The organism is Marinomonas balearica, assembly GCF_004362145.1.
Classification (GTDB): domain Bacteria; phylum Pseudomonadota; class Gammaproteobacteria; order Pseudomonadales; family Marinomonadaceae; genus Marinomonas; species Marinomonas balearica.
Genome location: NZ_SNXC01000015.1, coordinates 57,672 through 115,342 on the forward strand (window position 1 = coordinate 57,672; position 57,671 = coordinate 115,342).

Consider the following 57,671-nt stretch of genomic DNA (forward strand, 5'->3'; position numbering starts at 1 on the left):
TGCTGCGGGCGACTTTAACGGAGAAGGAATCTCAATCCGTGGTGCTGAGCCAATAGTGTTGGTTGTTTACGATGAGGGTGCCGTCGAGAAATTACGACAAGGTGATGAAATTGTCAGTGAAGACTATGAGGTTTCAGTTGTTGGGCAACCTCATGGTGATATGGAGATTATATCCGGTCTAAGCCTGTCTCACGGGTTTGTGTTGAATCCGGGAGAATGGTCTCTGTCGTCATTGCTTGGTATTAACGAAGATCCGGTCGGCTGTTGAGGTTGGCTAGAACGATAACATTAGCTGTAATTACGCAAAGCGATGAGCGTTAACTCATCGCTTTTTTCACATTAATCTTCGGAATAACTGAATATGCGATAGATAAAAATAGTCATAATTATCGTAACAATTTCAGCGACGACCATATACAGAAAATGGGTTAGGTATTTCAGTGCTGGCAGCAGTTCGATAATGAAGGATTCAATTTCACTTAACGCAATATTGGATACAAACATCGCGACATAGGCGATAAGAATGATTTTGAAATAGCCCTTCGTTTTTTGCCAGCTCGCTTTTAACGCAGACACAGCATCCATATTGCTGAGCACAACATAGTAGGCCGACAACGAGAAACGCACCATTAAAATGATACCGGGGACAATAAACAGCATCAGTCCTGATGTGATGGCTAAACCACCGAGTAAATACACCATCACAATGGGGAAGATTTTACTCATGCCAATCAGCAAGCTGTTTTTGATGCTGGGCGTTCCGCGACGAACGGAAGCGACATAGGAAATGGCGAGTGCGCTGAATAAAAAACCAACAATGGTTGAAACCAATATGGGCAACATGAGTGACTCTGCCGTCATACTGTCTTCTGAGGCGCTAATGTCACTTGAAATACCACCAAGCAATGCAATTTCTATTACGTAGTAGACAACGCTCATAAAGACCGAAAGCAGCAAAAAGTCTTTTTGGTGTTTCTTAAACAGGTATAGAGCGTCGTCTAATGTTGCCTTTAGCATTATTGAATCCATAAGCAGAGAAAAACGAGAGAGTAGCAACCCTATTCATTGCTGTAAATCCTCTCGATACCGACTTTGTGATGAAACACTTTAAGAAATTAGAAAATTTTCAACACCGCCGTCGTGTTCAAGGACTTCATCGCCTGTTCGGTCCTTTAAGTTAACGCCAGACAATTTCTTAGTGCGCGCTTCTGTCAGTAAATACAGAGTTTTATAACTCGCATCAGAGTAGCTTAGGCCTGCCATACGAATATTTGAGATGCAGTTTCGATACGCGTCGGTCAAACCCGTTTTAGGCGCCCATGTTAAGTACAAGCCCATACTGTCGGGTGAACTTAACCCCGGTCTTTCTCCTACCAGCACAACAACACATTTTGCATTAAGCAATTCACCAATATGGTCGCCGATGGCAACTCGACCTTGTTCGACAACACACAACGGAGCAATGTTCCAAGGTTCTGCTTGAGAGGTTAACTGAGGCACTAGGGTGCTCAAGAACGGCGTGATATTTTCTTCAATGGCAAAGGCAGACAACCCATCGACGATGGCAAAGGCAAGATCGTATTCTTCATTCGTGTTCGAACGGTATTGTGTAAGCTGTTCGACGGAGCGCTCGTCTAACATGCGGCCGTAATCAGGGCGTTGTAAGTACTCAGGTCGATCGCTAGCCTTACTGTGAAGCTTGAGGACAGTATTGCTTGGGTTCCACGCTTGAGCTTCTAAATGTTTGATGAGCTCGTCTGAGTTAAGTGGCGTATGGACGGCATCTTGGGCTTTTGCGTGAGCAAGTTGGAAGCTCATTAAGTGTTTGGTTGGCACGCTCACCCCTGCACGACCAAGGCCGATGCGCGCGTCTGTAAAGGAGCGCAGACGTTCCCACGGGTTTTCTACGACTGCGTCTTCAATCGGATGGCGGGGAAAGTTACTCTGTGTTTCTTCAGAAAATTCTTTGCTCATCTTTTTATCCTAATGTCTTCCGATCAAACGATTAAGTGACTGATGGAACGCATCGGGCACTTGATGGTTCAGCGTAAAGTGATCGTTATTTTGGAATATCTCAACTTTTTTGAGCCATTCGTTGAATTCAGGTGCGGGCTTTAAACCGAGAGCTCGACGCGCATACAACGCATCATGAAAAGAGGTTGTTTGATAGTTGAGCATGATGTCATCAGAGCCCGGTATTCCCATAATAAAGGTACAACCAGCGACGCCTAATAACGTAAGCAAGTTGTCCATATCATTTTGGTCTGCGTCCGCATGGTTGGTGTAGCAAACATCGCATCCCATCGGTACGCCGAGGAGCTTGGCGCAAAAATGGTCTTCAAGACCGGCACGGATGATTTCTTTTCCGTCGTAGAGGTATTCTGGCCCGATAAAGCCAACAACGGTATTTACCAATAACGGATTAAATTTTCGAGCAACCGCGTATGCACGCGTTTCGCAGGTTTGCTGGTCAACGTTATGATGAGCATTGGCGGATAAAGAGCTTCCCTGACCGGTTTCAAAGTACATAACATTGTTGCCGACCGTACCGCGATTGAGAGAAAGTGCCGCATCGTGCGCTTCTGCAAGGGTGTTTAGGTTAAACCCAAAACTGTCATTGGTGGCTTGTGTCCCACCAATGGATTGAAACACCAAATCCACAGGCGCGCCTTGTTCAATGGCTTCGATCGTATTTGTTACGTGGGTTAAGACACACGACTGGGTTGGGATTTCATATTGATCAATGACGTCCCCCATCATTTTGATAAGACGACACGCTTGAGCCACGTTATCTGTCGCGGGGTTTATCCCAATAACCGCATCACCGTTGGCATAGAGAAGGCCATCTAGCATGCTGGCTGCGATGCCTGTTAAGTCGTCAGTCGGATGATTCGGTTGTAAGCGCGTCGATAGATGTCCGGGGAGGCCAATGGTGTTGCGAAACGCCGTAGTAACGTGACATTTTTTGGCTACCAAAATGAGATCTTGATTGCGCATGATCTTGCTAACAGCAGCCGCCATTTCCGGTGTAACACCCGCACGGATTTGTTTGAGTACAGCGGGGCTTGCTAAGTCACTGAGAAGCCAATCACGAAATCCGCCGACCGTTAAATGAGAAATAGGGGAAAACGCTTCTTTGCTGTGTTCATCAATAATCAGGCGTGTGATTTCATCGTCTTCATATGGGATGAGCAAGTCTTCAAGAAACTGCTTTAGTGGTACATCGGCCAATGTCATTTGAGCAATAGCGCGTTCTTCTGCGTTATCTGCCGCGACACCTGCTAATCGGTCTCCAGAGCGTGCAGGCGTTGCTTTTGCCATTAACTCTTTGAGATCTCTAAAACCGAATGTCTTTTCACCGACTGTATGGCGAAACTGAAAAGAAGGTGTGCTCATAGCCGAGTCTCTGTTTTCTCTATTTAATTAATATTAAAGGAAATAATGGGAATCTGTATATCGAGTGGTGGTAGATGCTCAATATGTTTACTTATTACATATAAATTGTGTTTTTTCACCTGTTTTTATTGCATCTTTGCCGAAGTAAGTTGTTTGTTTTACGGGGTTTTGTCTATCAAAAATGCTGTGAACTAAAAGTGAAACGATATGAGCTTAAGTGAAAAAACGCTCTCCCACTTAGGGAGGTGGGAGAGCGCGAGCACTATTTATTATTTGTACTCTTCAAACGCCTTGTCTTCGTGCTTTTTGATCGTAGAGATTAAGCCCGCTACGATCGCCGCTGCGCCAATGCTGAATAGAACAAGAGCAAGCGGGTTGTCAGCAAATGTGAAGTAAGCTGATACGTTTTCCCATGAAGTAATAGATGTACCCATGATTAAGCTCCTTGAGTTTCTAAGCTAGTTTTAGCTGGAACGTCAGTTTCTGGGTAAGGTTTCGCCAGAATCTCAACTTCGTCGATACCAATGTCTTCGGCTTTATCTGGAACACGTAGCATGTCCGCTTTCTTAAGCGCGTAAGAGATTAGGTAACCTGGTAGGAAGCCAACAACTGCCATAACCAGAGCAGAAACAGTTTGTCCGTATAGAGAGATCTCTGGGTTGCCGTCTACGTTTGGCGTACCACCGGCGAATACACCGACTAGGATAACCGCAACGAAGCCAACAAAACCGTGAACCGTAACTGCGCCAACAGCGTCGTCGATTCCTGCTTTTTCAAGAGTTTGTGCCGCTTTAACAGCAATGAAGCCCATCGTTGTCGCAATGATGAAAGCAAGACCTGGATCGTAAAGATCAAGACCAGCAGCAACCGAGATGATGCCACATAGACCGCCAGACATCGTCCAGAAAGGATCGCGGCTAGCAATGTAACAACCGATCACACCACCTGCGAAGCCCATTAGTGTATTGAACGCGAATGCAGATAGGTTTGTAGGAGTGTTGTAAATTGTCGTCCAACCTGTTTCACCACCGTTAAAGATGATACAGCCGCCTAGGAATCCGAAGAAACCGAAGATGATCATCATAAGGCCGATAAGTGTCATTGGTAGGTTATGAGGTGGAATCGCTTGAGCGATGCCATTGATGAACTTGCCTTTACGTGCGCCAAGGTTCATTAGAACACCTAGAGTGAAGAAACCAGCGACAGCGTGAACAACACCGGATGCACCTACATCGTGGTAACCCAGTTCAGTCAACAACCAACCGTCTGGATGCCAGCCCCAAGCACCTGCAAGAATCCAAACCGCGCTACCTAGAACAACAGTAAGAATCAAGAAAGCACTGACGCGGATACGCTCGATAACGGCACCGGAAAGGATCGAACCCGTTGTCGCGCCGAACAATGCGAATGCAGCCCAGAAGATACCTGTGCCCATGTCTTGTACGTCTGGCCCCATGCTTTGCGCCCAAGGAAGAGCAGCAGATGCTTCAGCAGGAATAAGACCACCTGGGAATGCGTTGTAAATCCACCAGCCGAACAGGTAGAACGTCGGAATAATAACCGCAAGGGCTAATACGTTTTTAATGCCTGCTGCTAGCGCGTTTTTACTGCGCGACGCTCCCATTTCGTAAGCAAGGAACCCTGCATGGATCATAACCATGATGGCAGTACACCACCAGTAAAACACTTCGACATTCATCGATTGATGCATTTCGAATACTGCCTGCTGCGCATCGAGCGCGGCTTGCAAGGATTCGAGCGTTGGAGTTTCTGTGCTCATTTGGATGCCCTCTTGAGATTGATTAATCTGTTTTCATTTTGTGATTGTTATATACAGCTAGCGAGATGCGCTAAGTGCAAAAAATGTTGTCTAACAGAAGTAATTTTCTGATTCCTTCAGCATTTACTTTCATTTTTATGACCAGCTGTATTTACCGTTTCCTCGGCACATCTTTTGCTGGTCTATATTCGTTAGTAATAGTAAGACGGTCATTCAGTTTTTAGTTATCGAAAAATGGCAAAAATTAAATTCATTACATATCAATGATTTAAATATTTTCCGATAACTTGCATTGCACTATTTTGATATATATGGGGGAGCGATCAGCATGTCACTACATATGAATGCACCAAAAAGGGTCAATGAAATACGTCGAACCGAAGCATTTGATGCAGACCTGCATGCGGATAATCTGACCGATTGGAATCAAGAGTACGATCAAACCAGTCGGGGGAGCTTTTTTGGCAGTATTACTGAGCTTGCTTTTAGTGATCTTCAAGTGTTTCAGGAGTACACCAGCCAAGCCTTACAACAAAAGTGCATTGTATGGTCTGATTCCGTTTGGCTAGGGATTCCGGTGGAGAATCAAGAAGCCAGTCGAATTAACGGCTTAAGTATTCACCCAAATACCATCATGTGTCGCCCCGGTGATTACGAGTTCCAACTGACTACGCCTGAAGACTATGATCTGTACGGCATGGTTGTGCAGTTAGAGTCGCTAATGAACACAGCGCAAATACACGGTGTAGAGTTGAACTGGAAAGAGTTGATGCAACATGGGCGGTTGGCAATACCGGAGCAAACATTGCGAGATGTTCGTATTGTTCTGCAACGGATGTTGGACATGAGCGCTCACACCAAAGCCAATAGAATGTCACACGATGTTTTGATGATGGCATTGCTCGAAGTTTTGAAAGAAGAAACACCGCAACCGGCCAGTACACAAACGTTCCATCGACGTAAAGAGGTGGTCGATGCTGCGCGAAGCTTTATCGAAGCCCATAGTGACACACCGCTCACGGTGACCGATTTATGTCAGGTAACAAACGTGAGCCGACGCACGCTGCAATACAGTTTTGAAAGCATCATCGGCATGAGCCCTATCCAGTACTTGCGTATATCTCGTTTAAATGGCGCACGCCGTAACCTATTAAAAAGCCACGGTAATGCCACGGTATCGGATGTCGCGGCAACGTGGGGTTTTTGGCATCTCAGTCAATTCGCCAAAGACTACAAAACTCTGTTTGGCGAAAAACCGTCTCAGACCTTAGAGCAAACACCACAGAAAATTTAGCAATAAAATTTAAAAAGAGTGTAATAAACCACAAACTTGCCTCGTCTAATCTACAGTTAAGGAAGCTGTAAATAAGGGATTTTCTATCTTATAAGCTTAACGAGGCGACAATTTTGACATCATCTATCACATCCATAAACGCTAACGCCCGTCGAGGCTCAACATGTTAGTGGAGTGGCAAACTTGGATCGGCGCCCATGCTGATTCTGTTGGTTTTGTCTTCGTTGGGTTACTACTTCTGACCTACCTGCTTGAGGATGTCGCGATTGTGTGCGCGGCGACTCTGGCAACTCAAGGGCTGGTTAATATTCCTGTTGCGCTCATTGCGATCTTTGTCGGCATTGTAACAGGGGATATGGCGCTTTATGTGTTAGGGCGATATGGCCGCCGTCTTAGAGGCTTGAGATACAAAACGCTCACAAGCCGCTACTTTAAATACACGCGTAAAAAGCTTGTTCAGCGTCCTTTTCTAAACTTATTTTTAATTCGATTTATTCCGGGTTTAAGAACCATAGGGTTCACATTAAGTGGCTTTATGGCGCTTTCGCCGTGGCTCTTTCTGGCTGCCGCACTCGTGGCAACGAGTATTTGGAGTGTCTTGATCTTTACGCTTCTCTATTACGTTGGCGTGGCTGCATCCGAGGTATTTCACGAGATTAAGTGGTTGGTTCCAGTGATTGCGTTATCCGTATTGCTGTTCGCCAACTTGGTTCTTTCTAAATTACTTAAGCGTAGGTATGCGTAGCTTCTATTATGACATCGACAATAGACATTCAATTTATTGAACCGTATCGAGTGAATGCGGGAATGCCGAAAATGGAGATCAATCCTCAACGGAGCGTGTCTCCCTATGAGTTTATGCCCACATGGTTTTTCTACGCACCTGTGATTGTTCAAAGCTTAGCCTTGGGTGTTCGACATGGCGATATCTGCTTGCCATTGATAGCGAACCCAAGCATTGAACTGAGCGGCATGGTCGGAGAATCAAAAGAAGCCATTTTGAATCTAGCAGGGCCTTATGCCCAGCAATGGATAGAACCGTTTTGTGCATTAACGAAAACCACCGCGTCGTTAGAGCTTCAGGTTGAAAAAGCCTTACATCTTATGGAAGTCAAAGGCCTTGAGTTTCCCGTTGTTGCGAAGCCCGATCTTGGTTGTCGTGGTGTCGGTGTAAAGTTGATCGATACCTTGCAACAACTGGAAAACTACATTGAGGAGTTTCCTGAAGACGCACGCTTTTTGATACAGCGAAAAGCCCCTTATGAAGCCGAAGCTGGCGTGTTCTACGTTCGTTATCCGGGGGAATCTAAGGGTAAGATTATCTCGATAACGCTGAAATACGCACCCAGTGTCGTTGGTGATGGTGTAAATACATTAAAGCAATTAATTGAAAGCTGCCCTCGTGCCAGTCAGCTCAGTCACCTCTATTTTCCAAGACATTTAGACACATTGGATACGGTTCCAGAGCCAAATGAAGAGGTTCGCCTCGCCTTTGCAGGAAGCCACAGTCGAGGCTCTATTTTTAGAGACGGTAACCAATACATTTCTCAAGCGCTGACTGAAAAACTCGACGACATTCTAAAAGATGTAGAGGGATATTATTACGGTCGCTTGGATGTCAAATTCGAGAACATTCTTCAACTGATGCAAGGCGAGAATTTCAGCATTTTAGAAATGAACGGCGCCAGCAGTGAAGCTACGCACATTTGGGACTGCAACACACCGCTGAAGCATATTTTTTCGACCTTACTTAAGCAATATCGAATTCTATTTGAAATCGGTGTGCTCAACAAAAAGCGTGGCTTTAAAACACCTAAGCTCACAGCACTACTTAAGGCGTGGCGAGCCGAAAATAAGCTTGTTAGCCACTACCCATCCACGGATTAGGGCAGAGATAAAACTATGACAGTGATTTCAATAAGCAGAACAGAAACCCGCGACGATCGCGCGATTATTGACGGCGCGTTAGAGGTGCTTCAACAAGGGTTAGATTGTCTTAATACGCTGACGCACGCGCAATATGTGCATGTCGCCAGCCCGCATATGATGAGCAGCATCGGCGCGCATTATCGTCATATGTTGGATGTTTTTCAGGCCGTAGCGAACAGTGTGATAACCGCCAGTACGATGGAGAATAGAGCGATCGATTATAACCTTCGTCGTCGAGGGCATACGGTTGAAACGTCGATTGACGTTGCCAAAGCAGAAATACACGTCTTGATGGAATGGTTGCATTCGTTAAACAGCGTTCAGATTTGTCAAAGTACCACCGTCATCAACGAACTGTCGTCTTCACGAGAAGTTTCCAGTCACTCTCAATCCACACTGGGGCGGGAGATCACTTTCTCAGCGCTGCACGCAAACCACCATTACGCCATGATCAAAGTCGCGTTGAGCCTTATTAACGTGGAAGTTAACGAGCTGTTTGGTATTGCGCCAGCAACGGCAACCTACATGAGAGGGCAGTCCTAATGTGCTCGGTGACATGGGTTACTGATAAAAGCGGCTATCAAATCTTTTTTAATCGAGATGAGCAAAAGACGCGCGCAGCCGCGCTTGCTCCGAAGCAGATGACCTTAAAAGGGGTCGATGTATTAATGCCAATTGATCCAGTAGGCGGTGGCAGTTGGATCAGTACGAATGAAGCGGGATTATCTCTATGTTTGCTCAACAACTACCAAGGCCAAGTGCCAGAAGGGGAGCTGACAAGTAGAGGGCATTTTCTCAAACTGCTTTCCAACTCTACTGGGCTTGAACAGATCGCGGCGAGGTTCAGAGTCTTAACGATGGAAAGCTTTGCACCTTTTACCCTTTTAGTATTTGTGTATGGCCAAACGCAAGTTACCGGCTTTTGTTGGGACGGAAAGACCGTCTCCATAAAAAAGATGCAGTCTCCTCACTTTTCGTCGGGGGTCGATTTGGGCGAAGTGTGTGCTTACCGACGCTCGGTCTACGATGCCATCGAATCGCCGGATTTTGATTCTTTGATTGATTTTCATCGCCATCATCATGCTTCTGAATCACACCGTTCTGTGTGTATGCACAGGGAAGATGCGCAAAGTGTGAGTTTTACTTTCGTGCAAGTGAGCGCACAAGAACAGTTGATGAGCTATGTTGCAGGGCCGCCTTGTGAAAAGTTATCGAAAACGGCCATAGAACGAAACAGTGTCATGCTGACTCGATACACGAGTTTAGTGTGCTAGCCAAAGATCTCGATTCGTCGAGGAAACCGTAGATTTCAACATTAACCCATTTGGAAACTAATTGGAGAACGTAATGAAAACAGTTTTTGCCGCTCTGATTTTGATGATGAGCACGTTTAGCTTTGCTCAAAGCGAAGTATACACAGGGTATTTCAGCAGCAAAGCGGTGGGTGGCTACGATACCGTGGCGTACTTTACCGAAGGTGAACCCGTGGAAGGGAAGTCAGAATTTCAGACAAAATACAAAGGTGCAAACTGGTATTTTGCCTCGCAAATGAACTTGGATCTGTTTAAACAAGACCCTGAAAAATACGCGCCTCAGTATGGCGGTTATTGCGCTTGGGCTGTCTCAGCGAAAAACGATTTTGCAAAAGGCGATCCAGAACATTGGTCTATAGTTAATGGCAAGCTCTATTTAAATTACAACCAAAATATCAAAGATAAGTGGAATCAGGACGTTCCCGGTCACATTGCTCAAGGCGATAAAAACTGGCCAACGCTCATCGCAAAATAAATCGAATTGGTGTTAGAGACTCTAAAATGAAACCGAAACATATCAAATATGCGCTGTCTGCCTTCATTGCGTTTGTGTTTATTCAATCGCTTTTCTTCAAATTTACGGGGTCTTATGAAACCCACTATATTTTTAGTACGTTAGGCGATTGGTCGGGCTTTGGCTGGTTTGCAGATTATGGCGCGTATATAGTGGGTACAGCTGAATTGATTGCCGCCATCGTGCTGTTTAGCCGGTTGCATGGCTTTGGCGCACTCATGAGTGTTGGTGTGATGTCGGGCGCGATCTTCTTTCACTTATTCACACCGCTAGGGATAGAAATGCCAGCGTTTAGTGATCAAGGTGACATTGTCGGATACGACGGCGGTTTGCTGTTCGGAATGGCCTGCCTAGTTTGGTTAAGTGCGCTTTATTTGACTGTCAAAGACCTGACATCTTCTGAAGGTACACTGTCTACTATTCTGCCACTGAACACCGCTGAAAAAATGTGAGGCATTTAGAATGCAAAGTCCTTTTCGTCTTCCTCGTATCACGCCATTTGGCTTGGGTGAATCCTTTCTAGAATGGATGACAGGCTTAGCTAAACTGGATCGTTTATATCAAAAACGTCCACAAAACCTGTCCAGTTTCGAGTTCATGCGACACACTCTAAAGGTGCTTAACGTGGATTACCGTGTTGGCGCCGGAAGCATTGAGAATATCCCCAAAGAGGGACCCGTTCTTATTGTGGCCAATCATCCTTTGGGTGCAGTCGAGGGCGTGATTCTCGCGGACTTAATTGGCGAAGTAAGGCAAGACGTGAAGGTGTTGGCGAATCAGTTGTTAAAGCGTTTGCCAGAGATATCAGATCTGTTTATTGGTGTGGATGTATTCGAAGGCAAATCGTCCGCTCGCACCAATGCCAAAGCCGTCCGAGATGCACACAAACATTTGAGTGACGGCGGAGTGCTGGTTGTTTTCCCCGCCGGAGAAGTCTCTACGTATCGTGACCCCGAAACAGGAAAAAGCGCAAACATGTTGGCCGATGTGGAATGGAGCCAAAGCGTCGCCAAGTTTATCAAACGAAGCTGCGCAGTAACGGTTCCTATGTACATCGATGGGAAAAACAGCGCCTTGTTTTATAACGCAGGAAAAATACATCCCTTATTGCGAACGGCCATGTTAGGACGCGAGCTATTGAACAAACATTCTTCGAACATTCAGATCTTAATCGGCAACCCATTACCGTATTCTGAAACAGGGCGTTTTGAAGACAACAAAGAACTGGTCAAGTATCTACGCCTGAACACCTACTTAATGAGCCCACAGAGTGCTGCGCAAACTAAAACTGTATCGCAACACTTAGACCCTGTTATCTCGCCGATATCGCCCGATGTACTGGAATCAGAAATCGACGCATTAAGCGACGAGAGTTGTTTATTGAAGCAAGGGGATTTCGACGTGTATTGCGTCCACACGCGTGATATACCCAATATGATGCAAGAAATTGGTCGCGTACGGGAAGAGAACTTCAGAGCGGTTGGCGAAGGCAGCGGAAACGCATGCGACATTGATGAATACGACCACTACTATCGACAACTCTTTGTCTGGCAGCGTAAAGAGCGAGAACTGGTCGGCGCGTATCGAATGGGGCTGGTGGATGAATTGCTGGAGAACAACGGGATCGACGGCTTGTACTCCAAAAGCTTATTCCAATACGGGCCAGAGTTTTTAGAGACATTAGACACCTCCATTGAAATGGGGCGCTCTGTCGTGAAACAAAAGTATCAGCGTAACTTAAACTCCTTACTGCTACTTTGGAAAGGGATCGCCGCGTTTGCATCAAAGCACCCAAAATACACCAACTTGTTTGGCCCAGTGAGCATCAGCAACGATTACAGCCCAATGGCACGCCAACTGATGATGGAAGCATTGTCGCTGCACTGCTACGACGAACACAAAGCGGAATTAGTTTCGCCCTCCGTTCCGTTTAAAAAAGCAGGCAATACATTTTGGCAGCCGCATCTACTATCGTGCTTAGCCGATACCAGCTTACTGTCTAACTTATTAAGCCGAATGGAAGATGGCAAAGGCCTTCCTGTTTTACTGCGTCAGTACCTTAAAATGAACGGTAAACTCGTCTGTTTTAACCTCGACCCAGACTTTAACGACACACTTGATGGCCTCATCGTCGTCGACCTACGTAATGTTCCTCTGAAAACCCTCGGCAAATACATGGGACGAGAAGAAGCCAAAACCTACCTACTCCAACACGGGCAAGACGTTTAAACCATTTTGTTCCCTCCCTCTCCCTTATCAAAGGGAGCTGAGGGAAAACGGTTGTACAAGAAGGTTCTGGGAAGAAAGTTATAAAATGGATGTCCTGAATTATGTAACTACCGGAATAACCTCTATCTTCATAAATCGTATTGATCTGCCGCCGGCCTTTGCCAACTTGGGAACCAATGAACTCCGCGCACGCCATAAATTGAGCAAAAGGGGTCACGATTATCCTTTTCACAGAGGAGCTAGAATAAATGGCACTGTGTTTAATAGGTAGCGACTCAGGCATGCTAGGTTCAAATACAAACATTGACAATATTTGTATTTGAACCTAGCATTATCTGTATAAATGTCTACCCTTGGAAGTCATCATGCATGTATCCCTGACAGCCGAGCTAGAGTCTCGCATTAAAGCTAAAGTTGAAAGCGGCCTGTACAACAATGCCAGCGAAGTGATTCGTGAAGCGCTACGCTTTATGGACACACACGAAGACTGGATCCACGAAGTAAAATTGGCTCGCCTGCGTGAACAACTGAAAGTTGGGACTGCCCAACTAGACCGTGGTGAGGGCATTGCCATCGAATCAAAATCTGCCTTAGATTCATTGTTCGACGACATTAAAGCTTAAAGCGCATGCCTGCACATCAACTTTTTATAGCCCCTGTCGCTACAGCCGACCTTAAAGAAATCTATCAGTATGGGCTTCGGCAATGGGGACAAGCCCAATCCGACAGTTACTTAGAAAATCTAAAGGATCATTTTTGGTCTCTTACTGAACAACCACTTATGGGCGTTGAGCGCCCCGAACTCCTACCCGGTGTCAGAAGCCTACCCATCGAAAGCCATGCTCTGTTTTACCGAGTCACTGCAGGCACGGTAGAAATTATCCGTGTACTACATGGCCGTCAAGATCCGAATCGACACTTAAAATAGCTCAAGAGGCTTCTCATCTTGACACCGACTGAGCAACTCTCGAACGGCTTTTCATAAATCTATACAGGCATCTATACAGGCCACCCATAACTTCATTGACGCCAAATCTCTAACTCGTTAATCTCAAATAACTTACTCAAGGATGAGGTGGTAACTTTTAAATTCAAATAACAAGTGCGTCCTGTATAAGACAAGACAATTCAGCAGGCGGTTATTACTGCCGCGGCTCCGCTATAAGCCCCTTAATTGTTAGATTCACCATGGAATAAGTAACGTGCATGCATTAATTTTAATCGATCAGCAAAAGGGAATTGATCATCCCAAATTAGGCTTGAGAAACAATCCAAGTGCTGAAGCTGAAATTTCGAGTTTGTTGTCTCTATGGCGTCAGAAAAGCTGGCCGATCTTTCATGTAAAACATCGATCTAAACAAAGAGAATCTGTGTTTTGGCCAGATCAAGAAGGATTCGAATTCAAGGAAGCATTTCTGCCTTTAGAAGGGGAGGCAACCATTGAAAAATCGGTTCCTTGTGCGTTTATTAACAATAGCTTAGATGATGAACTGAAAAAGCTTGGTGTTAATGAGATCGTTTTGGTTGGCGTGGCAACGAACAACTCAGTGGAATCGACCGCAAGAACGGGCGGCAACCTTGGCTATACCGTGTACGTGATAGACGATGCTTGTTTTACCTTTGCCAAACCTGACTATTTTGGCTTAGCACGCAGTGCGGATGAGGTTCATGCGATGTCTCTTGCAAATCTACACGGAGAATATGCAACGGTCATAAGTCGTGAGCAATTGGTTGAGAAGGTAATAGCCTAAAAGTGGATTTTGAAATTTAATATGAAGACATCTACTAAGAAGCTGTCTCTAATGTGGCATTTAACAAATTCGTTAGGTTCTAATCATTAAGGAACTCTGGGGTGCGTAAACAATGCGAGGCCTTTATCTTACAGGGACTCTATAAATAAGGGAGCTGTATTCATATGCTATCTAAGATATTTAAGCGTACTAAACCGCGCGTTTTTATGGCGTCAATTGTTGTAGTGCCAAGAGAGGAGTGGAAACGCTCAGATGAGGAAGGTTGGTTTAAATCTGAGAAGCTAGATCATGAAGCCAAAGTGATTGTGGAGAGCGTTTTTTCGTCGCTTCCGCCTGTTAGTTCTGTGTATGAGCCTGAGGGTAATGACCTAGGCTTGGACGTGATGATCGCCAAAGTGCAAGGAGCTGAGTTCACATCCACAATGACACAACCGTTTTCGTTACCTATCTTTTGGCGCCCAAAAGTTCAGATCAAGTCTCGGCTCTATTACCTAAAGAGTCAACGCACCAAGAAAACTTATTCGGTAACCGTAAAAATGCCTTGGGGTGAATACCTTGCGGGCGTTTTAAGCCTGAGGGGAGTCTTTAGGTACAAGCCGATTTTTGTTTCCAAAGATCTAGAGCCATTGCTTTTAACTGCCTGTGAAAAACTGCTGAAAAAAATGATTCGGTCCACTTAGACCAAAAACTGCTTATCATAAGGTGTTAGTTATCCCGTCTATAGATGAGTAGATAGGATAAAGTTCCATGTTAAATGCTTTTATAATATGGCGTATACGCACCGATAAATTCTTCGATTGGTCGAAGTTGGAAGTAACCATCAATCATTCGAGCGTTTTGGATTCGATCTATTCGAAACATTCGAGAGGACGATCTAAGATGATCCCAAGCAGTGATGTACCAGATAGGCCAATTCAATAAGATGTATTGCGCTTCGATCACACGCGTTGTTTTCTCCCCTGAGTCAGACTGATAATCAATCTCCAGACATCTTTGCTGTAAAAACGCCTCTGCGATGCTCTCGGATAAGGCCTGAGCGGGTTCTGTGTAGCGTGATACCGTATTAGCGGCTGCGTTGTCGCCAATCATGATGCGTTTACGGATATTACTGACGGCACTGCGTTGTTCTTGAGGGAAGGCTTGGAACAGTTTCTGTTTGATCGCTTTTAAATTGCTTGTAAGAAGTGGGGATTTCAGAGACTCCATAATGGCCAAAGAAAGTATCAATTCAATGACCTCATGATGGCTTAAATTTAATCGATCGATTCCCCATCGGCCGTTTAGTCGAATGCCACCACCTCGTCCCCTATCGGACTCAATGGGGTAGCCCGCTTTTTTCAGTTCAGCCAGCTCACGCATTAAGGTTCGTTGGCTTACCCCTAATTGCTCACGCAGGTCTGATGTCTTCCAATATTCTTCGGAGCGAAGTAGGCCGATGAGACGATTACGCCGTTCGGCTCGTTGTTCAAAGCTGGTATTTATCATAGATAAAATATGTCATGAAATGGCATAAATATCCATATACTTCAAATCAGTGGAAAGCTTCCATCGATTAACTTTATAACGAGTAAAAGGAGTATAAACATGAAGCACTATTACAACCCTATGAGTAGAGCCATCACAACAGACTGGATGCTGAAAGAACTCGAGGTAGAGCATGAGCGAGTGTTCATCGACTTTACAACTAAAGAGAATCACCAAGCCGAGTACAAGAACATCAACCCTATGGGCAAGTTGCCAGCGTTGATGGATGGCGACACAGTGGTGACCGAAGTGTCTGCTATTTGTGCGTACCTCGCCGATAAGTTTTCTGAAAAGAAGCTTGCACCTGCCATTGATTCCGCTGATCGAGGTGCGTATTGCCGCTATCTATTTTTTGCAGGTAACACCATTGAGCCTATGTTTTCACTTTCTGTTTGTGGGTTGGTGCATCCAGAACCGACAACGGCAGGTTGGGGGGATATGCCCCGTGTTTTGGAAACTATAGAATCCATGACGCCAGAAACAGGTTGGGCGCTGGGTGAACAATTCACCGCGGCGGATGTGGTGTTTGGTGGTTTGCTCGACTTTTCCATGGTCTTTAAGTGGATGGAACCCTCTCCTAAAGTCGCTGCCTACGTCGACCGGATCCGTCAAAGACCCGCTTATCGAGAAACCCATAGCGCTTTTCTTGAGATGACTGAAAAAGGCTAAATAAATTGGGGGCAGAAGAAAAAAGGGTTGTTGTTCATCTGACCCTAATTTTGACTGCCTCATAAACCTGAATCTAAGCCCTACCGGGTGGGATAGCGGTATCGTTTATGGTCACTCGGCTACAGGTTTTACCGTAACCCAATGCGTACTTTAGCGCAGGGTAGACACGGTAGGAACTAATGGCAAAAGCGATGGTGATAAGTCCGTTTTCACCCCAGAGAGAACGTATTTCTTCTCGTAGATCATCCGCTTCTGGGTTATGGGCCATAACAAACTCAGTGAACCGAACTACCAAGGCGATGTGTGCGGGCATATTTTCCAAATCACGATCAACAATGGCTCGAACCAAATCCGCTTCGACTTTTTCTTCCAGTGCCATGCTCACCACAAGCTGTGTACAAGGGCCGCAGTCATCCCAGATGATTGCGCGGATTCTTGCGGCATAGAGCACCTCTGTAGGTAATTTACCAGCATGAGACGCCATACTTTGAAAGCCCATGAATTTTAAAAATACGCCGAGTCCGGTATTAAGGATGTCTTGTTGGTATCTGACATCATAGTCGTAGCGCTTTTGCATTTTTAACAACATTTTATTGAACATTGAATGCAACATAGTGAGTACCTTAAATGATTGATTGAACGGGATGATCAGGAGATTTATTGTGCGACCACTGAAAGCTTACGCACCATTTCCTGATTACTAACGGGTTTGATTAACAGCAGAATACTGGATAGGAAGATGCCTGCACTGGCCCATAGCATCGGAGAAAAATCCCCTTCTGTAAGAAAGTTGGCGGCGACCATTGGCCCAGAAGCCGATCCCGCGAGAGAGACTACGCTCGCAATGGTGGCGAGTTGGCCACTACAATCCAGTTCGGCGGTGACAGCGAGCATGTAAGATACGACCGCTGTCCATGAAAAGAACAACAAAGCCATCGCGCTGATGTACATAGTGTCTGAGAGTTCTGCTGGTATCAGTATCAAGCATGAAACAAGGGATAAAAGCCCTCCGCCTATAATCCAGAACAAGCGGCCAAATTGATTGGCCGTAATGATCGGTAAGATGGCACCTAACAAGCCGAGTAAACTGGTTGAGGCAAGGTAGGTGGTGACATTGTAGTGCTGCATTCCCGCATTCAGACCAATGAGCTCTGCATAGGCCCAAATGCCACTAGCGGCGCAGTTGTAAAGCATGATAGCCAGCATCAATAGCCATCTGTGCTGCTTGTTATCAGAAAGGGGTGCTACTGCCTGTTCAGACTTCTGTTGAGAATTTAGGTTGGGAACAACAAACATAAATACTAGGCTGATTAAGGCGAGCAAAGCCATCACGTAAAACACAGCATAGTCATTCATGCCTGCTTGCAACGAAGGCAATAAAGCAATGACAACGGCTCCTAGGCTGAACTGAATAAATAGCAGGGTACCGAAAGCGCGGTCAGGGCTGTTGAGACGGGCCAATACTGAAAATGCGATTCCCATGCATAAGCCACCGAATAGCCCTGCGATAAAACGCCATGCCATCATCAACTGAAAATCAGCAATCCACACTGAACCCATATCCATACCCGCCAGCAAGAGCAAACAGAGATACATTGCGGGTTTCCATTCCACCTTACGAACTAAAAATATGGCACCGATGCTACCCAATAGCGCGCCATAGCCGTTTGCGGCAACAATTTCGCCTGCTTGAGTGTCACTAAACCCAATCCCTCCCGCTAGGGCACTGACGACACTGGGTAAAAAGTTAATGTATGAGGTGCCAACCATGGCGATAAAAGCAAATAGAAAATACGATACTACGCTCTGTGCAAAGATGTGCTTCAACATAAATCCTCTGGCAATCTAATGGTTTGTGCTCGACGGAGAGAGTGTATGTCGGTCATAATCACTAAAAAATAGCTATGAATTCCAAATAGTCGTGAATAGTGTTCATGAATCTTTTGGGGTAAGTAGTTCGCACTTAAGGAGTACAGAGCCAAGATGGATAAGCTGCGCACATTGGAGATCTTTTTAGCGACTTGCGATGGGGGCAGTTTTGCTTCTGCTGCAAAATCCTGCAACACCGATCCTTCGACGGTCAGTAAGGCGATTAGCCGTCTGGAAGCTCAGTTAGGTCTGACCCTGTTTCAACGTTCAACGCGACAGTTAAGGATCTCCTCGGCTGGCGAACGCTATGCTCAGACAGTGCGCAAAATGTTTCAAGATCTAAGTGCTTGTGAGGATGAACTAAGAGAATCAAACGAAGTGCCAAAAGGCACACTCAGAATCAGTTCTGCGGTTTGTTACGGACACTTGTATTTGCGACCAATGCTGAAAGCCTTTTGTCAGCGTTATCCGGATATTCGGTTGGAGCTTGAAATCAACGATCTACATGTCGATATCATAGACCATGATATCGACATAGCTCTTCGTACCGGATATCTAAAAGACAGTCGCCTGATAGCACGACAGCTCAGCCCGATGGATTTTCTGACCTGTGCCTCCCCATCCTATTTGAAAGAGCGCGGTATACCCGCATGCGCCGAGGATTTCGCCAATCATAGTTGGGTTGGGTTCAGGATCAAGCAGACTGGGCAGTTGCAGCCAATCTTTTTACCCGATAAAGCCGGGCAGTATCTCCCTTATGAGTTACATAGAGATCATATCACTGACGATGGTGAAACGATGGCCAACATGTGCATTGATGGATTCGGCGTCGCTCAGTTACCTCACTTCCTTGCCAAACAAGCGCTACAAGAGGGAAAACTTGTTTCTTTGTACCCTTATTTTCGACCGCCGCACCCTGACAGCGGAGTCTTCGTGATTTACCCCAAACGGGAGTTTATGCCCGCTAGAGTGAGAGTCTTTATTGAATTCTTAAATGAATCATTGCAAGCCATGGGCGAAGGCCACAACTATACTTGGGCACAAAACTGGCAACATGAAGTAAGCTTTTAAATTTAGGGCCTCAATTCATCATTTTCTCAAGTATAAGTGGCGTATTTTGTCTGCATTTGTTGTCCGAACATGCACCTAAGTCGAAGGAAGTAACATGTACATATCACGCCAACACAGTTTTCTTTTTTGTCATGTTTCAAGAACTGGTGGGACGTCGTTGACCGAACATATAAAACGACATGTTAAAGACGTTGAATAGGTACGTTTACAGCACTTATCTATGAAGGAAGGCAAAGCTATTCTAGGGGAAGAATTCGATACTTTTTTTAAATTTACATTGGTTCGAAACCCCTGGGAGAGGCTAGTCTCTTGGTACGCTTTGATGGCTTTATCTGATGCATCATTTGACCTGAATAGCGCCGTATTAAATGCCTTACCGGATTCACCCCATTGGCGAAAGTTTGATGAATTTTTGGAGGCGGTGTCGACCCAGAAAATCGGAGGATGTCGTGGAAATCGATTGGTTTTTAGCCAGTGGCAGCAATTAGTTGATGATGACGGTAATTTACTTGTAGATGAGATTGGCCGATATGAAAACTATGCTCAGGATATCCCCAAATTTCTGTCAAAAGTGAATGTCATGAAACCTTTCGAAGAAAACGTAAATGGCTCAAAGCATCTGCATTATAGCGAGTATTACTCTGATTTTGGTAAGGAGCTGGTTGCGGACGTATTTCATGAAGACGTATCTAACTTTGGTTACAAGTTTTAGTATGAAAATTAGGGTCAGATGAAAATAGGGTTGTTGCTCATCTGACCCTAATTTGTTTATCTCAAAAAAACTACGCAAACACTGGTGCGTCGAATTCTTCTGGCTCATCGGTATAAATGCAGACATTCCAGTCTTGTGCTAAGCCGTCTTCTGCTTCACAGTAGGTTTGGAAAAAGTCGCTGATTTCCTTGCGGTTGCAGTGCGCTTCAAAGCTTGCCATGTCTTTCCAGATTTCGTGGAACGCGATGGGGAAGCTTTTGCCTTCTGCATAGGGACTGGCGATTTGTCGAGTAACACGGTATTCGATGCATCCATCTTCTCTAAGACTATTCGGCTCTAAACTTTGTAAAACCTTAAAGAGTGCTTTCTCCTGTCCGGACTTGGGCGAAAATTGAGCAACACAGTAGACTCTGCTAGACATTATGATTTCCTTAGGTAATTGTTCGTCTCATTCAGCTTGCTATTTTTAGACGCTGCTGTCGAGATTTGAGCATTAAAATTTTATATAATGTCGATAAAATGCATGATTTATAAGGCTTTTTTGGGTTATTTGTATCGAATTCTCGGTGAAGTGTGAAATAGGCGCGCTAAAAAAAAGCGGAAATTAAGTAAAACACCATATTTTACTGAAAATCCTCGATGTTCAGAGGATCTTTCTGTTGAAAAAAAACCATACGACAGATAATTCTCCCTAACCGACATAAAACACGCGAATTGGGTTTGAATTACGTCAAAATTGACTTGAAATCGCTCATGTCAAATTTGAGCGAGGAGTGGCGGCGAGTTAATATGGTGCCCAATATAAGGGAAGTGTGGGTAAATTTCGTCACTTAGAGCCTCTCTGTAGGCCCACACAAGTATCCTAATAAAGGAAAAAGCGACGTTTAAGTCTGCTTTTTCACTACAAAACACATTTCTAATTTTACGTTTTTACAGTGGGAGTTGGTGTATGAATACAGGTCTTTATCGTCCTGGTGAGTTCAAAGACAACTGTGGCTTTGGTCTGATCGCTCATATGGAAGGCAATTCCAGCCATGAGCTATTGAAGACGGCAATTGAGTCTTTAACTTGCATGACACACCGTGGTGGTATTGCAGCGGATGGCAAAACCGGTGATGGTTGTGGCCTTTTGATTCAAAAACCGGATGCATTTTTACGCAGTGAAGCATTGTCTCTTTTCAATCACATCCTGTCTGACCTATACGGTGTTGGCATGGTGTTTTTGGATCAAGATGAAACACTTGCTTCAGAGCAACGTGACACGCTGACACAAGAGCTTGAAAAAGAAGGTCTTAAAGTGGTTGGCTGGCGTGAGGTTCCAACGGATTCAGCATGCCTTGGTGGCATCGCGTTAGATTGTTTGCCTCGTATTGAACAGGTGTTTGTCGACAGCAACCGTATGGATGCTCGTACCTTTGCAACCCGTTTGTTCGTGTCTCGTCGTAAAACAGAAATCGCACTTTCTGAATACGAAAACTTTTACATCTGTTCTTTGTCTGACCGCGTTTTGTCATACAAAGGATTGATGATGCCGGAAGATTTGCCTTCGTTCTATAAAGATTTAGGAAACGAAAAGCTTCAGACTGCAATCTGTGTCTTCCACCAGCGTTTCTCTACGAATACGTTACCGCGTTGGCCGCTTGCTCAGCCATTCCGTATGGTTGCACACAACGGTGAGATCAATACGATTGAAGGTAACCGTAATTGGGCGTTGGCGCGTGCTTCAAAACTAAGCTCTCCTCTTATTCCTGAGCTAAATGATCTGCAACCTATCGTTAACCTGACAGGGTCTGACTCTTCTTCCATGGACAACATGTTGGAAGTGCTTGTGACCGGTGGTATGGATATCTTCCGTGCCGCGCGTTTGATTATTCCACCTGCTTGGCAAAACGTTGAAAACATGGATTCAGAGTTGCGTGCTTTTTATGAGTACAACTCTATGCACATGGATCCATGGGATGGCCCAGCGGGTCTTGTAATGACTGACGGCCGTCATGCGATTTGTATGCTTGACCGAAATGGTCTTCGTCCTGCACGTTGGGTTATTACTAAAAATGGCTTTATTACGCTTGCTTCTGAAATCGGTACGTACGATTACAAACCTGAAGATGTTGTTTCTAAAGGTCGCGTAGGTCCCGGCCAGATGCTGGTTGTGGACACTCAGAATGGCGAAGTACTTCACACTGATGATATCAATGAGAAGCTAAAATCAGCTCACCCTTACCGCAAATGGTTGAAGCAAGAGGCGATTCGCATTGAGTCGTTGCTTCAAGAGCACGAAATGGAGTTTGTTCCATTTACTGCTGAGCAAATGCAAACGTATCAGAAAATGTTCCAAGTCTCTTTTGAAGAGCGTGATCAAATTTTCCGTCCGTTAGCGGAAAGTGGTCATGAAGCTGTGGGCTCTATGGGTGATGACACGCCGATGGCGGTTATGTCGAGCCAGACTCGCCCAGTAACGGATTATTTCCGTCAAAAGTTTGCTCAGGTAACGAACCCACCTATTGATCCGCTTCGAGAGTCTGTTGTTATGTCTCTTGAAACGTGTATCGGTGTGGAACGTAACTTATTCGAAGAAACACCTAAGCACGCTAACCGTATTATTTTGTCGTCTCCCATCTTGTCGCCACGCAAATACAGCCGACTGTTGGCAATGGAAGATCATCGATTCCACCTTGTGCGTTTGAACACAAACTATAACCCTGAAGATGTAACGCTAGAACAAGCGGTACATAATCTTCAGAAGAGCGCAGAAGAAGTGGTTCGTAACGGTGCTGTGATTATCGTTTTAACAGACCGCGACATTGAAAAAGGCCATTTGCCTATTCCTGCTGCGATGGCGGTTGGTTCGGTTCACCATCATTTAACATCTGTTGGCTTGCGCTGTGATTCGAACATTATCGCAGATACAGGTTTTGCCCGTGATCCGCATCAATTTGCGGTTCTATTAGGGTTTGGTGCTACGGCGATTTATCCGTACCTATCGTATCGTTTAATGAACGATATGATCGATAAAGGTGATGTATTGGGCGATCCAATCGAGTGTCACCGTAAGTACCGTAAAGGCATCAATAAAGGCTTGATGAAGATCATGTCTAAAATGGGTATCTCAACCGTTGCATCTTACCGTGGTGCACAATTGTTTGAAGCCGTTGGTCTTGCAAACGAAGTTGTAGATGTGTGTTTTAAAGGCGTTGCTAGCCGTATTCAAGGCGCAACCTTTGCAGATCTTCAAACGGAACAAGAAAAAGTAGCAAGCGCGGCTTGGAAAGCGCGTAAGCCTATCGTTCAAGGCGGCTACCTTAAGTATGTTCACGGTGCGGAATACCACGCATTTAATCCAGATGTGGTTCGTAATCTGCAAAAAGCAGTCGGCAGCGGTGAATTTTCTGATTTCCAACAATACGCAGAACTTGTGAATACTCGTCCTGCGTCTATGTTGCGTGATTTATTCGGTTTGTCTGATAAGGCAACGTCAATTTCATTAGACACTGTTGAAGGCATCGAAACGATTTTACCTCGCTTCGATTCAGCAGGTATGTCGTTGGGTGCTTTGTCTCCAGAAGCGCACGAAGCTCTAGCACAAGCGATGAATGAATTGGGCTGTCGTTCGAACTCCGGTGAGGGTGGTGAAGATCCTGCTCGTCACGGTACAGAACGCCGTTCTAAGATCAAGCAGATCGCTTCCGGCCGATTTGGTGTGACACCAGAATATTTGGTCAATGCTGAAGTCTTGCAAATCAAAGTGGCTCAGGGCGCGAAACCGGGTGAAGGCGGTCAGTTACCGGGCGGTAAAGTGAACGACTTAATTGCTCGTTTACGTTACTCAGTGCCGGGTGTGACGTTGATTTCTCCGCCACCGCATCACGATATCTACTCGATTGAAGATTTGGCTCAGCTTATCTTCGATTTGAAACAAGTAAACCCAGACGCACTGGTCTCCGTTAAACTGGTTTCTGAACCGGGTGTTGGTACGATCGCAGCGGGTGTTGCTAAAGCGTACGCTGATTTGATCACAATCTCTGGTTACGACGGCGGTACTGCGGCGTCTCCTATGACTTCGATCCGTCATGCGGGTTCTCCATGGGAGCTTGGTTTGGCCGAAGCGCAGCAAGCACTTCGCGCAAACGACCTTCGTGGCAAAATCCGTCTACAAACAGACGGTGGCTTGAAAACAGGTTTAGACGTTGTAAAAGCGGCCATTCTTGGCGCAGAGAGCTTCGGCTTTGGTACAACGCCGATGGTTGCAATGGGCTGTAAGTTCCTACGTATCTGTCACTTAAATAACTGTGCAACGGGTGTAGCGACACAAGATAAACATCTTCGTGACGAGCATTTCATTGGTACGGTTGAAATGATCAAAAACTTCTTCCGCTTTATGGCTGAAGATACTCGTCAATGGATGGCGAAATTAGGTGTTGCGAAACTTCAGGATCTAATTGGCCGTACGGATTTGCTTGCTTTATTGCCGGGTGAAACAGAGAAACAATCGCATCTGGATCTTTCTCCGATCCTTAACAACGATGCAATACCTGCTGAAAAACCTCAGTACTGTGAAGTACCGTTTAACCCACCGCACGATAAAGGCGAACACGCTGATATCATGTGGACGGCCGTTAAAAACGTGGTTGAAGAGAAAGACGGCGGTGAGTTTGCATTTAAAGTAACCAACTGTGACCGTTCGATTGGCGCACGTTTATCTGGTGAAATTGCGAAGCGTTACGGTAATCAGGGTATGGTTGATGCACCGCTAACCTTGAAACTACACGGTACTGCTGGTCAGTCGTTCGGTGTTTGGAACGCGGGCGGCTTGAATATGTACCTAGAGGGTGATGCGAACGATTACGTAGGTAAAGGCATGACGGGCGGTAAGCTGGTTATTCGCCCACCTAAAGGCTCACTCTTTAATTCGCAGGATTCTGCCATTATCGGTAACACCTGTCTTTACGGTGCGACTGGCGGTAAGTTGTACGCAGCGGGTACGGCAGGCGAGCGATTCGCTGTTCGTAACTCTGGTGTTCACGCGGTTATCGAAGGCGCGGGTGATCACTGTTGTGAGTACATGACCGGTGGTTTGGTAACGGTATTGGGTAACACTGGATATAACTTCGGCGCAGGTATGACCGGCGGCTTCGCATATGTACTGGATTTAGATCGTACATTCGTTGACAGATATAACCACGAACTGGTTGAAATTCAGCGAGTGGGAACAGAATTGACCGAAGAATATCGTTCACATCTTCGCAGCGTAATCCAAGATTATGTGAATGAAACTGACAGTGATTGGGGCCGTGAAATCCTAGATAACTTCTACGATTACATTGGTAAATTCTGGCTAGTTAAGCCTAAAGCAGCCAGTCTTGGCGCTTTGTTGGCAAACACTCGTCAACGTCCAGAATAATAACGCAGCCATAGGAGATAACGCTTATGTCTGAGCGCTTAAATAACGTATTTCAATTTGTCGAAGTGGATCGTCAGGATCCCAAGAAAAAACCTTTACTGACCCGTAAAGCACAGTTTGTAGAGATCTATAGACCGTTCGAGGAAGAAAAGGCAAAAGACCAGTCACATCGTTGTTTAGAATGTGGCAACCCTTATTGTGAGTGGAAGTGTCCAGTACACAACTACATTCCAAACTGGTTAAAGCTAGTGAGCGAAGGCAACATACTGGAAGCGGCGGAGTTGAGTCACCAAACTAACTCTTTGCCAGAAGTATGTGGCCGTGTTTGCCCACAAGACCGTCTGTGTGAAGGTGCATGTACCCTTGGCGAAGGTGGCTTTGGCGCCGTAACTATCGGGTCGGTTGAAAAATACATTACCGATACGGCTTTTGCTCTAGGTTGGCGTCCTGATATGTCGAATGTGGTACCGGTTGATAAAACCGTTGCCATTGTTGGCGCTGGCCCTGCTGGTTTAGCGTGTGCTGATATTCTGGTTCGTAACGGCGTGAAACCTGTTGTGTTTGATAAGAACCCAGAAATCGGCGGTCTACTGACATTCGGTATTCCTGAGTTCAAGCTTGAAAAATCCGTAATGACTCGTCGTCGTGAAGTATTCGAAGAGATGGGTGTTGAGTTTGTTCTAGGCACAAGTGTGGGCGACGACGTACCGTTCGAGCATTTGCTTGAAGAATACGATGCTGTCTTCCTTGGTATGGGAACGTACAAGTACATGAAGGGCGGTTTCCCTGGTGAAGATCTTCCAGGTGTTCACGATGCCCTCGATTTCTTGATTTCAAACGTTAACCACTGTCTAGGCTTTGAAGAAAGCGAAGACGATTACGTTAGCATGAAAGGCAAGCAGGTTATCGTACTGGGCGGTGGTGATACCGCAATGGACTGTAACCGTACTTCCATCCGACAAGGTGCAAAAAATGTAACCTGTGCTTATCGTCGCGATGAAGAAAATATGCCCGGTTCTCGCCGTGAGGTGAAGAACGCACGCGAAGAAGGTGTTCAGTTCCTATTTAATCGTCAGCCTGTCGAAATCGTCGGTGACGGTAAAGTGGAAGGCATCAAGGTTGTTGAAACCCAAATGGGTGAGCCTGACGAAAACGGTCGTCGCAGCGCAGAAGTGGTTGAAGGCAGCGAACAAATTATTCCTGCAGACATCGTTTTGGTTGCCTTTGGCTTCCAGCCAAGCCCAGCGCCTTGGTTCGAACAGTTCGGTATTAACATTGATGGCCGTGGTCGCGTTGTTGCGCCAAGCGACAACAAGTTCATGTTCCAAACCAGTAATGAAAAAGTGTTTGCTGGTGGTGATATGGTGCGTGGTTCTGACCTTGTAGTAACCGCTATCGATGAAGGTCGTAAAGCGGCCGAAGGTATCATGGATTACCTAGACATCTAATTTTTAGATGTGAAAAGAACCTGGACATGGAAGCTTGTTGTCAGGCTTTCATAACATGGTGGTGTTGAGCCCTTCTATCATATGATAGAGGGGCTTTTTTTTATTGTGGGAGTGAGTGCGCTAGATTATCGAGAAACCAATAGCGAAACGCCCATGCCTCCGCCAACACAAAGCGTCGCCAGACCTTTTTGAGCGTTTTGTTTCTCCATTTCGTGAAGTAACGACACTAAAATCCTGCATCCCGAAGCGCCGATAGGGTGGCCTAGAGCAATAGCACCGCCATTTACATTGACAACATTAGGGTTGAATCCAAGCCCCTGATTGACGCTCAGTGCTTGCACTGCAAAGGCTTCGTTGGCTTCGATTAGATCAAGGTCTTCGACCGACCATTGGACTTTATTGAGCGCTTTTCTAGTTGAACTAATAGGCCCTGTTCCCATAATTTCAGGCGCAACCCCTGCGCTTGCGGCTGCTTCGATTGTGGCTAGAACGGGTAGGTCCAGTCGCTGGGCTTCTTCGTCAGTCGTTACGATAACCATTGCAGCGCCGTCATTCAGTGTGGAAGCATTGCCAGCGGTAACACTGCCTTCTTTAGCAAAGGCTGCGCGCAATTTTGCGAGTGATGCTTCGCTTGATTCCGGTCGAATTTGTTCGTCCTCTGTGACGATGACGGGTTCACCTTTACGCTGTGGTATAGTGATTGGCGTAATTTCGTCAATAAACTTACCTGCTGACCGTGCCTTGGCTGCTTTGTGTTGAGAATGTGCGGCAAAGCGATCTTGTTCCTCACGCGAAATATTCCATTTCGATGCGATGTTTTCCGCAGTTTGTCCCATATGGTAGTCGTTGAACGCGTCCCAAAGACCATCTGTGACCATTGAGTCAAGCATCGTCCAGTCGCCCATCTTTTTACCATTACGGCTTTTTGGTAAGACATGCGCGGCTTGACTCATGCTCTCTTGACCGCCTGCGACAACCATAGTTGCATCGCCATTCAGGACAGACTGAGCCGCCAGTTGAACGGCTTTTAAACCAGAGCCACAGACTTTATTGATGGTCATGGCTGAAACGGATTGGTTTAGCCCCGCATGTAATGCAGTTTGTCTCGCTGGGTTTTGTCCACAACCTGCACAGAGTACTTGGCCTAGAATGACTTCATCGATGTGTTCTTTTAACGTAGGTGTCTTACCCAGCATGCCTGATAAAAGCTGAGTGCCGATTTCGACAGCACTTAAGGAAGACAATGACCCATTAAAAGAGCCTATGGGTGAGCGTGCCGCTGCTACGATAACTGCTTTCATGTGTGTATACCTGATGATAATTGTTTTGTGTGTGCCCGATGATCGTATTTCGCTGGAATTCGGTGAATTAAGCAAAGACCATTTCAGGAACGTATTCGGGGATAATCAGTGTTCCCTGAGTTTTTTGCTGTATTTCTTCTACGCTTACACCGGGTGCTCGTTCTTTGAGAATAAACGCGCTGTCGTCAATTTCAAGCCACGCTAAATCCGTTAGTACTTTTTTAATACAGCCTTTTCCCGTTAGAGGCAAACTGTAACGGCTGAGGAGTTTGGACTCTCCGCTTTTCGACGCGTGGGTCATGGTCACAATAATATTGTCTGCACCGGCTACGAGATCCATTGCGCGCCCATGCTTTTTATTAGCTTGTTGGGTATCATCCAAGAGGCAATGTTGCCGCTTCGGCGATGTTGGATGTGCTCAGAGAGACGTATCAATAGCGGCGCATTGAGCATTGTTTGTGATCTTTTATTTCTAATGGTTAATCTGGCGTTTTAACGGTCGCGATACTCGCTCTATTACTGTATTCTTCGCGTCTTCTTCAGTTTGATATTTGGCGTGTGCTCATGCTCTTTTTTCAACTGAAACCCGCTTTTATGCGCTATTGCTATTGAACAGAGACCACGACATGTCATTTTCTTCTTTGGGGCTATCTGCTCCTATTCTGGACGCTATTAAAACCCAAGGATATTCTGAACCTTCACCGATACAAGCGATGGCTATTCCCGCTGTATTAGAGGGAAAAGATGTCATGGCCGCGGCGCAAACCGGAACAGGTAAAACCGCAGGTTTTACTCTGCCGATACTTGAGTTACTGTCTAAGGGCGAGAGAGCGCAAAACAACCAAGTGAGAGCGCTGATCCTAACACCAACCAGAGAGCTCGCTGCGCAAGTACACGAAAACGCTTCTGCTTATTCACAAAATTTACCTCTGCGTGCGGAAGTTGTATTTGGGGGAGTAAAAATCAACCCTCAGATGATGAAGCTTCGACGCGGTGTTGATGTCCTTGTTGCGACGCCAGGTAGGTTGTTAGATTTGTTCTCTCAAAATGCTGTCTCATTTAAACAGCTCGAAATGCTTGTATTAGACGAAGCGGATCGCATGTTAGACATGGGCTTCATCCATGATATCAAGCGCATTTTAAAGTTATTGCCAAAAGATCGACAGACGCTTTTGTTCTCGGCGACGTTTTCTGATGACATTCGTGAGCTGGCTCAAAGTGTGGTAAAGGATGCGGTTGAGGTGTCAGTTACCCCACCGAATACAACGGTCGAGGTCATTAAACAAAGTTTAATCCCGGTTGATAAATCGAAAAAAAGTGCTGCCCTTAAGTTTTTGATTCAATCTCGAGACTGGAAGCAAGTGCTTGTTTTTTCTCGCACAAAACATGGCGCAAATCGTCTAGCTACCTTGTTTCAAAAGGCGGATATCGAAGCCGCGGCAATTCATGGTAACAAAAGCCAAGGCGCAAGAACTCGTGCATTAGCTGGTTTTAAATCAGGGGAAATACGCGTGTTGGTAGCAACGGATATTGCAGCTCGTGGGATTGATATTGATCAGCTTCCTTACGTTGTAAACTTTGATTTGCCTAACGTTCCAGCAGACTACGTGCATAGAATTGGTCGAACAGGCCGAGCTGGTGCAAAAGGTGAAGCGGTATCGTTGGTGAGTGAAGACGAAGCGGATCAATTGTCTGACATTGAAAATTTAATTAAGACTCACATTGAGCGTGAATATCTAGATGGCTTCAAGCCAGTGAAGGAAATCGCGCAAACCAAGATTGTAGACAAGACTAGAAAGCCTAAGAAACCTAAAAAGCCGAAAAGCAGAAATCCGTCTGGACACAATAACGGTCAGCGATCAGGTGAGCTTGCAAAAGGGCACAAACCTTCAGGTCGTCGTTAATCGACCGTTTTCTATGTTTGTATTTACGGCTATTCTAATCTTCTAGAATAGCCGTTTGTTTCAGAGCAGTCGTTTGACCGCGTTTATCGATAGACTGACTGCTACTGTACACTTGTTTCTTTTTTGTACGTCAAATAGGGCTGCTCTTTCAGCATCTTTTCAAGTTTCGAAATCTCTACTGCCTTACAGTAGTACCATCCTTGCCCGACGGAAGTTGGCGCTTTGCTTAGTATGTACTCAAGCTCTTCTTTCGTTTCGATACCTTCAAATACGGCACGCGTATCGAGCGCTTTTAATAGCTGGAATATGCCGTCTAGTGTTATTTTATTGACGGTCTGAGTGCCTATGGCTTGAGTGAACATCTTATCGATTTTAACTTCATCAGGCTCTAGGGAGCTAAGCCACGAAAGGTTTGAAAAGCCTGTACCGAAATCATCGAGAGACAGTTTGTAGCCGTCGCGCGCGAGCCTTTTCGCTGAGCTAATTAAGATGTTGTGATCCATGGCTGTTCGTTCAGTGACTTCAAAGACAATTTGGTCGTTGTGAATATCATACAAGCTCATTTCTCGATATATGAAATCAAAGAAGTTGAGGTCGGCAAGATCGAATGCGGATACGTTTATATTGACAGACATTTCTCGGTCTTGTTCTAAGATGGTGTGAAGATCACGCAAAACGGTACGAAATATCAATTGGGTCAAATTCTTGATATCGCCATGTTGTTCGGCCAACGGGATAAAATCTTCTGGAGATATAAAACCATCGGAATCGTCAATCCACCGAGCGAGAGCCTCAAAACCTACTATTCGCCCTGTTTCCAAATGAATTTTAGGTTGGTAAAGCGGAAAAATGAGTTCGCGTTTAATCGCAAAGCGTAATTTGTTGAGCAAAGCTTTTGGAGCAAACTTTCGATATTGAATAAGAAACGCGATGCTAATACCAAGGATGATGCCGAACGTAGTCAAAGTTGCAAGATAGGTATAGGGTTTTGTGTACAGACCTAGCTTTCTATCCATCACAACGGAGCAGTGGTTCTTTGAATGATCACATTGCTTATGTGTAATGTACGAGTTTGGAAATGGAAGCCAACTATAAAACGAAGGTTTATGGTTTATTGCCTTCGTAATATAACTCTCCGGCACGTCGTCCAGAATGGAATAAACAAACCCCGTGTTGTCGTTGTACATCACGGCTCCTGTTTTAGTTGAGCGTCTGTTAATGGCTAAATACGCAGCTGGAGATAAAGAGACAATGATGTTTTTATTTTGAAATAAGGTGCGTTTTTCAAATTCACCTGTTAGAAAAGCAGAAAAACGCCAGAAAATTAAGCCTTGCCCGTCCGCGTTGTCTGAATCTGCTTTTGGTAATCGAATAGGAGTATTGAGTTTCCCCCAAGCAGCACTGCATCGAACGGTGTTGCCATCAGTAATTCCGATGTCTTCAATGTAATGATACCGTGAAACGATTCGCCTAAGTTTACTTAAGGTATTGATATCACAGGTTTTATTTGAAAGCTCAGACCCAAGAGTTAATACTTTCTGTGCTTGAAAGCTGACTTGCAAATTTCTTTTGGCAACATCGTTAGAGTACTTTTTTAACGATAGGGCTTCATTGCTAATAATATTGAAATGAGCGGCATTAAGTATGATAAAAACGCTCACTAAACTGGATAAAGCCGTTGACGACCAAGTAGGCTTCGGCAAGTAGGATAGAAAGATTCCGAATTTAACGAGCTGACTTTTAACGTAATCCAAAAGAGACGATCCCATAATTCGTGTTGTCGCTTTATAGTTTATAGGTATTTATGTCGTTTTCCAGTTTCTGAGTCACACTGCTCATTCCTTTTACGACGCAAACTAGGTTTTCGTTCTCTTTCGCTAAGTCGGTTAAATCTCGTTCTAATTGTTCTACAAGTTGGTATCGAGCTTCTTGATTTTTCTTTAGCGACGCTTTAAACGCATAAAAGTCGTGACAAAGTTCCATTATGTTGGTGGAAGATTTATACACCTCTGTGATTTTCGCTGTGAGTTTGGAATTGAGTGCAGCATCAAGGTGTTCTTCTTCGGTAATAAAAGAGCCTGATAGCACCTTAAGTTCGCTAATTTCTTCTTGAATGAGGTGTTCAAGGTGATGGATCAAGCCTAGCTGCTCAGAGCTATTTTCAGAGGAAGAGCTTGAGGATTTTAGCGTTTCCACGGTTTCGGACAGTTTTGTCGCAAGGCGTATTAGGAAATCGGATCGCTGTTTATTGTCATGATTCAGTGTTCGAAGGTCGTTTAATGCGGATTCGTTGTGTTCAGAAAGCATGAAACATGTTTTTGAATTTTCGTGTAACTCAACTGTCGCTGGCGTTAGCGTGCTTACCATGTCAGCATATTCATTTTCAATGGTGCTGTATTCCGCCAAATGATTTTGAATATTGTTGTGATGTTGTTGGTTTAAATTGATGTTTTTAGACAGTCGTTCAAGGCACTTTTCGCTTTGATTGATGTCGCTGTTTAGTTTTTTGGTTTTGACAAGAAAATCTAAAAAAATGCCGCTCAAGCTTTTGTTTAACAGCATGAGCGCACTTAAAGCACTGTCTTTTTCAGGGTTTGAGACCGTGTGTGATAGATCGCCGCGTTCCATCGCTTGAATGTAGTGCTTCAAATCGATGGGTTCAGCGCCAACTGATCGTTTCACTTTTTTTAGCAGTACCCAAACTATGCCAAGTATAAGCAGGAAGGTGAATATCGACGACACAAAATAGGGTGCAGAGAGGCGCCAAGCTTGGTCATTGAGTTCATCCATATACAGACCATACCCGATCATCCAATCCCATTTTGGAATCAGGGTCATGGTATTTAACTTAACGTACAAATCATTTGAACCAGGTTTGCGGCTTTCGCCTAGGATAAAGTGGAACTGGTTTGCTTTTAAGATGGAGATGTATTTTGCGTAAGAAGACTGGAATGTACCGATCACATCCTTTCTCGTGTGAACTCTGGCAATGGCATTTCCGTCATTTGCCCAAATAAATGACGCGCCTTTATGGAACTTGCTTAGTGTGCTGGCGATGTTGTTTTCCGCCTCTTGTCTTGAAAGCTCTCCTTTCTCAAAACGCTCTATTTCATGTTCTGCTAGCTGTGTTGCAAATCTCAGCAACTCTGTTGCTTCGTGCTTTCTCGCTTCGATCAGATTGTGTTTAGAGGATTGAAACATTAGAGTGCAAAATGCAATGGCTCCAACACCTAAAACAACAGTAATGAGGTTAATTTGTCGAGAAAGTTTCATGATCGTAATTGCCTATGTTTGACCGTTTTCTTTTTGTGCTGTGTGTGACTCTAACTAAACAATAAGACTCCTTTTATTCATTGTTTAGTATTTGCTCAGTTCATATCAGATATATCTCATCTGTATAAACGGATGTTATCGTACTTTGTATGAATTTTAAACATAGTATCATTAAAAACAATCATACTATGACTTAAAGTTGGTCGTTTTGTATTCTATTTTTGCTTTGTTTTTGGTTGTTATTTGTACATGGAAATGGCAAAAAAATTGATATTTATTATTTTTATAATAAAAAACAATGAGTTAATTTTATTGTCGATTATTGATTTTTTGCTTTTGTATCGTGTTTAGTCATTATGTAAAAAGTTGTGTCTGTCCAGGATGTTTTTGTGGTGGCGATAGATTAGAAACGCAGTTTCATTAAACCGTAATGATATTATGAGTGGGAGTGCTATTTTAGTAACAGAACTGGTGTCTTCTGAGTGCTAGCCTTTTTGCATAAGAGCGTGGCGTTCTAAGTGCTTTTGATATCTGGAAAAGTGAGGTCGATGAGCATTTGAGTGGGCATAACTATTCGGGGGCGTTATTATGAGTACACTATTATTTCTGTTGTAGACTTTCCCATGATAACTGTTTCTCCCTTCGGTCAAATTAATGATGCTGCTGGAAAGAGCACGTCAACTCACTTAATTACTTTGCAACTCGCCAGTGGTGTCGCGGTGTCTTTATGTGACTACGGCGCACGCGTACAGAGCTTTAGTTCGCCGGATAAAGCAGGGGTCTTGCAGAATATCGTACTTGGCTATCCAAATATTGAAACATACGTACAAGACACGTCTTATCAGGGAGCGACATGCGGGAGAGTCGCAAATAGAATTGCCGACGGGCGGTTTGAGCTAAACGGTAAAAATATTCAACTTGAGCAGAATGAAGGTTTAAACCATCTTCATGGCGGCTACTGTGGTGTGGATAAAGCCGTTTGGGCGTTTGAAACGGATGAGGGTGCAAATAGCGTTACTTTTAAGTTACTGTGTACCGAAGAGCACGACGGTTATCCAGGTAATGCGACACTCTGTGTGACATACACCTTACTTACAACTGGACTTCGCATAGAGATGAAAGGGAAGGTAGATCAGGGCAGTGTGTTAAATCTAGTGAATCACGCCTACTTCAATTTGTCTGGAGATAGATCTAACACTATTTTAGATCACGAGTTGCAAGTCTTTGCTTCGAAATTTACACCAACAGACATTAACAATATACCATTAGGTCACTGTGAGAGTGTCGAAAATACGGAGTTTGATTTCAGAAAGAGTCGAGGCTTAGACTCATCTGATGAAGTCTTCAGTGAGGAACACAGAGGCTACGATACAAATTTCTGTATTCAGCAGCTTAAAGGTGAAAATTCGAATGGCAATGAGGTATATCCATGTGCGGTACTAAGGCACCCTGAGTCAAATCGTGTCTTGTCTGTTTTCTCGAATATGCCCGGTCTTCAAGTATACACGGGCGGATACCTAGATGGCGCATTACCAATAGATGAGTTTGATACACAGGAAGAAAGCCCGTTAAGGTATTCGGGTGTTGCGTTAGAAACTCAGCATTACCCTAATAGCGTCAACCAGCCAAATTTTCCGTCACCTTTTTTAAAAGCCAATGAAGAATACTGCCATATTGTTGAGTGGCGGATGGATGTGTACTGATCTTTTTAATCGATATGTCTGCGTGGAAATCGAAACATCCGTAGCAGCCGCTACGATTTAGAGCGGCGGCTGCATGTTAATGCTTCAATAGGATTGGTATCCGTTAGGGTTAACGCGTCGGAACTGGACGTGTGATCAATGAGTTCCCCTTGCTGTCAAACAAATAGCAATCTGATAGTTTAGCCCCGATTTCTAACAGCTCTCCAGAGCGGCTCATATTTTGCCCTGACACTTCGATGGTCAGGCTTTCGTCGCCGCATGTGGCATAAAGAAAACTAGTGCCGCCAAGGTGTTCCGCAACATCAATGTTCACATTGAGTTTGATGTCTGATTCGCTGTTAAATTCCGCTAAATGCTCTGGGCGAATACCGAGTGATACAGTGTCACCTTCAATGACTTGATTTTGATCTTTAATGTGCAGCGTAATACTTTGCCCACTTACTGAAATCGTCGCTTTACCGTCAATTACGTGGGTGATTTTTCCCTTTAAGAAGTTCATTTTAGGGGAGCCGATAAAGCCTGCGACAAACTCGTTAGCTGGGTTGTGGTAAAGCGCCATCGGAGAGCCAACTTGTTCGATGTTGCCATCACGCAATACCACAATCTTATCGGCAAGTGTCATGGCCTCAACCTGATCGTGCGTTACATAGACCATGGTTGATTTAAGCTGGTTATGCAGCTTAGCTATTTGTACTCGCATATCAACGCGCAATTCGGCATCAAGGTTTGAAAGTGGCTCATCGAATAAGAACACTTTCGGCTCCCTTACGATAGCGCGGCCGATGGCAACACGCTGACGCTGACCGCCTGAAAGCGCTTTGGGCTTACGATCGAGCAGTTTATCAAGATGTAAAATTTCGGCGGCTTCTTGAACGCGAGATTCAATGTACTCTGGGTCTGAACCTGTCATTCGTAACCCAAAACTCATGTTGTCTTTTACCGTCATGTGAGGATAAAGCGCGTAGGATTGAAACACCATGGCGACGCCTCGTTCAGCAGGCGCAACGGAATTCATGATTTTTCCGTCGATGTGTAACTCACCGTCGGTAATGTCTTCAAGGCCTGCAATTAAGCGTAAAAGTGTGGATTTACCACAACCTGATGGCCCAACGAAGACGACAAATTCACCGTCTTCTAGGTCTAGGTTTACGCCGTGAATCGTCTCAGTTTCCTGAAAGCGTTTGATGACGTTTGTTAATTTTATAGTCGCCATAGTGTAAAGATCCTGAGTATTATGTGGAGGCCATCGCCCCCATTCTGGTTGAAACTTCCGTGCAAGCGTCTTTCACTCGCTCTTGGAAATGCTTAAATTTTTCATCGTCAACGCGGAATTTCGGTGCCGTAATGCTGATGGCAGCGACGGCCTCGTTTCGGTAGTTGAAAATGACGGAAGCTGCGCATTGAATGCCTTCCTCGTGTTCTTCAAGATCCAGTGCAACTTTGGTTTTGCGTACTTGCTTCAGTGCAGAGCGAAGTGCTTGTTCATTTAGAATCGTTGTTTCTGTGTGCTTCTGAAATGACTGCGCTGAAATGGCTTCCTGTAACGTTTCTTCTGATAAATACGCCATTAACGCTTTGCCTACGCCAGTACAATACCCCGGGCCTTTTTTACCCACTGACGAGTACAAACGTAAACTTTTGGGGCTTTCTAGCTTGTCTATATAGATTACGTCGCCGCGATCCAGTACGGCGAGGTGAATGGTTTCGCCCGTTTCTGTCCAAAGTTCACGCATCTGTTCTGCTGCGATGTCTCGAACATCAATTTTGGACCATGCTTGATGGGCCAGTTCCAGAAGACCATAACCTGCGTGATAAACTTGGCTGCCCTCATCAAAACGCACCATACCTTGTTCAATTAAGGTATTGAGTATTCTGTGAACGGTCGCTTTTGGTAGCTCAACGCGTTCAACGAGGTCTGCGAAACGCAATGGAACCGGGCTGCAGCATACTTCGTTTAATAAACTCAGCGCCCGCCCTAAAGAAGAGCTGTTGTTGGTGTTTTTAGTGGTCACTCGTAAATTCTCGCAAGAGTTGTTTCATTTTTAATTCTGAATGATATTCAGTTTATTGACCATTATCGCAGTTTTGGATTCTTCTGGTTAATTTTTTATCTTCGATTTATTAAGTATTGCAAAAAACGAAACTCTGTTCCATTATTTGTCGAAGATTTAAATCTGTCAAGACTAATAAGATAAGAATAAGAGGTATGACTGCAATGCAAACGTTGCGTAGTAAACAGCAACAATGGATGCCGATTGTGTTTCTACTTCCGGCTGTAATCCTTTTTGCTGTTTACGTGATTTTTCCGATAGCTCAAAGTATATGGTTGAGCTTCTTCGAGTGGGATGGCTTGGGTGAAAAGACCTTTGTGGGCCTCGCCAACTATGAGGAGCTTTTTACGGACTATCAGTTTTGGATTGCGTTGAAAAACAATATCTACTGGTTAGTATTTTTTATGCTGGCACCGCCTCTTGGTTTGGCCGTCGCATTATTTCTGAATCAAAAAATTCTAGGCATTCGTCTAGTTAAATCTCTGTTTTTCTTCCCTTTTGTTATCTCACAGGTCGTTGTAGGTCTGGTGTTTTCATGGTTTTACGACCCTTCTTACGGCATTTTCAATAACGTCTTAGGCTTTTTTGGGGTCGAGCCTGTCGCCGTATTGTCAGACGAAGATTGGGTTACGTTTGGCATTATCGTGGCAGGGCTTTGGCCTCAGGTCGCGTATTGCATGATTTTGTACCTCACAGGTTTGAACAACCTAAGTCCAGATCAGATCGAAGCGGCTCGTTTAGACGGAGCGTATGGTTGGCGTATGCTTTGGTATGTCATTTTGCCTCAGTTACGACCCGCTACGTTTATCGCTGTTGTGGTTACTGTAATTGGAGCGCTGCGAAGTTTTGACCTTGTTGCCACCATGACAAGCGGCGGCCCATTTGGTTCTTCAACTGTTCTGGCTTACTTCATGTACGAGCAATCCATCTTTAACTACCGAGCAGGCTACGGTGCCGCTATTGCTACGGTCTTGTTCCTAATAATGGATGTCTATATTGCGTACTTCCTATGGCGTATGTTGAAGAGTGAGAAAGCCTAATGTTTCCAACACCTGTCGAAAAACGTTCGTTACCTTTTAACATCAGTTATCGCGTTGCGGTTTGGATAGCCTTGGTTCTATGGTTGCTGCCTTTGATCGCGGTAATGATGACATCTGCGCGTTCTGTCGCCGATATTAATGCCGGTAATTATTGGGGTATCCCTTCAGAGTGGATGTTGATTGAAAACTACACCATGGTGTTTACGCAAACACCTATGTTGCAGTACCTCCTAAATTCTTTGGTGATTACTCTGCCTGCGGTGTTGGGTTCTGTAGCCTTGTCGACGCTAGCCGGTTACGCCTTGGCTAAGTTTCCGTTTAAGGGCAACGTCGCGTTATTTGCGGCTTTTATTGCTGGTAACTTTGTCCCATTTCAGATTCTGATGATTCCAGTGCGCGATCTTACTATCTCTATGGGAATGTACGATACGGCAACGGGTTTGATCTTGTTCCATGTCGCATTTCAGACGGGCTTTTGTACCTTGTTTATGCGCAATTTTATTATTGGCTTGCCCGATGAGTTGATAGAAGCCGCTCGGGTTGAAGGTGTCAGTGAATGGAAGATCTTTATTCACGTTGTATTGCCGTTGATTCGCCCAGCGTTAGCGGCGCTTGCTGTGCTCATATTTACGTTTATCTGGAACGATTATTTCTGGGCTTTAGTGCTTGTTCAGAGTGACGAGGTGCGTCCGATCACGGCGGGAATAAGTGCCTTGAAGGGGCAGTGGTTGGCGTCTTGGCAGTTGATTGCAGCGGGGTCGATTATTGCAGCATTGCCGCCGGTTATATTGTTCTTTGCAATGCAAAGGCACTTTATTGCGGGCCTAACTCTCGGCGCAACGAAAGGCTAAAGGAAAGGTTCCAGACGTGAGTAGAGCTTTAAATACAATGAATTATGTTCGACAAGATTGCGCAGGAAAAACGTTAATTTTAGCGTTGCCTGATCAAGGTGCTCCGGAGTTACTGTACTTTGGCGAAGAGCTGCCTGCGCATACCAATATAGAAAGCGTTTACCTTGTTTTATCTTCCGCCTTGCCAAATTCAAGTTTAAACGAACCCTATCGCCTGAGCCTGATCCCGGAAGCAGGGCGTGGTTGGATGGCCACGCCAGGCGTTGAAGTCTTTTCCAATGAATTGGCAGCGTGGTCGTTAGCGTGGGAAGTTCATACGGTAAATGAAAATGTGGCTGGCTTTGCGATTCGCCTAGAAGATCGTCATGCTGAACTGGAGCTGATTTTTCAGATTGGTATTAAAGAAAGCGGCGTTCTTGGCTTGTCATTAGAGCTGATAAATACGGGTAGGGAACCGGTTCAAGTCGTGCGCTTGGCTTCGACCTTTCCGTGTCTCAGTAATTTCACCCAAAAAATGAGCTTCTACGGGCGTTGGTGTCAGGAGTTTCAACACCAAACCTCACAGTGGAATGATACATGGATTCAGGAAAGTCGATATGGCAGATCTGGGCATGAAAACTTTCCCGGAGTGGTGCTTGGCGAGTCGAATTTTTCTGAGCAAACGGGTGAAGTGGTCGGTGCTCATCTTGCTTGGAGTGGAAATCACAGCTTACGAGCGGATGTAGCGATGACTGGAGAGCGATACCTTCAAGCGGGTGCATTGTACTTGCCCGGCGAAGAGGTCTTGCATACCGGAGAATCGACCAAAACGCCGGAGTTATTGATCGCGCATTCTTGTCAGGGTTTAAATGGAGTGAGCCAGCAATTTCATCGAGAAGCACGAGCGCGAACGAAATTAACGAAGCCACGACCCGTTCACATTAATACTTGGGAAGCCTTCTATTTTGATCATGATCTCGAACAATTGTGCTTGTTAGCGAGTCGTGCGGCAGAAGTGGGTGTTGAGCGGTATATTTTAGACGATGGCTGGTTCAAAGGGCGTAACGATGATACATCGGCGCTTGGAGATTGGTACGTTGATGAGCAAAAATACCCTAATGGCCTTACTCCCCTTATTGATCACGTAAAATCTCTCGGTATGGAGTTTGGACTTTGGGTCGAACCTGAAATGGTGAATCCAGATTCCGCTCTTTATCGAGCGCACCCTGATTGGGTATTAGAATTGCCAGCGAAAGAGCATCTGTTATTTCGAAATCAACTGGTATTAAACCTTGCGAATCCCGATGCCTATGTTGCCATTCGTGGTCGACTTTTTGACCTGCTAAATCATTATGACATTGATTATATCAAGTGGGATATGAACCGCGATTACGTCTCGCCATCGGGTGATATTCACCCTCAGGCGTTGGCTCAAGTGACGGCTTTGTATCGCTTGCTTGGCGAATTAAATGATGCGTTTCCTGAGCTCGAAATAGAAAGCTGTGCATCCGGCGGCGCGCGCGTGGATTTTGGTATTTTGAATTACACGAAACGTTTTTGGACCTCCGACTGTAACGATGCATTGGAACGTCAAACGATCCAGCGTGGCTTTAGTTACTTCTTTCCTCCTGAAGTTATGGGCGCTCACATTGGTCCAGATAAGAGCCATACCACTAGTCGAATTCACGATGTGGTCTTTCGAGCAGGAACGGCCATTCAAGGGCATTTGGGCATTGAGTGGAATTTATTGCAAGCGACCGATGAGCAAAAATCCAATATCGCCGACTGGATTGAGTGCTACAAAGCACATCGAGAGTTAATGCACTCGGCCAATTTATATCGTCTGCCGAGTGTTGATGGATGCGCTCAGACTCAATGGTATCTAAACGATGAAAAAACCGAAGGTTTGGCCATTTACAGTCAGCTTGCTATGCCAAAACGCGTACACCCAGATCGTCTTCGCTTACCTGCACTTGAAGCTTTGAGTTTATATCGCGTTGAAGTGATTGCGCACAGTCCAATGCCAAGCCACTTAATGCAACAAAAGCCTGCTTGGTGGCAACAGAAAATTCAGCTTAACGGAGCCTCTCTAGAACGCGTAGGCATCCAGTTACCCGTTATGGACCCAGAGTCCGTTTTACTGCTGCGCGTAAGCGTTGCAGACGTTTAAGGAGTTTCCCCTAATGTCCGACAAAAAATTGTCTGAAAATAAGCCTGACACTATCAAAGCGTCTCAACCAGATAAAGCGCCGCAGCCTAAAAAAGAGCTTCGCAGTAAGCAGTGGTACGGCAAACTCGATAAAGACGGCTTTATTCATCGCAGCTGGATGAAAAACCAAGGACTACCGGATCACAGTTTTGATGGTCGTCCTATTATCGGTATTTGTAATTCATGGAGTGAATTGACGCCTTGTAATGCGCATTTAAGAGAGCTTGCCGAATACGTTAAACGCGGTGTTTGGGAAGCAGGTGGCGTGCCTTTAGAGTTTCCTGTTATGTCATTAGGCGAAACTCAAATGAAGCCCACTGCCATGTTATTTCGAAATCTGATGAGCATGGATGTGGAAGAGTCTATTCGAGCGTATGGCATGGACGGTGTGGTGTTGTTGGGTGGCTGTGATAAAACCACTCCCGCTCAATTGATGGGCGCTGCATCCGTTGATTTACCGGCCATTGTCGTGTCGTCTGGTCCGATGCTGAACGGCAAATATCGCGGTAAAGACATTGGTTCCGGTACCGATGTATGGAAATTCAGCGAAGCGGTTCGTGGTGGCTCAATGACGCTGGACGAGTTTATGCGCGCTGAATCCGGCATGTCACGTTCTCGTGGAACTTGTATGACAATGGGGACGGCTTCTACGATGTCTTGTTTAACGGAAGCATTGGGAATGTCATTGCCCGAAAACGGCACCTTGCCCGCGGTAGACGCAAGACGTCAGGCGCTGGCGCATCTGACGGGCGCTCGCATTGTTTCAATGGTGAAAGAAGACCTTAAACCGTCGGATATCTTAACCAAAGCCGCTTTTGAAAATGCCATTCGCGCGAACGCCGCAATTGGTGGTTCAACAAACGCAGTGGTGCATCTTCTGGCTCTAGCGGGTCGAGTCGGTGTTGATTTGTCTTTAGCCGACTGGGATCGCATTGGTGCCACCGTACCTTGTATTGTGGATCTTATGCCATCGGGACAGTATTTAATGGAAGATTTTCATTATGCTGGTGGCTTTCCTGCGCTCCTTAATCGAATGGCAGAACTGTTCGATATGGATGCGAAAACCGTCACAGGTGCCACGCAAGCGGAGATATGCGTAGATGCAGAATGCTTCAATGATGAGGTCATTCGCCCGCTCGATAATCCATTACGGGACAACGCAGGCATTGCCGTTTTGAAAGGCAATTTGGCACCACAAGGTGCGATTATAAAACCGAGTGCCGCGACCCCAGCTTTGCTGAAGCATACGGGTAAAGCCGTGGTCTTTGAAAATATCGAAGATTACAAAGCGCGCATCGATACCGATGAACTGGATGTCGATGAGCATTCCATTCTGGTCTTGAAAGGATGCGGACCAAAAGGCTACCCCGGTATGCCAGAAGTTGGAAACATGGCGCTGCCTCGTAAGGTTCTTGAAAAAGGTGTGACAGACATGGTGCGGATCAGTGACGCACGTATGAGTGGCACCGCATTTGGCACCGTCGTTCTTCATGTTTCTCCAGAGTCGACGATAGGAGGTCCACTTGCTTTGGTTCAATCGGGCGATGAAATTACATTGGATGTTGAGACACGCTTGCTTCAATTGAACGTTACCGATGAAGAGTTAGCATCACGCAAAGCCGCATGGCAATCACAAGAAAGTGAATATCATCGAGGTTATGCGAAGCTCTACATTGACCATGTAATGCAGGCCGATCAGGGAGCCGATTTGGATTTTCTAGTCGGTAAAAGCGGTTCAGTTGTGAAAAGGGAGTCTCACTAATGACAAGCGTAACAAAGTACTCATCTGTTGAGGGTCAACATGTGCTTGTGACTGGCGGAGCCAGTGGCATCGGCGAGGCCATTGTGGAAGCCTTTGCCAAGCAAGGAGCAAGGGTTAGTTTTTTTGATTTGGACGAAAAGGCAGGGAGTGCGTTAGTCGCTCGATTAGAAGAAAAGGGCTTTGATGTCCACTTTTCCTGCGTCGATCTTATGGACATTGAGTCCCTTCAAACGACCATATCGAGCCGAATCAATGCGTGGGGTTACGTTGCGACCTTAATCAATAATGCGGCAAACGATCAACGTCACGATCTTCAGAGTATGACCTCCGCCCAGTTTGATGCCTGCATGCAGGTGAACTTAAAGCATCACTTCTTTGCCGCTCAATCTGTCGCGACGGGTATGGCGGAACAAGGTGCGGGTTCGATCATCAATATGAGTTCTAATTCGTGGATGCTTGGGCTGTCAGGTTACCCAGGTTATGTCACTGCGAAAGCAGGTATATCTGGGTTAACGAAAGGCCTAGCTCGTGAGCTGGGAGGTGATGGAATTCGAGTTAATACCGTTTTGCCAGGTTGGGTAATGACTCAAAAACAAAAAGATTTGTGGCTGACGCCGGAAGCCGAAGCTGAATTGATGGTGCAGCAGGCACTGAAAACTAAAATCGAGCCAGAAGACGTCGCGAACATGGTTGTATTTTTGGCTGCTGACGAAAGCCGAATGATCTCAGGTCAGAGTTTGGTTGTCGATGGAGGTCGGCTATGAGTGGCTCACCCATGTTTATCGCAGTGGATTGGGGTACCTCCAATTTACGGGTATTTCTTATCGATAGGCTCGGCACGATTCTGGATCAAAAGCAAAGCGATCAAGGAATGTTGGGTCTGGCTCCTGAGGCGTTTGAGTCGACGCTTGCAGACATTGTTGCGCCTTGGCTTGAACATAATGTGCCTATTTATATGGCAGGTATGGTCGGCAGTAAAGGTGGGTGGCAGGAAGTCCCTTATCTTCAATGCCCGCATTTGCTAACAGAGTTAAGCGCCAACCTTGTACAACTCGAAACGACCTTACCCGTTGATGTGTACATTGTTCCCGGTGCTCAAGGCATAGGTGTTGGACAACAAGCCGATGTGATGCGAGGTGAAGAAACGCAACTATTAGGCTTGTGGAAAAAGCTTTCGATGGACGCCAGTGTCGACAGCAATAAAGAAATTTTCTTCTGCATGCCGGGGACGCATTGTAAATGGGGGCGTATTGAAAAGGGCGAATTGAAACAGTTTTCTACCACTTTTTCAGGAGAGTTGTACGCTAAGTTATCACAAGAATCGAGCCTTGTTAAAGGCATCTCGTCAAGTGATTCATTCGATCCTGAGGTCTTTCAAAAAGGCTTGGACACATCGAAAAAAGAGGGTGGATTACTGCATCACTTATTTTCCGTTCGCAGTCGTCAGGTGACGGGTGAAATGTCCGATGCGGCAGTCTTTGATTATTTGTCAGGAATCATTGTGGGAAACGATGTCAGCGAAATGTCGGAGTGTCTTCATTTGAAAGGCAAACGATTGTATGTCATCGGTTCCAGTTTATTGGCGCAACGTTATCGAATGGCTTTGAGTGAGAGCGATACCTTCGTTGTGCAGGTTGATGCCAGCGAAGCGAGCATTCTCGGTCTCACGACCATCGCGGATGCGCAATAACATACAACGTACTTCACATCGTTTTTTTAGCGTAACAATAAAAATACATTTTCGATCGCAGACCTGTCTGATCGGAGGGATAGAAATATGACTTTTGAAGAACAAATGAATCGTTTTCCGCTGGTGGCTATATTGCGAGGCATTAAACCAAGCGAAGTGCTGGCTCACGTCGAGGAACTGATAAATGTCGGCTTTGGTATTATCGAAGTGCCACTCAATTCGCCGGAGCCATTTACAAGTATTGCAGCCGTTCAGGAAGCGTACGGAGACAGAGCGCTCATCGGCGCAGGCACTGTTTTGACGACCGAGCAGGTGGCGCAGTTAGCGGATACAGGCGCTAAATTGATGGTGAGCCCGCATACGGATCCGAATCTGATTCGATGCGCGAAAGAAAAAGGCTTATATGCGCTACCCGGTTTCTTCTCGGCGAGCGAAGCTTTTAGTGCGCTTCAAGCTGGAGCGGATGGTTTGAAACTGTTTCCGGCAGAAGCACTACCTTCTCCTAATGTTATTAAAGCGCTCGGTGCCGTGATTCCAAAACACGTCTGGATATGCCCTGTGGGCGGTGTTACGCCGTCTAATATGGACGTCTATTTGGATGCTGGTGCACGAGGGTTTGGGTTGGGCTCTGCATTGTACAAAGCAGGGCAAAGTGTTGAAACCACTGCAAATAACGCGAAAGCTTTCGCCGCGAGCTGGCAGGCTTACCAAGCTCACAAGGGGAATTAATCGCGATGACCACTTTAGAAAACGAAATCTCAATTTCACCTCAGATTACGCCAATCAGCAGCGAGCGACACACCCTAGCCGAAGGGCCATTCTGGTGTGCAGAAACTGAGTGTCTGTTTTGGGTTGATATTCCAAAGCAGCAAGTTTGGAGATGGTCATCACAGACTCAAGAGACGCGTTCGTGGCACATGCCCAAAAAAGTCTCAGCAGTGTTTGCGTCTCAAGCACCGAACTTGGTCGTTGTATTGTCCGACGGCGTTGCAATCTTTGATACCGAAACCGAGATCATCGAATATTTGGTTACGCTGGATGAAGATCGTCCGAGCAATCGTACAAATGACGCGAAAGTTGCACCAGACGGAAGTCTTTGGGTAGGAACGATGGACGACAATGAAGTTCAGAAGTCGGGTCGTTTATGGCGGGTTACTCCTCATGGTGAGAAGCAAAAGATGCTCGACAACGTTGGCATCTCGAATACATTGGCATGGGATGAAAGCCGAGATCGATTCTACTTCGCCGATTCCATGGCTGGTGAAATACACCAGTTTCCTTACCCTAATTTCACGGATACAAGAAACCACAGCCCTTTCGCAAAAGTCGAAATAGGAGCGCCAGATGGATCAGCGATTGATGCTGACGGATGCCTTTGGAATGCACAGTGGGACGGTCAAAAAGTTGTTAAATATTCGCCTGCAGGGAACGTATTAATGACGGTTCAACTGCCATTTGCCAGACCGACAAGTTGTGCATTTGGCGGAAAAAATGGCAACACCTTATTCATTACGTCGGCAAGTGTTGGCCTGACCGATAAGCAGTTAGCACAGAGCCCACTGTCGGGACATGTTGTTGCCATCGAAGTAGACGCGAGCGGCTCAGCTGGAGCGCCGTTTCAAATAAGCGACTATTAAGCAACCGTTAAGCAAATCAAACAAAGATTTTCTGGAGTATAAAAATGAAACTAGGTGTGTGTTATTACCCTGAACACTGGCCTAAAGCTCGATGGGTGCAAGATGCACAACAGATGCGAGAAATTGGTATTGAATACGTTCGCGTTGGTGAGTTTAGCTGGAGCCGACTGGAGCCTGCGCCGGGAGAATTAGACTGGAGTTGGTTGGACGAATCATTAGCTGTTCTTCATCAACACGGGTTAAAGGTCGTGTTAGGAACACCGACACCGACGCCCCCGAAATGGCTCGTTGATCAACACCCAGACATGTTGGCAAAAGATGAAAATGGCAATGTCCGAGGGTTTGGCTCTCGTCGACATTATACTTTCGCCAGTACATCGTATCGTACCGAAGTGGATCGAATTGTGACGCTAATGGCGCAGCGCTATGGCGAGCACCCCGCAGTTTATGCGTGGCAAACGGATAATGAATACGGTTGTCACGATACTATACTGAGTTATGCCGACGCAGATCTTATTGCGTTCCGTATTTGGCTAAAAGAAAAGTACGGCTCTATTTCTGAGCTGAATACCGCGTGGGGGAATGTGTTTTGGAGCATGGAGTATCGAAGCTTTGATGAGATCGAATTGCCCAATTTAACCGTCACTGAGGCGAACCCCATTCATCGTCTTGATTTTCAGCGGTGTTGTTCCGATCAGGTTGTGGCTTACAACAAACTTCAAACGGAAATTCTGCGTAAATTCTCTCCCGATAGAGACCTTATTCACAATTATATGGGCTTTTTCACGGCGTTTGATCACTACAAAGTGGGAAATGATCTCGATATTGCCAGTTGGGATACTTATCCTTTGGGCTTTTTGGATCAAGAAGATATTTATCGTGATGATGAGAAACAACGCTATATGCGCACCGGCCACCCCGATTTCGGTGCGTTTCATCATGATCTTTACCGTGCGTGCGGTAAAGGACGTTTATGGATCATGGAGCAACAACCCGGCCCAGTGAATTGGGCGCCTCATAATCCCGCTCCAGCAAACGGTGCGGTGAGACTCTGGACGTGGGAAGCGTTTTCGCACGGTGCTGAAGTTGTCTCCTATTTTCGTTGGCGTCAGGCTCCGTTTGCTCAAGAGCAAATGCACGCAGGTTTATTGCGTACCGATGGCGAGTATGCGGAAGCGGCATTTGAGGCCAAACAAGTCAGTTCGGACGTCGAGCAGCTTGCTCATCAATTAGATCTTTCTGTGGATGATTTAATGGCGTTGCCGAGTAAAGGGCAAGTCGCATTAGTATTTGATTACGACAGTTGTTGGACTTTTGATATTCAGCCTCAATCGAACGCTTACCGATATATGTCTTGGTTCTATCGTTGTTATGAAGCTATTCGAAAGTTGGGATTGAGTATTGATATTGTTTCCCCTCAATCTGAGTTTGAAGGGTATGAAATGCTCGTGTTGCCGGCTCAGGCTAACATTGATCAAGAGATGCTTTTGCGTCTTCAGGCGTTTGAAGGTCGTATTCTCTTTGGCCCTAGATCGGGCAGTAAAACATCGGATTACCGAATTCCAGATAACCTTGCTCCGGGTAAAGTGCAAGCGTTAGTGGATGTGGTTGTTGAGCGAGTCGACGCTTTACCCAAGCATACTCAACTTAATGTTTATGGAAGCTGGGGGCGAGGTGCGATTCAGAATTGGCATGAACAATTGAAAGCCGAGCCGAAAGAACGTCCGCAGGAAGTCTTGCTGAAAACAGATAACGGCACGCCCGTTTTGGTGAAACAACTGAACAGTTACTATCTGGGATCTTGTGTGGATGACGGGTTGCTCGAACAAATATTTTCACGATTGGCGCAAAGCAGTGGGTTAACGACGAACTTTTTGCCGGAAGGGATACGAGTAAGAGATCGTGGACCGATCCGCTTTGCGTTTAACTATGGAAATGAAACGAGAGAAATAACCTTCTCAGGGTATGAAAAGCTGTTAGGAAGTAATGCTTTAGGGCAATGCGACCTTTCGATTTGGCGGGCGACATCCTAATTTACGCTCGATTTTAATCGATCTGTTTACAACTTAAATATTACTTATTGGAACTGTGTTTCGTTATTGACTTGGTGAGGTGTATGTACAATACTGGAACCAAGTTCCATAAAAAGTCAGCGTTAAATAATAATAAAGTTATTATGTAAACCAGTAGAGAAATAACAATAAGAGGCTCAGAAAAATATGAACATTTTACATTCATGGGCGGCGGGTTCTATGGCATTAATTGCTGCAACGGCAGCCAATGCGGGAACTTTGGTGATCAATTCTGATCAGGCTGATCCTGCACCAAAAGCGGCGTTCGCTGAAATCGTTTCTAAATTTGAAGCAGAGAACCCAGATGTTGACGTGAAGTACAACCTTTATGATAAAGAAGGCTATAAGACAGCCATTCGTAACTGGTTGGCGACAACACCTCCAGATTTGGTCTTTTGGTATGCGGGTAACCGTATGAAAACCTTCGTGGATCGTGGATTGTTTGAAGATGTAAGCGATATTTGGCAAGAGCACAACCTTTACTCCGATATGGCGTCAGCCAAGCCTGCGATGACGGTCAACGATAAACAATGGGGTGTGCCGTATACCTTCTATCAATGGGGTGTTTACTACCGAAAAGACATCTTTGAAAAGTTGAACATAGAAGAGCCCAAAACGTGGCAAGACTTTTTGTCTGCTAGTAAAACTTTGAAAGCCAACGAGATTGCTCCCGTAGCGATTGGTACTAAATATCTATGGACCGCTGCGGGCTGGTTCGATTATCTAAACATGCGTACAAACGGTTTGAAATTTCACATCGATTTGATGGATGGCAAGATTCCGTATACGGATGACCGTGTTAAGAAAACATTTGAGCACTGGAAAGAGCTTATCGAGCCGGGTTACTTCCTTGAGAACCATGCATCGTATTCTTGGCAGGAAGCACAGCCATTTTTGTACAATGGCAAAGCGGCAATGTATCTGATTGGTAATTTCATCACGCCAAACTTCCCTAAAGAGCTGGATGGAAAAATGGGGTTCTTCCAATTTCCACAAATCAATCCTAACGTAGGCATGTTTGAAGACGCACCGATGGATACGATCCATATCCCTTCAAAAGCGAAAAACAAAGAGGATGCTCGGAAATTCTTAGAGTTCATGGCACGTGCGGATAATCAAACGTTAGTGAATAAGGCGCTTTTGCAGATTCCGCCACATAAAGATGCGACAGCCCCTGATAACTACTTCTTGAACAAAGGTGTTTCAATGCTGAAAGCGGCAGATGGTACGGCTCAGTTCTATGACCGAGACACGGATCCGGCAATGGCGCAGGAAGGTATGAAAGGCTTTCAAGAGTTCATGGTGAAACCTGAGCGTATGGATGCGATCCTGAAACGTTTGGAGCGTGTTCGTAAACGTACGTTTAAATAACAGATCTGTTGATCTAATCGTGTCGTTGTAAAGTAGAGTGTTGAAAACCAGATATCTTTTTAGGGTGTCTGGTTTTTTCTATTAAGCATTGTGATGGTGTTTTACTTTGCCTTTGATATGATTCTTGATGTTATTCAAAAGTGAAGAAGGGAGTCAAAGAGAATGCGCATCACAGTAGACAATGTGCAAAGCAAAGACATTATAGAGTTGCTTACTTTCCACCACGAGAATATGTTTTCGTTAAGTCCGCCAGAAAGTGCTCATGTGTTAGATCTTGAGGAAATGAAAGATCCAAGTATCACGCTTTGGTCTGTTTGGATTGATGAGGAGTTGGCGGGTTGTGGTGCTTTAAAAGAGTTGGATAAAGGTCATGGAGAGATTAAATCCATGCGTACATATCCAAAGTTTCTTCGTCGTGGTGTCGCGTCACGTATGCTTAAGGTCATTATTGAAGAAGCTAAGCTGCGAAACTACCGCAATCTTAGCTTAGAAACAGGCACTCCCGAACCCTTTTTACCCGCACAAAAACTGTATCAATCTCATGGCTTCGAATATTGCCCACCTTTTGCCAGTTATGTTGAAGACCCTTACAGTGTCTTTATGACGAAAGTGCTTTAAGAGTGAATGAATCAAAGGTTTGTCTTTACTTTTTTGTATTCATTAATGATTGATTAGAGCCATAAAGTAGTATTTTACGAATACTTAATCCTCACATAGGATAGTGAAATCAAAATAAAAATAACACCGAGGGAATCGAAAATGAGTACACGTGTACGTGTTGGATATCGGGCGATTACAATGGCCAGCTGTGCGTTATTAGCGCTGACTTCTGCTAACGTTCGATCTGAACAAATTGCAATGGAAACCGCTGGGGCAGCAAGTGTATTAGCCATGATTCCCCAAGCGATGGCTCCTTATTGGAGTGACGCAGGTGTGGATTTACAGCTTTCATTAGGGCAGACACTTACAAAATCACTTCTGAAACTTGGCCGTGGAAAATTAGATACGGCCGTTGTTCCTCCTAGTGCATTTGTTTCTATGCAACATGCACGTCCTCCCTATAAAAACTTAGGTAACGTCGCGAAAGAAGCGGCATCAAACGTAAGATCGTTGTTTGGTTTGCCGGGCAGTGTCTACCATGCAATTACTTGGGCTGACGACGATATTACCGAATGGAAAGACGGCGTTAACAAACGCATTTATGTCGGACCACCTGCGGGCATTGCCAACGATCAAATACATGCTTTGACCTCGGCCGCTGGGTTGAAGCCTGATCAATATGAAAGCGTTCGAGCGCCTTGGGGCGTAGGCGCACAAAGCTTCAAAGATGGGCAATTTGATATTTATATCAGCGTGTTCGGTCTTGGATCTCAAACGTTGGCAGAAATGAGTTTAAGCCGCAATATTCGTTTATTGGGTGTTCCCGGTTCGAATATGATCCCTCCTGCGGATCTGGTGATGCAGCCCACTGAAATTCCTGCACATACTTACCCAGGTCAAGTGAATGAAGAGTCAGTGTTGACTTGGCAAACTGTCATGATGATGGCCGCTAGAAAGGACCTCCCTGACGACATTGCATACAGCTTAACGAAAACGTATTTTGAAAACCGATTAGCGGTGGCCGAGAGCAATGCTTCATTATCTACTGTGGCAACGACGGATTACTTTGCAGGCGTTAATGCGCCGTTACATCCTGGCGCGGTCAAATACTACCGTGAATTAAACATCTCAATTCCTGAAAACCTACTCATAAAGTAATGTCATTACATCCTTTAGTGGTGTTTTGAAATGATGAAATGCGGTGAAGCAACGTGCTTCGCCGGCGTTTTCCTCGTCTCTTTGGGAGATCAATAAATTGACTGTTTTTTCTAGACTAAAGACGTTGAACCCTGTCTCTGTATTGAGCTTTATTGTCTGCATTTATGGGTTGCTTAACGTGATGCCTGCAATAGGAGACTTTCGAGTCGGCCCGTTTCCAATGGTCTTTTTTAGGGCTTCCTTCTTTGCTTTATGTGTTCTTGTCATTGGTTTGGCAATGATCGCCAAAAGTCGACAGCAACGCTTTGCTCCTTTTTCAGCTGTGATGAGTGTGCTGGCGACGATTGGCGCAGTTTGGAGCTGTTGGTCATTTTATAAAATCAGTGGTTCGCTCGACGATATGATGTTTTTGTTCGGTGAGCGTGAGATGTGGACTGCTGTTATAGCGTCGTCTGCGTCGATCTATTTTTGTTGGCGAATTTGGGGGTTGCCTGTTGCATTGCTCGGTATTTTCGGTGTTTTGTATATGGCGACTGGCCACCATTGGCCTGCACCGTTCCAAACGGTAAATCGCGATGTTCCGGAAATGTTGGCGCAAAATCTACTGTTTAGTCTGGATACGGGCATTTTAGGCAGTACCTTTTCGATCGTTGTTACGACGGTGTTCCCTTTCATTATCTTAGGGGCAGTTTTAGAGGGCGTAGGGGCTGGCGATTCTATGATTCGCATTGCCTTTCATTGGATGCGTAAAACGGCCGGTGGTCCAGCTCATGCGGCAATACTGTCTTCTGCGTTATTTGGCACCGTGTCAGGAAGTGCCGTAGGTAATGTAGTCGGAACGGGCGTTATTACTATTCCAATGATTAAACGGCGCGGCTTTACGCCTAATTTTGCGGGTGCAGTGGAATCTGCTGCATCGACGGGTGGGCAAATAATGCCACCGATTATGGGCGCGGCGGCACTTGTTATGGCCGACTTTGTAGGTGTGAGCTATATGACGGTCGTGATTGCAGTGTTGATTCCATCCATTGCATTTTACGGCAGTTTATTTGCCAGCGTTGTTTTCGAAAGTCGACGCCTCGGCATAAAACCACAGGATAAAGTGGACGGCGTTGATGCACCGAACCGTCAGGATTATTTGAACCTTGCGTTAATATTTATTCCGTTAGTGGTTATTGTGTTGTTGCTGACTAACGGTATGTCTCCCTCTGGTGCATCCATTGCCGCTCTCGCCTTAATGTTTCCTTTGAGCTTTATAAATCCAGAGATTCGCAAAAAACCATTACAACTTATTAAGTGTTTGTCGGTCGGTGGGCGAACGTTTGCAGGTCTTCTAATGGCCATTGCGGCGGTCAGCATTGTTATCTCTGCTCTGTCTGCGACCGGAGTTCCTATCAAATTTGGCGTACTGTTAAGCAGCCTTGTATCAGATAGTCTGTTGATCTCACTTCTCTTAACGGCAGTGTGTTGTATCGTATTAGGCATGGGAATGCCGACATTACCCGCATACGTCACTGTCGCAACGATCGCAATTCCCGCAATGCAGCAATTGGGCTTAGCACCTTTAACCGCTCACATGTTTGTGTTCTTTATCGCTGTTGGTTCTGTGATCACGCCACCGGTCGCGATTGCGGCGTTTGCAGCAGCAAGTATCTCCAAAGGAGGCCCTGTTGGAACCTCTATCACGGCGTCACGTATTGGCATCATGATTTTTGTGATTCCGTTTGCTTTTGCCTATAACCCTGAGCTTTTGACCGTAAGCCAAGCGGGAGCCGAGTTTGATTTTCTGGCTTGGAGCTGGTTACTGGTTCGCTTGGCATTTGGCATTATTTTAACGGTCAGTGCGCTTTCATTTTTCCATGTGAAGCGATTGTCTTTGCTTGAAGTTAGTGGAAGGTTAGCTGCGGCTGTCATGCTGTTATCTCCAATAGAGTATTGGAACATAGTCGGTGCGATTTTGGGTACGTGTCTATGGGCATGGCATTTAAGACAGAGTGCGAATGGGGCAAGTATGCCGTTGATGACAGCCAAAAATAATAAGACTTAAATAGGATGAACCCATGACAAATATAATTTACATCGTTGCAGACGACCTAGGCTATGCCGATTTGGGGTGCTACGGAGGGCGAGAAGCGCAATTTGGTCAGGTGTCGCCAAATATCGATAAATTAGCGGCACGGGGAAAAATGTTTCTCAATGGTTACTCAAACTCGCCTGTTTGCTCTCCGACCCGCTTTGCTTTGATGACAATGGCTTATCAATATAGGTTGAGGGGCGCTTTGGAAGAGCCACTGAACAGTAAAAGTAAGGGGAGCAGTACGCTAGGCCTCCCACCCGAGATTCCGACGCTTCCTTCACAGCTGAAAAAAGCGGGATACTACACAGGGCTGGTGGGCAAATGGCACCTAGGCTACCCGCCGTACTTTGGGCCAAGAGCATCAGGTTACGAAGAGTTCTATGGTATCATGGCCGGAGGCGTTGATTATTTTTCACACGTTAGCGGTTTAGGCGATAACGATCTTTGGATTAATGAAGAGGAGCACGACGAGGTCGGCTACCTGACGGATTTACTGTCAGATCGTGCGATCGATTTTATAGATCGACGAGCGCCTAAAAGTGCCGAGACTCCTTTCTTCTTAAGCTTGCACTATACGGCTCCGCATTGGCCTTGGGAGACGCGGGACGATGAGCATTTAGCTGATAAGATTACGTCGTTATTTCATCTAGAAGGCGGCAATATCCACACATACCAAAAGATGATCCATCATATGGATGAAGGTATTGGTAGGATAATGGAAAAACTGGATGAACATGGAATTGCTGATGACACAGTAATCGTATTTACCAGCGATAACGGCGGTGAACGTTTCTCTGATAATTGGCCTCTTGTAGGCGGTAAAATGGACTTAACGGAGGGCGGTATACGTGTGCCGTGGATTATTTCTTGGCCAAACGGTGTTGAGCCAGGAACGGTCAGTGAGCAGCTTTGCATGACGATGGATTGGTCTCGAACCTTACTCGATATTGGTCAGGGTGAACTTCCTGAAGATTACCCGATTGATGGGGTCTCGTTGTTGCCTGTGCTACAAGAAAATACGGAGTTTGAGCGTCCCTTGTATTGGCGGATGAAACACCGTAAACAAAGAGCATTAAGAATGGGGTCGTGGAAGTATCTTAAAGTGGATGAGCATGAATACCTGTTTAATATAGACAATGATGCCCGAGAACGAGCCAATCAAGCGAGGCTTCAGCCTGAGAGATTGAATGCCATGCGACAATCGTGGCTCGATTGGGATTCGACTATGCCGCCGTTGGTTGAGGATTCCGTGGTCAGTCTGGTTTATTCAAAGGCGGATATGCCACAGCGTTAAAAGAATTATCCACTTGCTGAAGTCAGAGAGCGTGTTCTTATCATCGTTAACTGCTCAAATGAATGTAAAGGTTGCATGAGGTTCTCTTGCGCTTTGACCGATTCCTTATCAGAATGAATCAGAAATTGGTTCGATCATGATGACGACAGTGGTAGTAAGTAATGGAATCAAAACACCTGATTTATTTGGCAACAGTATTGGATAAAGGGTCGATTACGGCTGCAGCGGATTATCTCAATGTTGCTCAACCGACAATGACCAGAGCAATGGCAACACTGGAAATGCAAGTGGGTGCTGAGTTGTTTACGCGAAGTCGCTTTGGCGTAAGAAGTACAACCGTTGGAGAATCCCTAGCGCGTGAAGGAAGAGTGATCCAACAGCTCCTGAAAAACGCGGAAGAACGGGCGTCTTTTTACAAGTACGGTATCACCAAAGAACTTCGTATCGCGGCAGGGCCTTTGCTGTGTACCAGTTTGGCTCCTACGATTCTTGATCAGTTCGCGGTGTCTTTTCCAGATATTGCGCTCACAGTAACCTGTTTGAACCCCGCTTCTGCTCTAGAAGGATTGCAAAACGATGAATTCGATATTGTTTTAGCGCCGCTGAACCCAGATCAGACAATTAACAGCGTGCATCGAGAACTGATTGTTCCAGATCATCTGGGGATCTTTTGCAGTCAATCTCATCCGATTGCGTTAGCAGCCAATCAGGACAAAGCATTCGAGGATTTTCGTAATGTCGAATGGCTCGGTCTAGGAATGGCATCACCGTATGAAAAGCAGGCGTACGACATGTTGCGTTCTTTAGGTATAAAAGCCACGCAAACAAAAATCATCTTTAAAAATGACGCGGTTATGCTCATTAAAATGCTGCGTACAGGCCGATATCTCGCGACGTTACCTCGCTTTCCTATTTCAGTTATGGAAGAAGCGAATGAATTAGTTGAGCTTCCTGTGCCAACGAATCGTCTTGCGAACCGAGATTTATATTTGTGGTGTAAGACAGAAATGAAGGATCAGGAAATCTTTCAAACGCTGCTAAACATCACGCAAAATGTGTGCGCTGGCCATCAATCTTCTCAGCTTACATAGAACTTACTTATCATTTACAGCTTGTAAGCGCATAAAGTTTTTTTATCTTGCTACTCTTTTTCTACAGTTTGCCAGCAGAAAATTGTATATAAGTCAGCAGGAGAGAAAGCATGTCCAATGGGAAAGAAATTTCTGTAGAAACCAAAAAAACAGGTCTTAAAAACACGCTATTAAAACGGCGTCAATTTGTAAAAGCACTGGGTTTGATTCCATTGGCTTCGGCTGTGTCGGGTCTTGGTGGGTGTGATGGCTCAGGAGCAGGGGTTGATAGTTCGACAACTTCAAGTGCGAGTTCAACGTGGGCATCAGGTACAACCGATCTAATCTCAGTGGATTATCCTAGCGATACAGTGTTTGATTCCGGCTCAACGTGTGAGGTATCGCTTACCCAGTCGACAACCGAAGGGCCATGTTACTTTCAAGATGCGACAGGTGAAGACATTTCGCTTGGATTGTCCGGCTTACCAATGCAACTTTGTTTGCGTTTGATTGACAGCAATTGTGAGCCTTTAGAAAACTATACAATTGAAGTATGGCACTGTGATATCGATGGCATTTACTCTGGAGACACGAGTGACAGCGACGATGCCAGTCACTTTAACACCGGCTTCTGTACAAACGACGAAGAAGACGCATTAGCAAGTACTTGGTATCGTGGTCAGTTGGTGACGGATTCAAGTGGGCGGGTGAATTTCAAATCGTGTTTCCCTGGTTGGTATCGAGGGCGTACGGTTCATATTCATGTTCAAATTACCAGTGAAGATCAACAAACGAGTTTGGTCACTCAGTTTTGTTTCAGCGACAGTTTGGTTACAGAGATCTTCACAGAGCATGAACTGTATAGTAGCCGAGGAGATCAGGACACGCCGCTTTCCGGTGGAACTGATACCGTATTTCCGGACGACGGGTACGATGTGTTTATGCTGACAACGGAACAGAACTCAGACAACACCATGTTAGCTTATGGAACGCTTCAGCTAACCTAACCGTAATGCGTGTCATCACTTAGTAATCCCTCTAGTCCTTCCTTCTTTTAAACAAGGTTCGTTCAGCGCGAGCCTTGTTTATATCGTGCTTTTCACGTTGATTTTTCGCCTTTTTTTTCTTAAACGTTAAATTCGTCACAGTTTCCACGTACACTGAATGGCTCTCGTATTTTGTGTGTTCGATGAGGAGCAGTATGGAGTTTGTCTGGGTTTTATTTGCGTTTGTTTGTGGACTAGCTGCCAAGTTAATTCATTTACCTCCTTTGATTGGTTTTCTCGCCGCTGGGTTTGTATTGAATTTTATGGGTATGAAATCCAGCGTCTTTCTTACGGATCTAGCGGATCTTGGTATTACTCTAATGCTGTTTTGCATCGGCCTTAAACTTCACGTGTCCGACTTATTAAAGCGAGAAGTGTGGGCTTCAACGCTTGGGCATATGGGGATATGGGTTGCTTTTACGGGAGCTCTGTCGCTCGCAGTAGGTATTGCTGGGCTGGGATATTTTGATGTTTTAGAGCTCCAGACTGCAGCTTTAATTGGGTTTGCGCTAAGCTTTTCCAGTACCGTATGTATTGTGAAGCTGTTGGAAGAATCCGGTGAAATGAAAACGCGCCATGGCCAGCTCTGCTTGGGCGTACTAGTAATGCAGGATATTGTTGCGGTCATTTTTCTGGTCTTTGCTACAGGAAAAATCCCATCGCTGGCGGCGCTGTTCTTGTTT

At 45.4% G+C, this 57,671-nt stretch carries 51 protein-coding genes and 1 pseudogene (2 of these 52 cut by a window edge); 37 read left to right on the plus strand and 15 right to left on the minus strand.

The features are described 5' to 3' along the window. On the plus strand, window positions 1–268 hold the end of the coding sequence (locus DFP79_RS15440) for a hypothetical protein (protein ID WP_133504849.1). The gene continues 314 nt to the left of window position 1, outside the view; the window shows 268 of its 582 coding nt (coding positions 315–582); its start codon lies off the left edge, out of view; it ends in the stop codon at window positions 266–268. A gap of 71 nt (window positions 269–339) precedes the next feature. On the opposite strand, the gene DFP79_RS15445 is transcribed toward DFP79_RS15440, so the two are convergent. From DFP79_RS15445 to DFP79_RS15460, 5 genes are all read right to left on the minus strand, one after another. Next, window positions 340–1,017, minus strand: coding sequence for a hypothetical protein (locus DFP79_RS15445; RefSeq protein ID WP_133504850.1), 678 nt, complete (start codon window positions 1,015–1,017; stop codon window positions 340–342). Between the two features lie 90 nt (window positions 1,018–1,107). Next, window positions 1,108–1,974, minus strand: coding sequence for an ethanolamine ammonia-lyase subunit EutC (eutC, locus tag DFP79_RS15450; protein WP_133504851.1), 867 nt, complete (start codon window positions 1,972–1,974; stop codon window positions 1,108–1,110). Between the two features lie 9 nt (window positions 1,975–1,983). After that, window positions 1,984–3,396, minus strand: coding sequence for an ethanolamine ammonia-lyase subunit EutB (locus tag DFP79_RS15455; RefSeq protein WP_133504852.1), 1,413 nt, complete (start codon window positions 3,394–3,396; stop codon window positions 1,984–1,986). A 269-nt stretch (window positions 3,397–3,665) separates the two neighbouring features. Then, complete coding sequence (locus DFP79_RS17905; RefSeq protein WP_166637718.1) at window positions 3,666–3,830, minus strand: hypothetical protein; 165 nt, start codon at window positions 3,828–3,830, stop codon at window positions 3,666–3,668. 2 nt (window positions 3,831–3,832) lie between these two features. Continuing rightward, window positions 3,833–5,176 carry an ammonium transporter gene (locus DFP79_RS15460; protein ID WP_133504853.1) on the minus strand — a complete coding sequence of 448 codons (1,344 nt, stop codon included), beginning with the start codon at window positions 5,174–5,176 and terminating at the stop codon, window positions 3,833–3,835. A 328-nt stretch (window positions 5,177–5,504) separates the two neighbouring features. Between DFP79_RS15460 and DFP79_RS15465 the strand changes: the two genes are divergently transcribed. The 12 genes from DFP79_RS15465 (at window position 5,505) to DFP79_RS15520 (ending at window position 14,886) form a co-directional block, all read left to right on the plus strand. Further along, window positions 5,505–6,470, plus strand: a complete 966-nt coding sequence (locus DFP79_RS15465; RefSeq protein WP_133504854.1) for a helix-turn-helix domain-containing protein — start codon at window positions 5,505–5,507, stop codon at window positions 6,468–6,470. A 163-nt stretch (window positions 6,471–6,633) separates the two neighbouring features. Then, window positions 6,634–7,215 (plus strand): DedA family protein, encoded by a 582-nt coding sequence (locus DFP79_RS15470; protein ID WP_133504855.1) that lies wholly within the window; start codon window positions 6,634–6,636, stop codon window positions 7,213–7,215. Window positions 7,216–7,223: 8 nt separating this feature from the next. Further along, complete coding sequence (locus DFP79_RS15475) at window positions 7,224–8,357, plus strand: D-alanine--D-alanine ligase (RefSeq protein ID WP_133504856.1); 1,134 nt, start codon at window positions 7,224–7,226, stop codon at window positions 8,355–8,357. A 15-nt stretch (window positions 8,358–8,372) separates the two neighbouring features. Then, entirely contained in the window at window positions 8,373–8,942 is a 570-nt protein-coding gene (locus DFP79_RS15480; protein WP_133504857.1) for a hypothetical protein, read from the plus strand. Continuing rightward, window positions 8,942–9,673, plus strand: a complete 732-nt coding sequence (locus tag DFP79_RS15485) for an NRDE family protein (RefSeq protein ID WP_133504858.1) — start codon at window positions 8,942–8,944, stop codon at window positions 9,671–9,673. Before DFP79_RS15480 ends, DFP79_RS15485 begins: the two co-directional genes overlap by 1 nt. A 73-nt stretch (window positions 9,674–9,746) precedes the next feature. Further along, window positions 9,747–10,187, plus strand: a complete 441-nt coding sequence (locus DFP79_RS15490; protein ID WP_133504859.1) for a YHS domain-containing (seleno)protein — start codon at window positions 9,747–9,749, stop codon at window positions 10,185–10,187. A 26-nt stretch (window positions 10,188–10,213) separates the two neighbouring features. Continuing rightward, entirely contained in the window at window positions 10,214–10,678 is a 465-nt protein-coding gene (locus DFP79_RS15495; protein WP_133504860.1) for a hypothetical protein, read from the plus strand. A 10-nt stretch (window positions 10,679–10,688) separates the two neighbouring features. After that, window positions 10,689–12,455: a lysophospholipid acyltransferase family protein gene (locus DFP79_RS15500; protein WP_133504861.1), complete on the plus strand. Its 1,767-nt coding sequence runs from the start codon at window positions 10,689–10,691 to the stop codon at window positions 12,453–12,455. A 365-nt stretch (window positions 12,456–12,820) separates the two neighbouring features. Continuing rightward, window positions 12,821–13,078, plus strand: a complete 258-nt coding sequence (locus DFP79_RS15505; protein ID WP_133504862.1) for a type II toxin-antitoxin system ParD family antitoxin — start codon at window positions 12,821–12,823, stop codon at window positions 13,076–13,078. A gap of 5 nt (window positions 13,079–13,083) precedes the next feature. Beyond that, window positions 13,084–13,383, plus strand: coding sequence for a type II toxin-antitoxin system RelE/ParE family toxin (locus DFP79_RS15510; protein WP_133504863.1), 300 nt, complete (start codon window positions 13,084–13,086; stop codon window positions 13,381–13,383). Window positions 13,384–13,657: 274 nt separating this feature from the next. Continuing rightward, window positions 13,658–14,206 carry a cysteine hydrolase family protein gene (locus DFP79_RS15515; RefSeq protein WP_133504864.1) on the plus strand — a complete coding sequence of 183 codons (549 nt, stop codon included), beginning with the start codon at window positions 13,658–13,660 and terminating at the stop codon, window positions 14,204–14,206. 164 nt (window positions 14,207–14,370) lie between these two features. Further along, a complete protein-coding gene (locus DFP79_RS15520) occupies window positions 14,371–14,886 on the plus strand; it encodes a hypothetical protein (RefSeq protein WP_133504865.1) in 516 nt (171 codons plus the stop codon). 70 nt (window positions 14,887–14,956) lie between these two features. Here the strand turns inward: DFP79_RS15520 and DFP79_RS15525 are convergent, their stop codons facing one another. Then, window positions 14,957–15,691: a helix-turn-helix transcriptional regulator gene (locus DFP79_RS15525; RefSeq protein ID WP_133504866.1), complete on the minus strand. Its 735-nt coding sequence runs from the start codon at window positions 15,689–15,691 to the stop codon at window positions 14,957–14,959. A gap of 99 nt (window positions 15,692–15,790) precedes the next feature. Between DFP79_RS15525 and DFP79_RS15530 the strand changes: the two genes are divergently transcribed. Next, window positions 15,791–16,399 carry a glutathione S-transferase family protein gene (locus tag DFP79_RS15530; protein WP_133504867.1) on the plus strand — a complete coding sequence of 203 codons (609 nt, stop codon included), beginning with the start codon at window positions 15,791–15,793 and terminating at the stop codon, window positions 16,397–16,399. Between the two features lie 73 nt (window positions 16,400–16,472). On the opposite strand, the gene DFP79_RS15535 is transcribed toward DFP79_RS15530, so the two are convergent. Both DFP79_RS15535 and DFP79_RS15540 read right to left on the minus strand, forming a co-directional pair. After that, window positions 16,473–17,012, minus strand: a complete 540-nt coding sequence (locus tag DFP79_RS15535) for a hypothetical protein (protein WP_133504868.1) — start codon at window positions 17,010–17,012, stop codon at window positions 16,473–16,475. Window positions 17,013–17,056: 44 nt separating this feature from the next. Then, a complete protein-coding gene (locus DFP79_RS15540) occupies window positions 17,057–18,229 on the minus strand; it encodes an MFS transporter (RefSeq protein WP_133504869.1) in 1,173 nt (390 codons plus the stop codon). A gap of 153 nt (window positions 18,230–18,382) precedes the next feature. Here DFP79_RS15540 and DFP79_RS15545 point away from each other — a divergent pair, with 153 nt between their 5' ends. Both DFP79_RS15545 and DFP79_RS15550 read left to right on the plus strand, forming a co-directional pair. After that, complete coding sequence (locus DFP79_RS15545; protein ID WP_133504870.1) at window positions 18,383–19,339, plus strand: LysR family transcriptional regulator; 957 nt, start codon at window positions 18,383–18,385, stop codon at window positions 19,337–19,339. 220 nt (window positions 19,340–19,559) lie between these two features. After that, window positions 19,560–20,051 (plus strand): sulfotransferase family 2 domain-containing protein, encoded by a 492-nt coding sequence (locus DFP79_RS15550; RefSeq protein WP_133504871.1) that lies wholly within the window; start codon window positions 19,560–19,562, stop codon window positions 20,049–20,051. A gap of 70 nt (window positions 20,052–20,121) precedes the next feature. Here DFP79_RS15550 and DFP79_RS15555 read toward each other — a convergent pair whose 3' ends face one another. Further along, complete coding sequence (locus DFP79_RS15555) at window positions 20,122–20,472, minus strand: putative quinol monooxygenase (RefSeq protein ID WP_133504872.1); 351 nt, start codon at window positions 20,470–20,472, stop codon at window positions 20,122–20,124. 528 nt (window positions 20,473–21,000) lie between these two features. Here DFP79_RS15555 and gltB point away from each other — a divergent pair. Next, window positions 21,001–25,452, plus strand: a complete 4,452-nt coding sequence (gene gltB, locus DFP79_RS15560; protein WP_133504873.1) for a glutamate synthase large subunit — start codon at window positions 21,001–21,003, stop codon at window positions 25,450–25,452. Between the two features lie 26 nt (window positions 25,453–25,478). Beyond that, window positions 25,479–26,900, plus strand: coding sequence for an FAD-dependent oxidoreductase (locus tag DFP79_RS15565; RefSeq protein ID WP_133504874.1), 1,422 nt, complete (start codon window positions 25,479–25,481; stop codon window positions 26,898–26,900). A 125-nt stretch (window positions 26,901–27,025) separates the two neighbouring features. Here DFP79_RS15565 and DFP79_RS15570 read toward each other — a convergent pair whose 3' ends face one another. Continuing rightward, window positions 27,026–28,201, minus strand: coding sequence for an acetyl-CoA C-acetyltransferase (locus tag DFP79_RS15570; protein ID WP_133504875.1), 1,176 nt, complete (start codon window positions 28,199–28,201; stop codon window positions 27,026–27,028). 67 nt (window positions 28,202–28,268) lie between these two features. Beyond that, window positions 28,269–28,600, minus strand: a pseudogene (locus tag DFP79_RS15575) (CoA-transferase); the annotation flags it as partial. 227 nt (window positions 28,601–28,827) lie between these two features. Here DFP79_RS15575 and DFP79_RS15580 point away from each other — a divergent pair. Next, window positions 28,828–30,105 (plus strand): DEAD/DEAH box helicase, encoded by a 1,278-nt coding sequence (locus DFP79_RS15580; protein WP_133504876.1) that lies wholly within the window; start codon window positions 28,828–28,830, stop codon window positions 30,103–30,105. Window positions 30,106–30,206: 101 nt separating this feature from the next. Here DFP79_RS15580 and DFP79_RS15585 read toward each other — a convergent pair whose 3' ends face one another. After that, entirely contained in the window at window positions 30,207–31,874 is a 1,668-nt protein-coding gene (locus DFP79_RS15585) for an EAL domain-containing protein (protein WP_133504877.1), read from the minus strand. 16 nt (window positions 31,875–31,890) lie between these two features. Beyond that, window positions 31,891–33,378, minus strand: a complete 1,488-nt coding sequence (locus tag DFP79_RS15590) for a cache domain-containing protein (RefSeq protein WP_133504878.1) — start codon at window positions 33,376–33,378, stop codon at window positions 31,891–31,893. A 623-nt stretch (window positions 33,379–34,001) separates the two neighbouring features. Here DFP79_RS15590 and DFP79_RS15595 point away from each other — a divergent pair. Then, complete coding sequence (locus DFP79_RS15595) at window positions 34,002–35,081, plus strand: aldose epimerase family protein (protein ID WP_133504879.1); 1,080 nt, start codon at window positions 34,002–34,004, stop codon at window positions 35,079–35,081. Between the two features lie 109 nt (window positions 35,082–35,190). Here DFP79_RS15595 and DFP79_RS15600 read toward each other — a convergent pair whose 3' ends face one another. Both DFP79_RS15600 and DFP79_RS15605 read right to left on the minus strand, forming a co-directional pair. Beyond that, window positions 35,191–36,294, minus strand: a complete 1,104-nt coding sequence (locus DFP79_RS15600; RefSeq protein ID WP_133504880.1) for an ABC transporter ATP-binding protein — start codon at window positions 36,292–36,294, stop codon at window positions 35,191–35,193. 19 nt (window positions 36,295–36,313) lie between these two features. Further along, the gene (locus DFP79_RS15605) at window positions 36,314–37,093 is read right to left on the minus strand and encodes an IclR family transcriptional regulator (protein ID WP_133504881.1); all 780 of its coding nucleotides are present in this window, start codon (window positions 37,091–37,093) and stop codon (window positions 36,314–36,316) included. Window positions 37,094–37,287: 194 nt separating this feature from the next. Here DFP79_RS15605 and DFP79_RS15610 point away from each other — a divergent pair, with 194 nt between their 5' ends. From DFP79_RS15610 to DFP79_RS15690, 17 genes are all read left to right on the plus strand, one after another. Beyond that, complete coding sequence (locus DFP79_RS15610) at window positions 37,288–38,172, plus strand: carbohydrate ABC transporter permease (RefSeq protein WP_243730292.1); 885 nt, start codon at window positions 37,288–37,290, stop codon at window positions 38,170–38,172. After that, entirely contained in the window at window positions 38,172–39,023 is an 852-nt protein-coding gene (locus tag DFP79_RS15615; RefSeq protein ID WP_133504882.1) for a carbohydrate ABC transporter permease, read from the plus strand. Before DFP79_RS15610 ends, DFP79_RS15615 begins: the two co-directional genes overlap by 1 nt. 16 nt (window positions 39,024–39,039) lie before the next feature. Beyond that, complete coding sequence (locus DFP79_RS15620) at window positions 39,040–41,172, plus strand: alpha-galactosidase (protein WP_243730293.1); 2,133 nt, start codon at window positions 39,040–39,042, stop codon at window positions 41,170–41,172. A 13-nt stretch (window positions 41,173–41,185) separates the two neighbouring features. Further along, on the plus strand, window positions 41,186–42,973 hold the full coding sequence (locus DFP79_RS15625; RefSeq protein WP_133504883.1) for an IlvD/Edd family dehydratase: 1,788 nt from the start codon (window positions 41,186–41,188) through the stop codon (window positions 42,971–42,973). Beyond that, a complete protein-coding gene (locus tag DFP79_RS15630) occupies window positions 42,973–43,737 on the plus strand; it encodes an SDR family NAD(P)-dependent oxidoreductase (RefSeq protein ID WP_133504884.1) in 765 nt (254 codons plus the stop codon). Before DFP79_RS15625 ends, DFP79_RS15630 begins: the two co-directional genes overlap by 1 nt. Continuing rightward, on the plus strand, window positions 43,734–44,663 hold the full coding sequence (locus DFP79_RS15635; RefSeq protein WP_133504885.1) for a 2-dehydro-3-deoxygalactonokinase: 930 nt from the start codon (window positions 43,734–43,736) through the stop codon (window positions 44,661–44,663). The genes DFP79_RS15630 and DFP79_RS15635 overlap by 4 nt, the downstream gene beginning before the upstream one ends. Window positions 44,664–44,750: 87 nt before the next feature. Continuing rightward, window positions 44,751–45,392 (plus strand): 2-dehydro-3-deoxy-6-phosphogalactonate aldolase, encoded by a 642-nt coding sequence (locus tag DFP79_RS15640; protein WP_133504886.1) that lies wholly within the window; start codon window positions 44,751–44,753, stop codon window positions 45,390–45,392. A 5-nt stretch (window positions 45,393–45,397) separates the two neighbouring features. Then, entirely contained in the window at window positions 45,398–46,300 is a 903-nt protein-coding gene (locus DFP79_RS15645) for an SMP-30/gluconolactonase/LRE family protein (RefSeq protein WP_243730294.1), read from the plus strand. 44 nt (window positions 46,301–46,344) lie between these two features. Beyond that, complete coding sequence (locus DFP79_RS15650; RefSeq protein WP_133504887.1) at window positions 46,345–48,333, plus strand: beta-galactosidase; 1,989 nt, start codon at window positions 46,345–46,347, stop codon at window positions 48,331–48,333. Window positions 48,334–48,519: 186 nt separating this feature from the next. Further along, entirely contained in the window at window positions 48,520–49,743 is a 1,224-nt protein-coding gene (locus DFP79_RS15655) for an ABC transporter substrate-binding protein (RefSeq protein WP_133504888.1), read from the plus strand. Between the two features lie 162 nt (window positions 49,744–49,905). Then, window positions 49,906–50,361 carry a GNAT family N-acetyltransferase gene (locus tag DFP79_RS15660; RefSeq protein ID WP_133504889.1) on the plus strand — a complete coding sequence of 152 codons (456 nt, stop codon included), beginning with the start codon at window positions 49,906–49,908 and terminating at the stop codon, window positions 50,359–50,361. A gap of 141 nt (window positions 50,362–50,502) precedes the next feature. Continuing rightward, a complete protein-coding gene (locus DFP79_RS15665) occupies window positions 50,503–51,501 on the plus strand; it encodes a TAXI family TRAP transporter solute-binding subunit (RefSeq protein WP_243730295.1) in 999 nt (332 codons plus the stop codon). 97 nt (window positions 51,502–51,598) lie between these two features. Continuing rightward, window positions 51,599–53,548 (plus strand): TRAP transporter permease, encoded by a 1,950-nt coding sequence (locus tag DFP79_RS15670; protein ID WP_243730296.1) that lies wholly within the window; start codon window positions 51,599–51,601, stop codon window positions 53,546–53,548. Window positions 53,549–53,561: 13 nt separating this feature from the next. Continuing rightward, on the plus strand, window positions 53,562–54,872 hold the full coding sequence (locus DFP79_RS15675) for a sulfatase-like hydrolase/transferase (protein ID WP_133504890.1): 1,311 nt from the start codon (window positions 53,562–53,564) through the stop codon (window positions 54,870–54,872). A 161-nt stretch (window positions 54,873–55,033) separates the two neighbouring features. Next, window positions 55,034–55,963 carry a LysR family transcriptional regulator gene (locus DFP79_RS15680; protein ID WP_133504891.1) on the plus strand — a complete coding sequence of 310 codons (930 nt, stop codon included), beginning with the start codon at window positions 55,034–55,036 and terminating at the stop codon, window positions 55,961–55,963. A 110-nt stretch (window positions 55,964–56,073) separates the two neighbouring features. Further along, the gene (locus DFP79_RS15685) at window positions 56,074–56,949 is read left to right on the plus strand and encodes a dioxygenase family protein (protein ID WP_133504892.1); all 876 of its coding nucleotides are present in this window, start codon (window positions 56,074–56,076) and stop codon (window positions 56,947–56,949) included. 194 nt (window positions 56,950–57,143) lie between these two features. Next, a protein-coding gene (locus tag DFP79_RS15690) for a cation:proton antiporter family protein (protein WP_133504893.1) crosses the window boundary here: on the plus strand, window positions 57,144–57,671 show its beginning. It continues 1,038 nt past the right edge of the window; only the first 528 of its 1,566 coding nucleotides appear in the window; its start codon is at window positions 57,144–57,146; the stop codon falls past the right edge of the window.

Excerpts from the sequence above, each read along its gene's own strand:
- DFP79_RS15685 (WP_133504892.1), top strand. The coding sequence starts at position 56,074 with ATGTCCAATGGGAAAGAAATTTCTGTAGAAACCAAAAAAACAGGTCTT.
- DFP79_RS15590 (WP_133504878.1), bottom strand. The coding sequence starts at position 33,378 with ATGAAACTTTCTCGACAAATTAACCTCATTACTGTTGTTTTAGGTGTT.
- DFP79_RS15540 (WP_133504869.1), bottom strand. The coding sequence starts at position 18,229 with ATGTTGAAGCACATCTTTGCACAGAGCGTAGTATCGTATTTTCTATTT.
- DFP79_RS15680 (WP_133504891.1), top strand. The coding sequence starts at position 55,034 with ATGGAATCAAAACACCTGATTTATTTGGCAACAGTATTGGATAAAGGG.
- DFP79_RS15565 (WP_133504874.1), top strand. The coding sequence starts at position 25,479 with ATGTCTGAGCGCTTAAATAACGTATTTCAATTTGTCGAAGTGGATCGT.
- DFP79_RS15520 (WP_133504865.1), top strand. The coding sequence starts at position 14,371 with ATGCTATCTAAGATATTTAAGCGTACTAAACCGCGCGTTTTTATGGCG.
- DFP79_RS15625 (WP_133504883.1), top strand. The coding sequence starts at position 41,186 with ATGTCCGACAAAAAATTGTCTGAAAATAAGCCTGACACTATCAAAGCG.
- DFP79_RS15510 (WP_133504863.1), top strand. The coding sequence starts at position 13,084 with ATGCCTGCACATCAACTTTTTATAGCCCCTGTCGCTACAGCCGACCTT.
- DFP79_RS15490 (WP_133504859.1), top strand. The coding sequence starts at position 9,747 with ATGAAAACAGTTTTTGCCGCTCTGATTTTGATGATGAGCACGTTTAGC.
- DFP79_RS15595 (WP_133504879.1), top strand. The coding sequence starts at position 34,002 with ATGATAACTGTTTCTCCCTTCGGTCAAATTAATGATGCTGCTGGAAAG.
- DFP79_RS15525 (WP_133504866.1), bottom strand. The coding sequence starts at position 15,691 with ATGATAAATACCAGCTTTGAACAACGAGCCGAACGGCGTAATCGTCTC.
- DFP79_RS15675 (WP_133504890.1), top strand. The coding sequence starts at position 53,562 with ATGACAAATATAATTTACATCGTTGCAGACGACCTAGGCTATGCCGAT.
- DFP79_RS15480 (WP_133504857.1), top strand. The coding sequence starts at position 8,373 with ATGACAGTGATTTCAATAAGCAGAACAGAAACCCGCGACGATCGCGCG.
- DFP79_RS15500 (WP_133504861.1), top strand. The coding sequence starts at position 10,689 with ATGCAAAGTCCTTTTCGTCTTCCTCGTATCACGCCATTTGGCTTGGGT.
- DFP79_RS15495 (WP_133504860.1), top strand. The coding sequence starts at position 10,214 with ATGAAACCGAAACATATCAAATATGCGCTGTCTGCCTTCATTGCGTTT.
- DFP79_RS15665 (WP_243730295.1), top strand. The coding sequence starts at position 50,503 with ATGAGTACACGTGTACGTGTTGGATATCGGGCGATTACAATGGCCAGC.
- DFP79_RS17905 (WP_166637718.1), bottom strand. The coding sequence starts at position 3,830 with ATGGGTACATCTATTACTTCATGGGAAAACGTATCAGCTTACTTCACA.
- DFP79_RS15640 (WP_133504886.1), top strand. The coding sequence starts at position 44,751 with ATGACTTTTGAAGAACAAATGAATCGTTTTCCGCTGGTGGCTATATTG.
- eutC (WP_133504851.1), bottom strand. The coding sequence starts at position 1,974 with ATGAGCAAAGAATTTTCTGAAGAAACACAGAGTAACTTTCCCCGCCAT.
- DFP79_RS15615 (WP_133504882.1), top strand. The coding sequence starts at position 38,172 with ATGTTTCCAACACCTGTCGAAAAACGTTCGTTACCTTTTAACATCAGT.
- DFP79_RS15445 (WP_133504850.1), bottom strand. The coding sequence starts at position 1,017 with ATGCTAAAGGCAACATTAGACGACGCTCTATACCTGTTTAAGAAACAC.
- DFP79_RS15455 (WP_133504852.1), bottom strand. The coding sequence starts at position 3,396 with ATGAGCACACCTTCTTTTCAGTTTCGCCATACAGTCGGTGAAAAGACA.
- DFP79_RS15600 (WP_133504880.1), bottom strand. The coding sequence starts at position 36,294 with ATGGCGACTATAAAATTAACAAACGTCATCAAACGCTTTCAGGAAACT.
- DFP79_RS15485 (WP_133504858.1), top strand. The coding sequence starts at position 8,942 with ATGTGCTCGGTGACATGGGTTACTGATAAAAGCGGCTATCAAATCTTT.
- DFP79_RS15505 (WP_133504862.1), top strand. The coding sequence starts at position 12,821 with ATGCATGTATCCCTGACAGCCGAGCTAGAGTCTCGCATTAAAGCTAAA.
- DFP79_RS15660 (WP_133504889.1), top strand. The coding sequence starts at position 49,906 with ATGCGCATCACAGTAGACAATGTGCAAAGCAAAGACATTATAGAGTTG.
- DFP79_RS15475 (WP_133504856.1), top strand. The coding sequence starts at position 7,224 with ATGACATCGACAATAGACATTCAATTTATTGAACCGTATCGAGTGAAT.
- DFP79_RS15655 (WP_133504888.1), top strand. The coding sequence starts at position 48,520 with ATGAACATTTTACATTCATGGGCGGCGGGTTCTATGGCATTAATTGCT.
- DFP79_RS15610 (WP_243730292.1), top strand. The coding sequence starts at position 37,288 with ATGACTGCAATGCAAACGTTGCGTAGTAAACAGCAACAATGGATGCCG.
- DFP79_RS15570 (WP_133504875.1), bottom strand. The coding sequence starts at position 28,201 with ATGAAAGCAGTTATCGTAGCAGCGGCACGCTCACCCATAGGCTCTTTT.
- DFP79_RS15645 (WP_243730294.1), top strand. The coding sequence starts at position 45,398 with ATGACCACTTTAGAAAACGAAATCTCAATTTCACCTCAGATTACGCCA.
- DFP79_RS15465 (WP_133504854.1), top strand. The coding sequence starts at position 5,505 with ATGTCACTACATATGAATGCACCAAAAAGGGTCAATGAAATACGTCGA.
- DFP79_RS15550 (WP_133504871.1), top strand. The coding sequence starts at position 19,560 with ATGAAGGAAGGCAAAGCTATTCTAGGGGAAGAATTCGATACTTTTTTT.
- DFP79_RS15545 (WP_133504870.1), top strand. The coding sequence starts at position 18,383 with ATGGATAAGCTGCGCACATTGGAGATCTTTTTAGCGACTTGCGATGGG.
- DFP79_RS15530 (WP_133504867.1), top strand. The coding sequence starts at position 15,791 with ATGAAGCACTATTACAACCCTATGAGTAGAGCCATCACAACAGACTGG.
- DFP79_RS15635 (WP_133504885.1), top strand. The coding sequence starts at position 43,734 with ATGAGTGGCTCACCCATGTTTATCGCAGTGGATTGGGGTACCTCCAAT.
- DFP79_RS15580 (WP_133504876.1), top strand. The coding sequence starts at position 28,828 with ATGTCATTTTCTTCTTTGGGGCTATCTGCTCCTATTCTGGACGCTATT.
- DFP79_RS15535 (WP_133504868.1), bottom strand. The coding sequence starts at position 17,012 with ATGTTGCATTCAATGTTCAATAAAATGTTGTTAAAAATGCAAAAGCGC.
- DFP79_RS15585 (WP_133504877.1), bottom strand. The coding sequence starts at position 31,874 with ATGGGATCGTCTCTTTTGGATTACGTTAAAAGTCAGCTCGTTAAATTC.
- gltB (WP_133504873.1), top strand. The coding sequence starts at position 21,001 with ATGAATACAGGTCTTTATCGTCCTGGTGAGTTCAAAGACAACTGTGGC.
- DFP79_RS15470 (WP_133504855.1), top strand. The coding sequence starts at position 6,634 with ATGTTAGTGGAGTGGCAAACTTGGATCGGCGCCCATGCTGATTCTGTT.
- DFP79_RS15650 (WP_133504887.1), top strand. The coding sequence starts at position 46,345 with ATGAAACTAGGTGTGTGTTATTACCCTGAACACTGGCCTAAAGCTCGA.
- DFP79_RS15555 (WP_133504872.1), bottom strand. The coding sequence starts at position 20,472 with ATGTCTAGCAGAGTCTACTGTGTTGCTCAATTTTCGCCCAAGTCCGGA.
- DFP79_RS15460 (WP_133504853.1), bottom strand. The coding sequence starts at position 5,176 with ATGAGCACAGAAACTCCAACGCTCGAATCCTTGCAAGCCGCGCTCGAT.
- DFP79_RS15630 (WP_133504884.1), top strand. The coding sequence starts at position 42,973 with ATGACAAGCGTAACAAAGTACTCATCTGTTGAGGGTCAACATGTGCTT.